Below are 57671 nucleotides of genomic sequence, written 5' to 3' on the forward strand. Positions count from 1 at the left end.
CTTGGAGAAGAATCCTGTCCCCCCGCATCGTTGCGGGGACTTGGAGAAGAATCCTGTCCCCCCGCATCGTTGCGGGGACTTGGAGAAGAATCCTGTCCCCCCGCATCGTTGCGGGGACTTGGAGAAGAATCCTGTCCCCCCCGCATCGTTGCGGGGACTTGGAGAAGAATCCTGTCCCCCCCTTCCTAAGGGGGGTTAGGGGGGATCGAAATTCCATGCAGCCTCATAAAAAATTGGTATCAAACAGTCACCTTTTTTTAGCAAACAGTTAACAACTGACTCCACATCAACCATCAACCCTCGCCCTAATTATTTATCACCGACAAAATCGTCTGATGATAAATAACCCTCCCCGGAGTAGTCCGAATATATTGATTAATCACATTCCCCTGTTCATCCTCCCGAACCCGACGAAACTCATACTCCTTAGTCACAATTCCCCCAGGCGATCGCTCCATCCTCAAAGGCTCCCCCTCCGGTTCCCCACTCTCAATAACCCCCTGGAACCTCACCCAAACATAAGAATGCAAATCCACAACCTTCTGCTCATAAGCAACCACCACATCATCCAAATTCGCAAAAAACCGACCAGCCCCCCTCTGCCCATGAGGATTATCCGCCGTCAAATAATAGCAACCCAAAACCATATCCTGAGAAGGAGTCACGATCGGTCTCCCCGTCGCCGGCGACATAATATTATTACAAGCCAACATCAACAACCTCGCCTCCGCCTGAGACTCCAACGACAAAGGAACATGCACCGCCATTTGGTCCCCATCAAAATCCGCATTAAAAGCCGGACAAACCAAAGGATGCAACTGAATCGCCCTCCCATCCACCAAAATCGGCTCAAAAGCCTGAATCCCCAACCTGTGCAAAGTAGGAGCCCGATTCAACATCACCGGATGACCCTCAATCACCTCCTGCAACACCTCCCACACCCCAGCATCGCCACGCTGAATCATCTTCTTCGCAGCCTTGATATTATTCACCAACCCCTGACGAATCAACCGATGAATCACAAAAGGTTGAAACAATTCGATCGCCATCTCCCTAGGCAATCCGCACTGATGAATCTTCAACTTCGGCCCCACCACAATCACCGAACGACCAGAATAATCCACCCGCTTACCCAACAAGTTTTGGCGAAACCTACCCTGTTTCCCCTCAATAATGTCCGACAAAGACTTCAGCGGCCGATTATTCGCCCCCACCACAGTCCTACCCCGTCTCCCATTGTCAATCAGCGCATCCACTGCCTCCTGCAACATCCGTTTTTCATTCCGAATAATAATCTCCGGTGCCAAAATCTCCTGCAACCTAGCCAACCGATTATTCCGATTAATCACCCGCCGATAAAGGTCATTCAAATCCGAAGTAGCAAACCGTCCCCCATCCAACTGCACCATCGGCCGCAAATCTGGAGGAATCACCGGAATCACCGACAACACCATCCAATCCGGCTGCGAACCAGTAGCAATGAAATTATCAATTACCCGCAACCGTTTAATCAACTTCGCCCGCTTCTGTCCCTTCGCATTCGCAATATCCTCCCGCAGTTTTTCTGCCTCCGACTCCAAAGGAATATTCTGCAACAAAACCTGCAACGCCTCCGCCCCAATACCCACTTCCACCCCCGTCAGAGTCGAATCCTCGCTATACAATTCATCCTCAATTTCCAACCAAGCATCCTCCGTCAACAACTGCTTGTATTGCAACTTATCCGCATTCCCCGCATTCAACACCACATAAGCATTGAAATAAACAATCTGCTCCACATCCCGCAAAGGCATATCCAACAAAATTGCCATATAGCTAGGAATCCCTTTCAGATACCAAACATGAGCCACCGGCGCCGCCAACTTAATAAACCCCATCCTATGACGACGCACCCGCGACTCCGTTACCTCCACCCCACATCTCTCACAAACAATTCCCCTATGTCTCACTCTCTTATATTTCCCACAATGGCACTCCCAGTCCTTCGCCGGCCCAAAAATCCGCTCACAAAATAAGCCGTCCATTTCTGGTTTTAAGGTTCTATAGTTAATTGTTTCTGGTTTTGTTACTTCTCCGGTTATCTGACCGTTGGGTAAGGTTCTTTCTCCCCACTGTCGAATTCTTTCTGGTGAGGCTAATCCTATTTTGACGTAATCAAAGCGTTGTTCTAACTTAGCCATTTTGACTCCAATTGATGATTTACAGTCGATGATTTTTGTGGATTTACTGTTTTTGTTGGCTCGATGGTTTGAGCAGGGGTGAATTTGTGATGGGGAGGTTATTAGTTATTGGTTATTAGTTATTGGTTATTTGTTCTTGGTTATTTGTTCTTCCCCTAACATATAACACTTCGACGCTTCAACTAAGCGGTTCGGACCCTGGGGCTCGGCTGACTCAAGCGCGGACTCGAAGGGCACGGCACACCGCCACTAACCACTAACCACTAACTAATAACTAAATTTTGTTTTTCCATTCTGATTGCTGTTGTTCTGCTTGGGTGCGGAATGGTTGCCAAATTTATTTTTTTGCCAATTAATACAGCCTGTTGAGCGGTGAATTTCTGTTTCATTAATTGCTGGGACAACTCTTGCAATGGTCATGTTCAGCGTCTCTCCCTTTTAGAGCGTTGATTTGCAATCTTACCGGTGGGTGGTACGAACAATGTTGAGGCTTTCTATTTGAGATGGTTGATTTGAGACTTTGGGTTTAGTGTTGCTCAAAATCTCAAATCCACTATCTCCAATACCTACATATCTTCGTCTAGTTCATCACGGGAAAGAGATTCATAGGTTGGTCTAGAGGGCGATCGCCTATTACCGACATCTGCCATCAAATCTACCTCAACGTGCTCGCTACCATCATCGGATGTGTTGACTTTATGAACAGCAATATCTAAACACAAAGATTGCAATTCTCGCATCAACACTTTGAAAGATTCTGGAGTACCGGGGCGGGGAATTGCCTTACCTTTGACGATCGCATTTAGAGCCTCATTTCTGCCCTGCATATCGTCGGACTTTACTGTCAACAACTCCTGCAAAGTATAAGCAGCCCCAAAAGCTTCCAAGGCCCACACTTCCATTTCCCCAAACCGCTGTCCGCCTTGCTGAGCTTTACCACCCAAAGGTTGTTGTGTTACCAACGAGTAAGGTCCGGTGCTCCGGGCGTGAATCTTGTCATCTACCAAGTGGACGAGTTTCAGCATATAAGCGATGCCGACTGTCACAGGGCGATCGAACGGCTCACCAGTGCGACCATCATAGACAATAGTCTTGCCTGGATGTTTTTCATCAAACACCCAGGGTTTGCCTGTTTTTTCCCGCGCTTCTTGCAACTTGCCGTGCACAGTTTCGCGAGACTTCTCAGCCCCGTGCATTTCATCGAAAGGCACCATCTTAAACCGCATCGACAGATTTTCCCCAGCCCAACCCAGCAAGCACTCAAAAATCTGACCCACGTTCATCCGTGACGGTACACCTAGGGGATTCAACACCATATCAACCGGTGTCCCGTCCGGCAAATAGGGCATATCCTCCATGGGCAAAATCCGAGACACAATACCCTTATTCCCGTGGCGGCCGGCCATTTTGTCTCCGACTTGAATCTTGCGCTTTTGGGCGACATAAACTCGGACTACCATGTTTGCACCAGGGGGTAGTTCGTCGCCTTGTTCTCTGGTGAACACCCGCACGTCTACAACGCGGCCTTTTTCACCGTTGGGAACGCGCAGGGAATTGTCGCGGACATCTCGCGCTTTTTCGCCAAAAATAGCCCTCAACAGTTTTTCTTCCGGCGGTTGGTCTGATTCACCTTTGGGAGTTACTTTACCGACCAAAATGTCGCTAGCTTCCACCCAAGCGCCTTTGCGGATAATCCCCTGTTCGTCTAATTGTCGTAGTGCGTCTTCGCCAACGTTGGGAATTTCACGGGTGATTTCTTCAGGGCCGAGTTTGGTTTGGCGGGCTTCGATTTCATACTTTTCAATGTGAATCGAAGTATAAACATCTTCGTAGACCAGGCGTTCGCTAATCAACATCGCGTCTTCGTAGTTGTAGCCTTCCCAGGGCATATAGGCTACGAGGATGTTGTGTCCCAGGGCTAGTTCTGCGCCTTCGGTGGAGGAACCATCGGCGAGGACTTGACCGGCTACGACGCGATCGCCCTCATAGATCAGCGGACGCTGATTCAAACAAGTATCCTGGTTAGAACGCTGATACTTTTGTAACTCATGTTCGATGCACCCAGCATACTTTTGCTTGAAAGCCGAAGGATTTCTCGCCCTGAGTTCGTCATAATCCCGAATCATAAACAACTCTTCCGATGAAGGGGATTCAGCATCGGGGGCTAGGGATTTGACGATTACTCTGGTGGCATCGATGTAGACAACTTCTCCGTTGGTGCGGGAAACCACCACCATCCCCGAATCTCGCGCTGCTTGAGCTTCCAAACCTGTACCCACGAGTGGTCGTTCTGGTTTGAGCAATGGCACTGCTTGGCGCTGCATATTGGAGCCCATCAGAGCTCGGTTCGCGTCGTCGTGTTCCAGGAAGGGAATTAGTGATGTGGCGACGGAAACGATTTGGACTGGCGAAATTGCCATGTAGTCCACTTGCATGGGTGTCGTCGTGGTGAATTCCTGACGGTAGCGGACGGCTACGGTTTCGCCGAGGAGGTTGTTGTTTTCATCGAGGCTAATGTCCCCCGGTGCAACCCGCAAATCATCTTCTTCATCGGCTGTCATGTAAACGGGAGCTTTGTCTCGCAGCACCTTTCCTTTTTCGACTGGGTAAAAAGGGGTTTCGATGAAGCCGTAGGGGTTGACTCTGGCGTGGGTTGCTAGGGAGCCGATGAGTCCGGCGTTGGGACCTTCTGGTGTTTCGATCGGGCAAATCCGACCGTAGTGGGACGGGTGAATATCCCGAACTGCAAAGCCTGCGCGTTCGCGGGTTAGACCTCCTGGTCCTAGGGCGGATAGGCGTCGTTTGTGGGTCAGTTCTGCCAAGGGATTGGTCTGATCCATAAACTGCGATAGCTGGGAAGAGCCAAAGAACTCTTTGATGGCTGCTACTAGGGGTTTTGGATTGACCAGGGATGTGGGACTTAGGGAGTCGGAATCGGAAACTGTCATTCTTTCGCGAATGATTCGTTCTAGGCGGTTGAGTCCTACTCTGACTTGGTTTTGCAGCAGTTCTCCGACGCTTCGGACGCGACGGTTTCCTAGGTGGTCGATGTCGTCTGTTGAGCCGATGTCGAATTCGAGGTTAATTAAATAGTCGATCGCCGTCAAGATATCCTGGGATGTCAACACGCGCACTGTGTCTGGGACGGTCAAGTTCAACTTTTTGTTGAGCTTGTAGCGTCCTACTCTGCCCAAGTCGTATCGTTTGGGGTCGAAGAATCGGGAATTGAGTAGTTGTTCGCCACCGGCTACCGTGGGGGGTTCCCCCGGTCTTAGTTTGCGGTAGAGCTCCATCAGGGCTTCTTCTTCGCCGAATTGTCCTTCTTTTTCGATGGTTTTTTGGAAGTATTCGGGGTGGCGCAAACTGTCGTAGATTTCGCCGTCTGTGAGTCCCAGGGCTTTGAGCAAGACTTGGGCGCTGAGTTTGCGGGTTTTGTCGATTCTGACCCAGACTAAATCGTTTTTGTCGGTTTCAAATTTCAGCCATGCGCCACGGTTGGGAATCAGAGATGCGTTGTAGGAGCGGCGGCCGTTTTTGTCGGTTTCTGATTTGTAGTAGACCCCTGGGGAACGCACGATTTGATTAACAATGACTCGTTCTGCGCCGTTGATAATGAAGGTCCCGCGTTCTGTCATCAAGGGCAAATCGCCGATGAAGACTTCTTGTTCTTTGATTTCGCCTGTTTCTTTGTTAATCAAACGGGTGGGGACGTACATTTGTACTGAGTAGGTACTGTCCCGTCGTTTGGCTTCGTCTACATCGTACTTGGGGCGCTTCAGTTTGAAGTCTTTGCCGATGAAGTGGAGTTCTAGCTTCCCTGTGTAGTCTGTGATGGGGGAGAAGCTGTCTAGTTCTTCGATGAGTCCGGCTTCTAGGAACCAGCGAAAACTTGCCCGCTGGATTTCGATCAGGTCGGGCAAGGTGAATGCGAATTCTGTGTAATCTTTACTGGTCATGGGTGTCCTTTTTCCTGAGAAAGCTCTAGCTTTTTACATGGTGCCCAACCGGGGCGTTTTTTACCTTGCTTTCGTTTTTTTGAGAGATTGTGTGAGAGAATTTATATGATGTTTTCCATCGCTTACCAACTACTGCAACGGTTATTTTTGCGGGTAGCTCGCAGCGGATTATTGTTCATTTTGGCTTCGATCGAGATCTTTTTTGTGCCGATCTCTTGGTGTTCTATTTTTAATTCCCTACACATTTCATTCCTAGAATTTACTTTTCAGCTATCGCCAAATTTCTGAAGACCCCAGTTTTTTAGATGTGTATTTTTCCGGTGTATTAGTTGATTGTTTGGCCGGACTGGTCGGTGCAATACTAACTTTCGCTTGCAGTTTCTCGGAAACTGCTATCGCCCTAGTAGTGCGCCAACGCTTGATCGGCTTGTTCTTTTGATTATAGGGCGCAAATCCGATCGATGGCCAACTTCAAACGATAACATATTCGTGGTGCCGACTGATATGGCAGTAAGTAGAAGGAATAAGGCTCTGCGACCCTTCGACCCTTCGACTACGGGAGCTTGCAGGTTTCCGGTCACGAATCGTGTCAGGAAGAAAGAAGAAGACTTATGCAGCCAGCTTTTTACTCATCTGTATTTTTGGTTTAATTAGGTGAATTTACTGCTCTACCGGTAGTTTCTAGATCGCATAAAGACATCTACCAAATCTAAGCTATTGTTAGCATATTTTAGAAAAAGTCTTACTGTTAATCTACCTAACTTCTTTTGGGACTGGCTTTTTTCCTCCTTCCTCTGTTCGGCTTTAGTTAAAGTGAAAGGCCGAATAGCCGACAGGCATTTTCTGTTGTCTGCTGGGACACAGTTAAGAGAGAAACTCCTCTCAATTTAGCAACTTGCGCGGCTACGTGGTACACGAAGGCTGGTTCGTTGCGTTTTCCCCGTTCTGGTACGGGGGCGAGAAAGGGCGAATCTGTCTCGACTAGGAGCCGATCGCTATTTACCATACAAGCTGATTCTTGTATTTGCAAGGCTTTTTTAAAAGTGACTGTACCACTAAAACTGATGTAGAAACCCAGGTCTAAAAACCACTGGGTTTCTTCTGGTGTTCCTCCCCAGCAGTGCATGACTCCGCGCACCGGACCACGAGTTTGCCAAAATTCCCTCAGCATTTCTGCCATGGGGGCCGCTGCGTTACGACAGTGGATAATCACCGGTTTGTCTAGTTGCTGGGCGATCGCGAGTTGTGCTTCAAATACTTTGAACTGGTGTTCTCGATCGTCCGCTTTGTAAAAGTCTAGTCCGGTTTCGCCGATCGCCACTACTCTGGCATCTTGACTCGCCAATTCCCTAATCTGGTTTGCAGTCTCCTCTGTCCACTTCCCTGCGTCTAGGGGGTGGAGGCCTACGGCAAAGGATACTTCAGCAAACCGATTGGCGATTGCTTGAATTCCGGCAAACTCTTCTGGCTCTACACAAGAATGAACCAAACGAACTACTCCAGCTTCCCGCCAGCGTTCTCGAATGGCTTCTAACTCAGATTTGTACGTATCAAAGTTGATATGAACGTGGGTGTCGATGAGCTGCATGAGCGAGACAAGTACAAGTCAAAAGAATAGTGGGTGAGTGAGCGAGTTTGAGGAAGGACAGGGGGAGAGTCGGCTCTTGGTTATCTGTTATCCGTTCTTAGCTATTAAAAACTAACAACCACTCACAAATAACAACTAACTCATCACTGCTTCCTGCTTCTTTAAGATGCTACGGATACTTCATGGGGTTTGAGAGTTCTCGCCAAGCGCGACTTTTTGCGATCGCCATTGTTACGGTGGAGTACACCTTTTTTGACTGCTTTGTCGATTTTGCTGTAAGCCTCTGACATCCGCTGTTGCACTTCTTGCATTAACTCAGGACTCGGAGTGGCTGCGTATTTTTCAACCGCTGCAAAATACTTCTTCATCAGGGTTTTTACTGCTGACTTGTAAGATTTGTTGTACAAGCGGTTGCGTTCAGCGATTTGGACTCGTTTAACGGCGGACTTAATATTTGCCATAGTTCAGTTGCTGGAAGTAGGTATTCATTGATAGTTGCCCCTACCAGAGAAATTTCCAGAAATATCTCTGCTTTCTCTAGTTTTTGAGACTCTCAGGTCTGAAGACACTGAGATGCTTGATTCAGCCAGCCGATTTACCCAAACAGGATGCTTCCTGTAATAGTAGAGGTTGATTTTACGCAACCGTTGCTCGGCTCGGCTTCCGAAGGTTAAACAACCCAGTGACTAAAGTCACAGGCATCGCTTAGATCTGCGCCTTGCAGGCACTGAGTTTGACGCTGACCGACTAACCCGATGGAGACCAAACTACAATGGTCTCTACAAGTCACGGTTTATTGCGCGCAATTTTCGAGTATACAATATTTGAGGGTTTTTTATAAAAAAATTACGTCAGAAAAACTAACATAGCACATATTCTGCTCAAAATGTGATTCCCGGAAAAATCCAAGTTAAGCTATAACAAAGAGTACGGGTTATTCTAGCTTCGGCAAGAAGCATTTACAGAAAGCAGAAGGCAGAAGACAGAAGGCAGAAGGCAAAAGGTACAAGGCAGAAGGCAAAAGGCACAAGGCAGAAGGCAAAAGGCAGAAGACAATTTCTCCCGTTCTCCCATTCTCCCCCCTTCTCCCGCTCTCCCTCTCCCCCCTCTTGCTCCGATCTTCTCTCCTCTCCATCGCCACCCGGTTCTCAGGCGGGCAATTCCTAAGGAAGGCATTCCGAATCTCCATGCTGCGAATCATTACTCAGTGGGTTGAGGCACAAGCTGAACTGCGACGAATCTGCGATCGCACCCATGACGAACTTGTTGTTCACAAAGAAGCCACCGTGCGGGAGGTGCTGCAAGCTGTAAAGCGCAAAGGCGATAAGGCCCTGCTGCACTACACCGCTGAATTTGACCGCATGACCCTAAATGCGGAAGATTTGCGTGTGAGTGGCTCTGAATTGGACGCTGCTTACCAGCAGGTGCCCAAAGAATTATTAAATGCAATCCGTACAGCTTGCAAACAGGTAGAGGCGTTTCACCGACAGCGCGTCCCCAAGTCTTGGGTGCAGTTTGGCTCGGATCAGGTAGTTTTGGGCAAGCGCTATACTCCGGTCGATCGCGCGGGAATTTACATCCCAGGGGGTCAGGCATCCTATCCGAGCTCGGTGATCATGAATGCGGTACCTGCTAAGGTCGCTAAAGTTCCGAGACTGGTGATGTGTACTCCCCCCGGACAGGAAAAGAAAATGAATCCTGCGGTGCTCGTAGCGGCTCAGGAAGCGGGAGTTGATGAGATTTATCGCGTAGGTGGAGCTCAGGCGATCGCGGCTTTGGCCTACGGTACGGAAACTATTCCGAAGGTGGATTTAATTACTGGACCGGGGAATATTTACGTTACCCTAGCGAAAAAACTGGTTTACGGGACTGTAGGGATTGATTCTCTGGCTGGCCCGTCGGAAGTGCTGATTATCGCTGATGGGGATGCTAACCCCGTCCACGTCGCTGCGGATATGTTGGCTCAAGCTGAACATGATTCGATGGCGTCGGCGATTTTGCTGACGGCGGATTCGGTGCTGGCGAGGAAGGTGGTGGCTGAGGTAGACAGACAGTTGGCAAATCACCCACGCCGGACTTTAACCGAAAAGGCGATCGCCAATTATGGCTTAGTCGTAGTAGTTGAGTCTCTCAAGGCGGCGGCGGAACTCTCTAACGAGTTTGCTCCCGAACACTTGGAATTGCAAGTTGCAGATCCCTGGGCCTTATTGGAGCAAATTCGCCATGCTGGGGCGATTTTCTTGGGCTACTCGACACCGGAAGCGGTGGGAGACTATTTGGCGGGACCGAATCATACTTTGCCGACTTCAGGAGCTCCTCGCTATGCTTCACCACTTTGTGTCGAAACTTTTATGAAGCATTCAAGTTTGATAGAATATTCGCCGACTGCACTGAAAAAGATGGCTAAGGCGATTAATGTTTTGGCCGAAGCTGAGGGTTTGCCTTCTCATGCTGATTCGGTGCGACTGCGGACTGAAAACGACGAGGATGTAGAATTTTAGGTTCTAAAGAGTAAATTTTAGCTAAACAGACGGAAGTACCCACACTAATCGAAGCGATATAGTGTGGGACCAAAAACGCTTGAGGCTGCGTGAGGCTGTTGGGGTTTGATATCAAATCCGGTTGTATCGGAATGATTTAACCGCGAAGGCGCGAAGTACGCGAAGGAAGAGAAGAGAGAGTTTAATACAGGACGATTAAGAGAGGATTTTATATGATATCAAATCCGGTAGCATCTGAATAATTCAGATATGTATTGGGGAATCGAGGAATTATCAAACCCTTGAACAAAATATCTAGGGTTTTAGCTAAATTTTCCAATCTACAAAAATGGCGTAAATATAAGCAATAATTTCTCCTGTTACTATGCGAAAACCTTCGCTGGATTTCCACCATTCTTGAGGATTGTAATCTTGGGGCTCCGCTGCGATAATTCCCACTTGAATTTCTGGATGCAGGACTTGTTTAAAGATGAGCCAACTTCGGCGGGCGTGACTTCCAAAGGAATACAGATTAATGGCATCCACTTTTAAAGCTGAGGTAGTAAGCCATTCTCTAAGTGCGATCGCCGAAGCAGCAGTACGGTATTTGAGGACATTGGCTGCGGGTACTGCGATGATTTTATCGTGATCGAATCCTAGGGCAATGCAAGTGGCGGCGGTGAGTTCAGCATAATTTTTATATTCAGCTAAGTAGTAGCCTTTACTTAAGGGAATTCCTGTGGTAATTAGTTGGCGATATTTGCCTTGTTTGAATTCGGCGATCGCACTTTCGATCGCGTAATCTGGCAACCAGCCTTCTACTACCAAAATATCTGCTTTCACGGGCGAATTTACCGCCAAAAACGGATGGATATTTTTGACTATCAACATCATTGCAATTATTAATCCCATGATTGCAATTACCCAACCTTCCCTGGTAATTGCCCACTTTTCTCGCCGACGTATGAGACTGATTTTCATGGTCTGTGTTTAACAAAAAAACCAGGTTTCTTTGATTTTGGTGTGTCTAGGATTATGCTGCAATAATTATTGATTTTTGAGGTACTCAAACACGCTTTTGTCACCAATATCTTGGGGGATAGGTTGAAAAAACTTACGGACTGCAAATATGATAAACAAAACTGCCCAAACAGCGAGTAATAATTGTTCGTTTTCCCCTGAAAGAAAACCGAAGATATGTCCGATAATTAAGAACGGAACTCCGGGAGTCAAAAACTTAGTTTCTAAGCGATTGAAACAGAAAGCTTCTTTGAAATAGATGCCATTTAAGGCGGCAAAAATAAAACCAATTCCCCACAAAGTTGCTGGATGTTCGTAAACTGCTAAAGCTAGGGGTTCTGCGTTTTGTATGGCGATAAAAAGTGCGGCCGCGCCACCGATCGCCCAAAATATTTGTAACAGTCGGTGTAAGGCAATCATGTAAATATGAATAGTTGCCAAACTAACGCCTAAAGCTATCCAGAAACAAGCAAAAATGGGCGTTATTGCTTGGATGGCGGTTGGGTTGTCACCCTGTTGCAGTACGAGGGTAGTGCCGATCGCCCAACAAGTGGCAGCTACCCCTAACCCTGCACGGTAAATTATCACACCCGTGCGATCGCTTTGAGTAATCGTAAACTCGCCAAATTGCCCTTGATAGACTGCCGATTCTTCAGGGGACTTTAATAGTTGCATCGCAGCTTCCTCCTATGTACTACAGACGAATGTACTTCTGTCAAGATATACTTTATTGATAAACCAGTACCACCAACTCCAGTTATGTCTAACTTTGACAAGCCTAGATTTAAAAAGCCTAAATTTGACGATAGTCCAAACCAGAGCAAATCCCTAGCTTCCGAAGCAGAGCTTCCTCCGATTCAGCTTGATGAAACTATTGTAGCAGGTAGAAAGCAGAAACCACTAAATAGCCTTCAGCGTCTATTGATGGGAATCCCTGAACTTAACTTGATTAAACACGCAATGGTCACAGGTATAGATGGAATTACCCTGTTCGATATCAAACAATTCGAGCAGAGAATTGCTCAAATATTGAATTCTCAAAGTATTGAAGTTGGGATTAAAAATCTCCTTACCTATTTAACATACCTCAAAAAAAATTTGGAATTACCCTGTCATGTCATAGGCAGAGAATTGTTTATTTGGGAAGAAGATTTAGGGAGCGGTTCGGGCAACAAAAAAGAATATAAAAAAACCACAAAAACTAAATCTTCTTACACAGACATCTTTGAAATCAAACAATTTAAGGATACTGTTTATCAGAAAAATGGCATCCTTGTAGAGGTAAAGCGTGTCAGCGATAACCGAGAATTTGTGTTGCCTTTAGTAAATTTAAAAACCAGTGATGAAAACTCCCCAAATAAGGTTTTTTTGGATGATTATTCACTGTGGTTTACCAATCATTGAGGCAGAGCAAAAGTATCTGCGTTACCAGGAAGAGCCTGGTAACGACTAAAAGATATCAGTTGGAAGCTGTTTAAATGGAAGTAGCTAAGTGCGATCGCTCTACCTTGGCTAAAGCTTCAACCAAACTGCGAACAGCGGCGATCATCGCGACTTCGCTATTAAGTTGACTGATGGCAGAACCGACACCAATACCCGCTGCACCGGCTCCAATAGCCAGCGGTGCGGTGACGTTGGAGATGCCAGAAGCGCAAAGTACGGGAACCGATACGGCGCGGGAAATTTCAAAGGCGGCGGCTAAAGTAGGCGCTGCTTTTTCGATCAATCCCAAAGTGCCGGCGTGAACTGGTTGAGCACTGGTACCGCCTTCTGTTTGGATAATATCAGCGCCAGCTTTGACTAATTCTGTGGCTAATTGCACCTGTTGGTCCAAGGTCAAAATATGGGGAACAGTTACAGAAAGGGTGATGTTGGGAAGTAGCGATCGAGTTTGGCGAGTCAACTCCAAAACTTCGGCAGCTTCAAAGCGGCGACCTGAAGCGTAGAAAGAGTCAAAGTTACCAATTTCAATCAAATCTGCACCGGCTTCTACCGCAGAGACAAACTTTTGGGGTTCTACTGCTGATACACAAATTGGCAAATTTGTCAATTTTTTTGCCATGATTACCAAATCGCGATCGGCTGCAATATCAACAAACGTCGCACCACCGAGATCCGCTGCTTTGACAACAGCCGCAACTCTGGCGGCATCAAAATTATTCAAACCGCTGATAATTTTCAGGGCGCGACCTTGCTCAAATGCGCGCTGCAATTTAGGATTTACAGTCATCGTTAGTTTTCCAACTTAGAAAATTTCGTAAAATCATTTTGACACAGACTTGAACACTTGGTGATTTTTAATAATTAATTCTTAATTACCTAGTGACTATCGCAAATTGTAGACATTATGGAAAAAAGCGTTCGGGCGGAGTAAAATTGTGCATATTAAGATTCTACAAGCTCAACTACAAAAATTATGAACACATTTGAGCGTCTAAAGATCGATGGGTTTCGCCGTTTGTTTTCAGCAGAGGTGGAAATGCGACCTCTGACAGTCATGATTGGTGCTAATGGTGTTGGAAAAAGTTCTTTTTTAGAAATATTCTCACTTCTAGCAGCATCAGCCAAGGGTCAGTTACAATCAAAAATTTCCGAGTTGGGCGGTCTAAATCAGATGGTAACATTAGATCGGTCTGATAGTGTATTAATCTCCTTATTGATGCCTATAGAAAATCAGGAACCCCTCAACTATTCTCTAAAAATCGCAACTAAAGGTCAGTTCTATGAAATTGGTTTAGAAACCCTCATTCAACAGCGCAATCCCGATGCTGTTCAACCTTTTAAATATATTGAATCTCGCGGTTTAGATGTCAGATATTTTAGTCCAGAAGATGAAAAGCTACTACGCCCAAACTGGCAACACAATCCTTACGAAACATCCCTCGCCCAAGTTCCTAAGATGTATCGGGAACCGGAAACCTTGAGGCAAAATTTAGCTTCATGTAGTTTCTATAAAGCATGGGAATTAAATTTGTCGCCTCAAAGTCCCATCCGTTTACCTCAATCTATGCGGCCTGCAACTTTGCCAGGTAGCAAGGGAGAAGATTTAGTTTCATGCCTCTATTATCTACGAGAAACCGATCCAAATCGATTTGAAATTATCGAAGATACGCTTGCTGCGGCATTTCCTGATTTTGAAAGGTTGAGTTTTCCCCCAGTAGCGGCAGGAACTTTAGCAATGACTTGGAAGGATAGAAATTTTTCTCATCCTTTTTATATGCACCAACTATCTGAAGGAACGCTGCGGTTCCTCTGGTTAATAACCCTACTGCAAAGTCGAGATTTGACTGCTGTTACGCTGATTGATGAGCCGGAAGTTAGTTTACATCCAGAGTTGTTACAACTGTTAGCGGATGCCATGAGAGAAGCTTCTCAAAGAACTCAACTAATTGTAACAACTCATTCAGATAGACTGATCGGATTTTTAGAGCCTAAAGAGGTGCTTGTCTGCAATGCTGAAGATGGATTAACAACTCTAGCTTGGGCTGACTCTATAGACTTAGAACACTGGTTAAAAGATTATAGCTTAGATCAGCTTTGGGCAATGAATATCATTGGAGGCAGACCATGAAAATTGCCATCATAGTGGAAGGAAAAACAGAAAAAGCTTTTATGCCTATCTTGCGAACTTTTCTGATGTCGCGTTTGCAGCAAATGCCAGACCTCGATCCTAAACCTCAAGGCGGTCGCATTCCTACAGGAGACAAACTCAAGCGTGTTGTTGATAATCTGTTACAGGATGGTTTTGATGCTGTGATAGCACTAACTGATGTGTATACAGGCACTAAAGATTTTAAAGATGCAGCAGATGCTAAGGCTAAAATGAAAACATGGGTGGGAAATAATCCTAAATTTTATCCCCATGTAGCTCAACATGACTTTGAAGCTTGGCTATTACCTTTTTGGAACAGAATTCAAGAGTTAGCTAAGTATAAAAAATCGCCTCCTAGCGGCAAACCAGAGCAAGTTAATCATGATAAACCGCCTTCTAAACACATTCAAGAAATCTTTGAACTTGGCAAATGTCGGGACAGCTATAGTAAAACGCGGGATGCCCCAAGAATATTAAAAGATCAAGACTTGATGAAGGCTGTAAATGAATGCCCTGAATTGAAGGCGTTTGTAAATACGATTCTATTACTTTGTAACGGGGATCTGATTCCTTGACTTGGTAATCGCTTGCGGAATTCCTCAAACAAAAAAACCCAAAGATGGGTTTTTTAAATTCCTATTTACGATCGCACAGGTGAAAAAACCCTGTCCCTGTATAAGGCTCATAGCCAACATACTAAAGTAGCATTAGTATTCAGTGCGAACAGAGGGGTCGCGATCGGTAGTAGTGTAGTTGACAGTTTTTGTTTCCTTGCGGGGCATCAAACCGAATAAACCAGACAAACCGAGCAATCCCAACCATCCCCAGTCAAAATCGCGATCGGACTCTGTACGGTAAACATCCGAGCGAGGAGTTGTGGTAGTTGTAGTGCTATTAGTACCAGGAGCTGTATTCGTCTGAGCAGCAGCAGGCAAGTTAGCTGGTACAATGGCTAAACCAGCAGCAATAATTCCTGCGCCAATAACTTTAGATAAATCAGAACGTTTCATAACTAAAAATGCTCTTTGTGGGCAAAATCTTTAACTATCACTACTATATCGATCGCCAACTCCAGTAAAATCCACCTGTAGCCATAAACTGTGGTAAATTCCAGCTATTACTATAGGTCAATTTCCCACTCGAACGAGCCCTAGTGTAGAGCATCAACAGGGGATAGAGGGGGTATGGAAATCTGATGGGACAAGGAAGAAAACAAGTCAACCGTGCGGTACACTCAGATATTGCAAGGAAAACAGTTGCAGATCGATCGACGGAGATAAAAACTTTTGGGCATAGAGCTACGCAGCTACGTCTTTCTAGACAACCTACAGCCACAGCACGCAGCATACATAGGTACTGTCGCGGCCGGATTCTTGCCGCTACCGGGGGATGCGTCGCTGTGGATCGAAATCTCGCCCGGTATCGAAATTAACCGAATTACCGATGTCGCCCTCAAATCCGCGTCCGTGCGCCCTGGAGTGCAGATAGTCGAACGCTTGTACGGCCTTCTGGAAGTGCATTCAAGCCAGCAGGGGGAAACCAGGGCTGCGGGGAAAGCGATTCTAGAATTCATCGGAGTTCGCAGAGAAGAATGTATCAAACCGCGAGTTATTTCCAGCCAAATTATTCGCAACATCGACGCCCACCAAACGCAATTAATTAACCGCACCCGCCGGGGACAATTACTGCTGGCGGGACAAACGCTTTACGTATTAGAAGTAGAACCGGCAGCCTATGCTGCACTAGCGGCAAATGAAGCCGAAAAAGGCGCATCTATTAATATTCTAGAGGTTCAGGCTGTAGGCAGTTTTGGACGGCTGTACCTAGGCGGAGCAGAACGAGATATTATCGCAGGTTCCCAGGCGGCAATTGCGGCAATTGAAGGTGTGGCCGGGCGGGACAATCCAGCAATTTTTGGACGAAAAGAATAGCCATTAAAGGAGAGTAATTATGGCAAATAAAGAGCATTTGGCACTGTTGAAACTGGGTGCTGTAACCTGGATTGAATGGAGAAATATTCACCCAAATATCGAACCTGACCTGAGTGAAGCCAACCTGGCAGAAGCCAATCTGCGAGGCGCGCATCTTGGGCGATCTAACCTGTTTAAAATCGACTTATTCAAAGCTAAATTGATTGCAGCCAACCTCACTGAAGCTAATCTCAGTCTAGGAAATCTAGCGCGTACCCAACTGCTGGAAACTAACTTAGTCAAAGCTAATTTAACTGGAACCAACCTCCAGGAAGCCGACTTGAGAGGAGCCGATTTGAGTCTGGCAAATTTAATCGGGGCAGATATGAGCGCTGCTAATCTCCAAAATACCGATTTAGCAGATGCTAGCTTAATCGGTACGGTGATGTGTGGAGTTAATGCGACGGGAGCCAACCTGAATAATGCTAATCTGAGTCAAGCCAATCTCACTCAAGCAGAGTTGATTGAGGCGCATTTTTATAGTGCTAATTTCTATAAAGCTAATCTCGTGGAAGCTCACTTAACGGGAGCTTATCTTTTTAGGGCTAATCTGAGTTTTGCCTTGTTGAAAGGCGCTGATTTACGGTGGACAAACCTTGGCAAAGCTGACTTGAGGGGAGCTAATTTGGCGGGGGCGAATCTGAGAGGAGCAAATTTGAAAGGAGCAAATTTGTCGGAAGCTATTTTGACCAAAACTATGATGCCTGATGGTAGTATTGTTCTCTAAGTCATTTGTAGTCAATATTCCCGTCAGCGATGCTATCATTAACCCCAGTTACTGTCACTGGTTGCGCTGATGCCATCTTCACCAGTAGTCAACCCCGCCGTCGGATTAACTGTAATTCCCGGAGTTTCATTGTCACTGTTGGTGACGGTGACATCCACTTGTAGCAAATCTAACAGTATTTTCAGAGCATATCTGTAAAGTTTTGCTGAAAAATACCTGTTTAAATAAATTTTTGATGAAGATGGGGAGTTTTATTAAGTAATATTGCGGAAAATTTACTGCGAGGTCGATCGCTCAACCAAAAAAATCATCAATTAAATTGAACGTTTTGTGTTCCCGATCGGTCTAAAGTAAACAGACGCCCGATCGGTCTAACTTATATGTACTTAATAAAGCACTTTCAAATTAAAAAAGGGCTGACTCCGTGGTTAATCGGGTTCCTCGCCACCGGATTGCTTGCAGGAGTTGGCTACACAGCTTACACCCAACTCACAGTCAAATCCAGCCGGGAAAGCAGGCGCAAGGAAAAAACCGTTGCTGTAGAAAGAGTGAATTTACCCATCGCCATTTCAGCAAACGGCACAATAGTACCCGAACGCAGCGTTAATGTCAGCCCCAAAACATCAGGAGTGCTCAAAAGTTTGCTCGTCAAAGAAGGAGACAGCGTTGAAAAAGGGCAAATTCTGGCGCAAATGGATGATTCCAACCTCCAAGGGCAACTTACGCAAAATCGCGGACAACTAGCCTCAGCCGAAGCCAACTTGCAAAAATTACTCAATGGTAATCGAGCCGAAGATATTGCCGTCGCCAAGGCGCAATTAGCCGAACAACAAGCTAGTCTTGAAAAATTGCTCAACGGTAGTCGCAGTCAGGATATTGCCGTCGCCCAAGCCCAACTAACCGAACAACAAGCTAGTCTTGAAAAATTACTCAACGGTAGTCGCAGTCAGGATATTGCCGTCGCCCAAGCGCAATTAGCCGAACAACAAGCAACTCTCCAAAAATTGCTCAAGGGTAATCGCCCCGAAGATATCGCCCAAGCTGAATCTAAACTCAGGGATGCAGAATATGCCAAAAATCAGGCAGAAGAAGACTTTCAGAGAAATCAAGCACTCTATACATCAGGAGCGATTGCTCTCCAAATTGTGAATACTTCTCGCACGGCGCGCGATCGAGCTCAAACTCAAGTCAGACAAGCCCAACAAGCTGTAGCCTTGCTGCGAGCTGGTTCGCGCCCGGAAGAGATTGCCCAAGCGCGGGCCGCCGTTGAACAAAAACAGCAAGCTTTGGCCCTAATTCAAGCCGGTTCTCGCCCGGAAGAGATCGCCCAAGCGCGGGCCACAGTGGAGCAAAAACGGCAAGCTTTGGCTGGAGTGCGAGTGGGGGCGCGCCCGGAAGATATCGCCGCTGCTGAAGCAGCATTGGAGCAAAAACAGCAAGCTTTGGCGCTAATTCAAGCCGGTTCTCGCCCGGAAGATATCGCCCAAGCGCGGGCCCAAGTTCTCTCCGCCAAAGGCAGTCTCCAAACCGTGCAAGCCCTGATTAACGATACGAAAATTCGCGCTCCTTTCAGCGGTATTGTGACTCGGAAATATGCCGATCCGGGGGCTTTTGTCACCCCAACAACGGCTGGTAGTGCGGTGTCTTCGGCGACTTCTTCTTCGATTTTGTCCTTAGCTTCAAAAAATCAGGTTGTGGCTAATGTGGCAGAAAGCAATATTGCTCAAATCCGTATTGGCCAAAGTGCATCTATTCAAGCTGATGCTTATCCCGGACAGACTTTTACAGGTAAAGTTAGCCAAATTTCACCTCAGTCGATCGTTCAGCAAAATGTTACCAGTTTTGAGGTGAAAGCTTCGATTGTTGATGATGAAAAGAAATTGTTGCGATCGGGAATGAATGTGAATGTGGAGTTTAAAGCCGGTGAATTGAAAGATGTTTTGGTTGTCCCGACTGCGGCAATTGTTCGCCAAAGAAAGGAAACGGGGGTGTATGTTACGGGTGGTGAAGATGGGAAGCCTCAGTTTGTGCCGATTAAGACGGGGATGACGGTTGATGATCAGACGGAAGTGCGATCGGGCTTGCAGGGAACTGAAAAGGTTTTTATTAGTTTACCCCCTGGCTTGCGGCAGAAATCTCAAAGTCCATCATCGGGGGGGATTCCGGGTTTGCAACCGGGGGGTGGAACTCGCTTGCGTTAGTTGTCAGTCCGCGCAGTCGGGGCTAGCTGGTTCGTCGCAGAGTCCGACAGGGATTGAAATCCCTGTCTCATAGCGAAAGTCCTCTGAAAGAGGACTGAAGAGTTAGTTGATGTACATCGGTTTTAGATTAATTTTCAGTCGGTTTCAACCGACTGTCTTCTATGAGACGGGGGTTTCAACCCCCGGCGGACTGTGCCACAAATCATATCGTTTCCGGTTGCATCATCAGGTGATAAATTAGGGTGAAATTTAGGCATAATTATTAGAAGTTGCCACCAAATAACAAACAACTAATAACAAATAACTAATAACAAATAATATGAAATTAAAAACCCCGCCAGTTATCAACAAAATCTCCAACATTCAAATTGTATTCATGGCCACAGAAGCGCTATGGAATAATAAATTGCGCACCAGTTTGACGATGCTTGGGGTAATTATTGGCATATCTTCTGTGATTGCGATTACTTCGGTGGGCCAAGGAGTACAAAAGTCTACTGAGGAACAGTTGAAGGCTTTGGGTACTAATGTTTTATTGGTTTTATCTGGTGCTTCGCGATCGGGTGGTGTCAGTCAGGGTAGTGGTTCTGCTTCTACTGTGACATGGGATGACGCTAGGGCGATCGGCCTCCAAGCACCGGCAGTTAAGGCGATTTCCGCTTTTTTGCAGCGAAGCGTGCAAGTTGTTTATGGCGGGCAAAATTCGTTTACTGCTATTTTGGGAACTGATTTGAATTATCCTGATGTTAAGAATATTCAACCTCAAGCTGGACGGTTTTTTAATGAGGATGAATTGAATGCTGCTGAGCCAGTAGTTGTCCTCGGTTCTAAGGTGCGAGATGACCTTTTTGGAGTTGGGGCTAATGCGCTATCTGCTGATGTTCGCATTCAGGGAAACCGCTATAAGGTGATTGGAGTGATGGAACCCAAGGGGTCGGTAGGGGGTACGGATCAGGACGATCGCGTGTATGTTCCCCTGAAAAATATGTCGGCTCGGATTGTGGGTAGAAATTCTTTATCGGGAATTGCTATTTCTGGTTTTTGGTTGCAAACTACCGGGGAGTCTGATTTAGCCGATGCTCAATTTCAAGTAGAAAATATCTTGCGTTTACGTCATAATATTTATCCGCCACAACCGGATGATTTTCGAGTGATTAATCAAGTTGATATTGTTAATACTTTTAGCAATGTGGTAGGTTTGTTTACGGTGATGGTGGTGGCGATTGCTGGAATTTCTCTGGTAGTTGGCGGCATTGGTATTGCTAATATTATGTTGGTGTCTGTGGTGGAGCGGACTAAGGAAATTGGGATTCGGAAAGCTGTAGGTGCGACTAATGCGGCTATTCTGATTCAATTCATGGCTGAATCGGTTTTGGTTTCGACGGTGGGGGGTACGGCGGGTATTGGGTTGGGAATTGCGATCGCCTTTGGGGCTGCGACAGTGTTTAAGTTCCCGTTTGTGATTTCAGTATGGTCGATCGCGGCGGGTTTTGGGCTATCTTTTACTGTGGGCTTATTGGCTGGGGTGCTTCCGGCGAGGAATGCGGCGCGCTTAGATCCGATCGCAGCTTTGCGGAATGATTGAATTTATTGAATTTGGGCCCGCTTAATCCCTGTTGCGAGCGCGATTGCTCCGCCGATGCAGAGTTGAACTGAGAAAATCTCTTGCTTTAGGTACATGATACCAATTATGATAAATCCTGGACGCAATTAGAAATAATCTACTTGAGTTCCAATATAACCCGAAAAACTCTTTATCCAACAGGCAATTTCCATGTTAGAAGCATTGGTATTGGCAACAGTATTTTGCGGCTTTTTTGGTATAATTTTGAAAAAAAACCTGATCATGAAAATCGTCTGCATGGATGTCATGAGCACAGGGGTGATCGCCTATTATGTGGTAGTAGCAGCGCGAGATGGCTGGCTGACACCAATTATTGCAAAAGGCAAAGATGTCCCCTACGCCGATCCGGTTCCCCAGGCGGTGATCTTAACGGCGATCGTCATCGGCTTTTCGATTCAAGCTTTAATGCTGGTAGGGGTGATGAAGCTGGCACGAGATAATCCGACATTGGAATCTCACGAAATTGAGATGAATAACACTAATTAATACTCCCCGCTCTTGCAGAGACACTCATTAATACTCCCCGCTCTTGCAAAGATGGGGTTTCCCAAACTACCGAAGTTTTTTAGATGAATACCCTGACGATCGCCTGGATTACATTTCCGTTTTTTATCGGGTTTATCATTTATTTGATGCCCAAGCTTGACAAGTATCTCGCCCTATTAGGAGCGATTGTATCTGCTGCTTTTGCATTCCAGCTTTTTGCAATGCCGTCAGCAGTGACGCTGGAGTTACTAAATAATTTCAGCGTGACTTTGTTAGTCGATAGCTTGAGCGGCTATTTTATCTTAACCAATGCCCTAGTCACGGCGGCGGTTGTTCTCTACTGTTGGCCCACAGATAAGTCGGCATTTTTTTATGCACAGATTCTGATGGTGCATGGCAGTCTAAATGCCGCCTTTGCCTCTACGGATTTTATCAGTTTATATGTCGGATTAGAAGTCAGCGGGATTGCGGCTTTTCTGTTGATTTCCTATCCTCGAACCGATCGCTCTATTTGGGTAGCTTTGCGCTATCTATTTATTAGCAACACGGCAATGCTATTTTATCTAATCGGTGCTGTGCTGGTTTATCAAGCAAGTCATTCGTTTAGTTTTGCAGGATTAGCAAAAGCCCCCCCAGAGGCGATCGCTCTGATTTTTATGGGACTTTTGGTGAAAGGAGGTGTGTTTGTATCGGGGCTATGGCTACCGTTAACTCACTCGGAAGCTGAAACACCGGTGTCGGCTTTGCTATCAGGAATTGTGGTGAAAGCGGGGGTATATCCCCTCGTGCGCTGCGCCCTCATGGTGGATGAGGTGGCTCCCATTGTAGAGATTTTCGGGGTCGGGACGGCGCTAATGGGCGTGTTCTGTGCCGTTTTAGAAAAAGATAGCAAACGGATGTTGGCTTTTCACACGGTTTCGCAGTTGGGCTTTATTCTCGCTGCACCGGAAGTGGGCGGCTTTTATGCCCTGGCACACGGTTTGGTCAAATCTTCGCTGTTTTTGATTGCTGGCTCGTTACCGAGCCGGAATCTGAAAGAATTGAAACAGAAGCCGATCGAACTCAAAATCTGGATTGCTTTAGTTATTGCTAGCTTATCAATCTCTGGCTTCCCCTTTTTGGTTGGCTTTGGGGCCAAAGTTTTGACGATGAAAAGTTTATTACCTTGGCAAGCGATCGCGATGAATGTCGCCGCAGTGGGAACGGCAATTTCCTTTGCTAAGTTCATCTTTCTACCCCGTGGTGGCCAAGGGGAAGCAAAACCAGGTTTTTGGGCTGCTGTGTTGCTGTTGCTGGGTGGATTGATGGCAGCTAATGCTTTTTATGTTGACGCTTATACGCTGGAAAATATGCTGAAGGCGATCGCCACTATCGCTGTTGGTTGGTTAGCCTATTTCTTGATTTTTCAACGCACGGCAATCAAACTGCCACGTATCCTAGAAGAATTCGATCATTTGGTCGGTTTTATGAGTCTAATTCCACTTATACTATTCTGGATGGCATTATCAAAATGATTGGACATCTCATATTAAGATTGAGCATCTGGTTTTTACTGACTGCGGATTTTAGTTTGGCAAATATTGCGATCGGTATTGTCATAGCTTTTCTATTACCTCGCAGCTACGCACCCCCAGAACCTTTAAAGGAGTGGTTTGATGTATTTGGTAAAATCTTGATGGCGATTCCCATAGCTTATATAGAAGCCTTTGAACTCATCTTCCGTCCCCACAGACATGAAGATGTGATTATGGAGAAAGTACCAAATCATCGATCGCCCTTGTTAATCTTCCTTGATGTGTTTTTGATTACTTTTACGCCGAAAACAATTGTTGTGAATTACCACGAAGAGGGTTTTTACGAAGTGCACCGGGTGCGACGGACTTCTAGTAATTAGCTGATGTTTTTTGAGGATTTTTTTTACCGCAGAGGGCGCAGAGGGCGCAGAGGAAGAGAAGAGGGAAATTTCTAGTTTTTATGGGGCTAAGTTAGGAGGGTAGATAATTGCAGAACTTGAACAACTTGATTTTGATTTTGATGATTTTGGCTCTGCTCATACCGATGTATGAGGTATGGAAAGATGATGATATCTGGCAGACAATGTTGGCTTTTGCTAGTATTTCAACTAAGGCGGCAATCATTGCTCTGGTTATATCTGTCTGGCGCGATGATTGGATGATCGGTGTGGTAGCGGCGATTATCCTCAGTGTTGGTAATGCTGGATTGATGTTGTTGGCACAAATAATTAAACGTATTAGTGACGCATGATTGTAATAGATGTTTTGAGTTATACCTGCATCGGTATAGGAATTTTCTTCTGGTTTTGGGGTACTTCTTATCTGCTGGGGAAGCGATCGGTTTTATATAAACTTCACAGTCTTTCGGTAGCAGATACCCTTGGCTCGATGTTGATTGTTGTTGGATTGTTACTGAAAATACCCAGTAAATGGCCTCTGTTAATTCTTGCCCTCATTTGCTTAGCAATATGGAATACAATGCTGGGATATGTATTAGCCTATTGTTCCAATGCAGGGAGTAACTATGAACGATAACAGCTATATTTATGTCCTCGTCGCTCTGCTCCCGTTAGCTGCTGGTATGCTGGTGTTTCAGGTCAATCCATACCACGCATTGCTGCTGCGAGGTGTATTGGGGGCGATCGCAGCTTTGGTATATACAATCTTGGGCGCGGGGGATGTGGGCTTAACCGAAGCGTTGATGGGTACCCTACTGGCGATTACACTTTATGCAGTGACGGTGCGTTCATCCCTGGTGCTGCGTCTGGGTGTCATCCAAGGTGGGATAGAGAATGATGCTGTCTCAGATGACAAAAAAACAGGTCATTTTCAGCAAGTGATAGATGACATTCGTGCAGTTTTCAAGAAACGCCATATGCGTCTGGAATTGGTTCCCTATGCGACTCCACAAGCATTAGAGCGGGCGCTGATGGAAAAAGAAGTTCATGCTGTTTGTTCCCCACAAGAACAACTAGAACAAAGTGGCGAAGTGCAACCTTATAACACCGTAATTAGAGTTCGGCGCGTCTATGACATCATGCAAACGGAACTTGCATCACCACGGACAACCCTAACCTATGTGAATACACCAGAGATAGAGGAGAATCATTGATGAAATGGGTTTACATTGTAGCTGGAATAGCGCTGTTTGTGAAAATGCTGCTTATTGCTAATCCAACAGGCGACTTATTATTATCGCAGCAAAGTTCCATCGTCGAATTGGTTGTCCAAGATAGTGGAGTATCCAATGCGGTTTCGGGTATCATTTTGCGAAACCGATTATACGATACCATTTTTGAAGTCGTAGTATTTACGATCGCCATTTTGGGCGCAAGTTATCTACTCGCCAATGAACAGCCGTCCTGCGCGATTTATCAATTTACCGATCGACCATCGATTATTTTGGCACGATTGGGAGCAACAATTGCGGCATTGGTGGGTGTAGAATTAGCAATTCGCGGGCACTTAAGTCCCGGCGGTGGTTTTGCAGCCGGTGTAGCGGGCGGAACCGCGATCGGACTCATCGCCATTACCTCATCACCCCAGGCGATGCAAGACATATACAAAAAGTGGCACGCCGCGACTTGGGAGAAAGTTTCCGTACTGGTTTTTATTGTACTCTCAGTAATCACTCTGTCTGGATATGAGTTACCCCACGGAGAATTAGGCACGCTTTTAAGCGGCGGCATTCTCCCCTTACTCAATATCATAGTTGCACTCAAAGTCGCCTTGGGTTCCTGGGCAGTAATGTTAGTATTTATCCGTTATCGCGGATTGTTGTGATCCATATATCAATATTCCGATCTCAAATTGACAGAGATCGGATTGAGTCATCCCTCTCTTATCTTACTCTGCGCCCTCTGCGCCCTCTGCGGTAAAAAAAATCCCAATTTACACTAAACCAGCTCCAAAAATCTGATTTGCAGTCAAATTCAAATCGGGAAAAGCTTGCGACACAATCCGGTCATTATCTCGAAACTTGAGGACTTGATATTCACCATCAACCAAGTTACACACAGAAATAGTCGGTTGTTTCGGATTGCCAATAAAACTACGTCCACCCAACGCAGCATAATCCACAATCCAATATTCAGGAATACCCATCTCCTCATAATCAGCATATTTTAAATAGTAATCATCGCGCCAATTGGTTGACACAACCTCGATCGCCAAAGGTATCGATGCACCAAAACTGAGGATAGATTGTTTTTTCCACAATGTTTCGTTTACCACATTTGCACGATTCAGCACCAACACATCAGGGAAATAACCAGAATCTTTTTCAGGAGGTCTAACTATCACTTTGTTGGGGATACTGTATGGCAATCCCAGACGATCGATTTGAGCGGAAATTTTGATTGTCAGAAAGCCTGTAACTTCCTCGTGTTCGCCTACTGGTTGTGCCATCTCAACAATATCTCCGTTATGCAATTCGTAGCGTACCGTCGAATTTTCAGGTAGCCACTCCACAAATTCCTCGAAGTTTACGAGCTTGGGTGAAACTTGGATCATAAGTTTTGACAATTACCGATAATAGAAATTATAGCAAATCTGTTTCATATCTCCCGATCGATTAACGCGCCACCTGTCGCATATAATCCCCCCACAATTGAGCCGCATCTCGACTACCTCCCTGAGTTGGAGAATTATCATCATTTCCCAGCCAAACTCCAGTCACCAATTGCTGACTCGGAATATAACCGACAAACCACAAATCTTTGTTATCATTAGTTGTGCCAGTTTTGCCCGCTTCTCCCAAGCCCAAAGCCGCACTGCTACCAGTACCTCCCCGCACCACTCCTTGCAGCATATCTGTCATGGTATCTGCTACGACTTCCGAAACTAATTGCTGATTGGCAACTCCATCTTTTTGATAGTCATAAACCACGCGACAATTCTTAAAGTTTTTTCTATCTTCGCAATCGCTGCTATCAATAATTCGCTTGATTACATGGGGGCGATTGCCCAAGCCCCGATTGGCTAAAACCCCAAAAGCCCCGGTTAATTGCAATACGTTAACTTCACTTTCACCTAATACTAATCCAGGGGTTGAACGCAAGGGAGAAGTGATTCCTAAACGCTTGGCCATTCGCACTACATTATCTAAACCAACATCTTGGGCTACTCGCAAAGCAATGGCGTTTTCTGACTGTGCTAAACCCCGATACATATCTGCACTACCGCTAGTTCTTTCGCAGCCACTGTAACTTTGTCCGCCCCAAGAAAGGGGTTCGCAGGAGTAACCTTTATTGGCGGAAATTCCCCGTTCTAGGGCGGCTGCATAGGTGAAAATCTTAAAGGTAGAACCTGGTTGTCTCAAGGCTTGGGTAGCTCGGTTAAACTGACTTTGTAGATAACTGACACCGCCAACTAAAGCTAATACTTCGCCAGTGGCTGTGTTGAGAGTTACCAGGGCTCCTTGGGAAAAACCATCCCTTGCTCCTGTATTTTCTACAGCATTTCTGAGGGAACTTTCTGCTACTTTTTGGAGTGTGGGATTTAAGCCTGTTTCTACAATAAAATTACCTTCTCTGGCTAACTGTTCCCCCAGTAAAAATTCTAATTCGTCAAATACATAACTGTAGAAATAAGGAGCGATCGTACTTTGCAAAAATTCCCGCGCTTTTGGGTTGATCTCAATTCGCGATCGCCTCGCGCGATCGGCTTCTTCCTGAGAAATTGTACCCATCGCCCGCATCCGTTCGATTACGCGATCGCGATACTGCACCGCCAACTGATAATTTTGAATCGGGTTAAAACTATTGGGAGCAGGCAAAATTCCCGCTAAAGTTGCCGCTTCTGACAAACTCAAATCCTTGGCAGATTTGCCAAAATAAAACCGAGATGCGTCCTCAAAACCGTAAAGGTCAATTCCCAAAAACACCCGGTTCAAATAAGTCAGCAATAGCTCGTCTTTACTGTAATAACTTTCTAACTTTAATGCAACTACTGCTTCTCGAAATTTGCGCCCCGCGGAATCTTGAGTCCCCACATAATCTCGAAACAAACTCCTAGCTAATTGCTGTGTCAGAGTGCTACCTCCTTCGCGAATTCCTCCTCCACGAAAATTGGTTAAAAGTGCACGCAAAACGCCGATGGGATCTACTCCTAAATGCCAGTAGTAGCGACTGTCTTCTGAAGCCATGACTGCCTTGGCTAAATAAGGAGAAAAATCGGGTAATTTCTTTAATTCTAAGTGAGCATTATTTTGAGGAGGACGCAGGGGAGTTTGACCATCACGGGCGTACACAATCACTGGCCCGTTGACACTTCTCGGCAGAGGACGTACTTGAAATTTGGTCGATTCAATGCCGATCGCCATCCCGATTAAAGCCGTGACACCGCTGATTCCATAAAAGCTGTAGCGCAAAATTTCTGAATACAAAGGTGGCGGATCTATGTACTGAATTCTGACAGCAGCGGCGAGTTCTGGTGGCCCTAAAGTAAATACATCGCCGTGACGCAGGGACATACTTTGAATTCGCCTTTTGCCGCGGTAAATTCCGTTGGTAGAACCTTCGTCTTTGATGACAAAAGGAGTGCGGCGCGTCGTATCCCGTGATAGGGATAAATGTAGGTGGCTGACTACGGCATTGCGAATGACAATATCAGAGGATTTGGACGATCGACCTAAAAGATATCGATCGCCCAATAGCGGATAAACCTCGGCCTTGGTAGCACCGGCATCCTGCACCCATAGTTCGGGGACTTTGGCATTCGGTTTCAGCACTAGCTGGTTAAAATTAACCTTGGCGATAGTCTGGACTGCTTGAGTAATAGCACCCAAGACGGTTCGAGGTTTGTGGGGCGGCTGCGGTGGGGTCATATTTCGCTGTAGACTACGATCGAGCGATCGGCTCTTGGACTATTCTACTCTTAACTTTTGGCTATTTTCGGAATCCTGCCCAGACTCAGGGCGATTTTCCCCCCAGTGCGATCGATTTTCGGGTGTGTAGGGATCAGATTGTGCGATCGGGCTAATCTCATTGTAGGATATTGGGCATTGGGCATTGGGCATCGGGCATTGAGAATAGTTTTTTCCTTCCACTTAACATTATGCTAACTAATATCAGTCTGGTGCTTGAAGCTTGTCAACAGTTAAATATCAATTATGAAATTCTTGCCCCCAACCAAAACTTAATCAGAATTCAACATTCTGGTCAATACTATTACTTTGTAAATTATATTACACCGTTTAATAGCGCACCCATAGTCCAAATATTTAAAGATAAAGAATATACCTATCAACTGTTGAATGGTAAAATTAAAACCCCAAAAACAATGGGTTTTTTATCTCCTTTTTGCGAGTCAAAATATCGAGAATATTTGAAAATTCAAAAATGTCAAGAAATTGCCACAGAGGTGAGTAAATTATTTTCATTGCCCCTGATTATCAAAAGAAATCGAGGTTCCGCTGGAAACAATGTGTTCCTGTGTGAAACCCCGGAGCAAATTCAAGCAGCTATTGAAACAGTATTTAATGTCAATAGCAAAGATTATGACTATGTTTGCCTAGCTCAAGATTACATTGATATTCGCCATGAATATCGGGCGGTTTTTAGCAATCAAAAGCTAGTTCTGCTCTATGAAAAAGATAAATTAGGCGCTAAATTTATGGGTAATTTAAGCCCACTGCACTGGGAGGGAGCAAAAGCTCAGCATATAAGTGATTCAAAGATTCTCTCAGAGATTGAAAGCTTTGTGCAGCCAGTGTTTGCGGAAATCAACGTTACTTATGGTGGCTTTGATATTGCGATCGACCAAAATGGCGATTACTGGTTAATTGAGATTAATTCAAGTCCCAATTACGATATATTTGTCAGAGATAACGATCGCCAAATTGTCGTAACCATGTTTAAAGGCATTCTAGAGACTTTGGTTGTTAACAAAACACCTTATTTGAAATGAAGAGTTGAGTAATATCAATTCCGGTTGAACCGGAATGATATAGAGGAGACGGCAATGCCCATTAGTGTCAACTTAAGCCTGAAAGCCTTGAAAAATCTCGTTTATATCCTAGTCCAGATCCCCCTAAATCCCCCTTAAGAAGGGGGACTTTGAGAAGACTCCTGTCCCCCCCTTCTTAAGGGGGGCTAGGGGGGATCTAGGCTTAATAGTCAAACAACAGTCTCTGACTGGGTTTGACGTTAAGTTGACACTAATGGGCAATGCCGTGTCCCTACCCAAAATATTGTAGGGACACGGCACTGCCCATTGGTGTCAACTTAAGGTAAAACCAATAGTCCGACAGGGAATGAATTCCCTGTCTCATAGCGAAAGTCCTCTCAAAGAGGACTGAAGAGTTAATTGATCTGTATTGGTTTCAGGCAAATATTCAGTCGGTTTCAACCGACTGTCTTCTATGAGACAGGGGTTTAAACCCCTGTCGGACTGGCGGGATGACTAACAGACTTAATGCGCTGACAGCTTAAGTTGACACCTATGGGCACTGCCGTCTCCTAATTTCGGCTACTTCACTCCATTCCTTGAAAATACCAGTAAAGATTAGCCACAGTTTAGGCGATCTTTTTTGGGAAGAGGTTGTAAATTTTAAAAAGCAGGTTTCAACCGCGATTTATAATTTCATCAATTCAATCTTTGATGACAGATTATACCATGGAAGTAGAGCTTTAGTTAAAGCCCTGAGATTTTACAATGAATTTCTGGAAAAGCAAGATAGATATCAGCAAGAAACACCTGCACAACGTCAGGCTGAAAGAGCCTGGATTGATTCGCAATGGACGGAAATTAAGAGATTGGAAAAAGGTATTAAAGTAATTCTAAATTCTTCTCCATAATTCCTTAAGCTACTGTCATTGTACTCGATCGCACTTCTTTCTATGCTAAAATAAACTTAGTCACAATTCCATCAAAAAAATGACAGCACAAGTGTTAGAACTAGAGGGAACGTGGGAAGAAATTCTCGCCCAAGCTGCAAAATTTGCCGGTCGGCGAGTCCGCATCATCGTTCTTGCTAACGAAGATGAAGAGGCACTCCCATCTCCAGAAGAGAGCTTTCGGCAAGCATGGCTCGAAATAAAGACAGGAAAAACTAGACCTGTATCGGAACTGTGGGAAGGTATTGATGCAGAGTGAGTCTTCTTCAATTAATGTGTACTTTGCGGATGAATTTAAGCGCAATTTACGCGCACTGTCCAAAAAGTACCGCCACATTCGCTCTGACGTTCAGCCAATTGTTGAACAACTTCAAGTTGGAGAATTGCCGGGAAATCGAATACCGGGAATTAATGATATTGTGTTTAAGGTGCGAGTCAAAAACACCGATATCAAAAAGGGCAAAAGTGCTGGCTATCGACTAATATATTACGTTCGGATGCCTACAGCAATCTTCTTGATGAGTATTTATGCAAAATCAGAACAAGTGGATATTTCAGCAGAACAAATTATACAAATTATCAGTCAGTTGAATGATGCCATTATTCCTGAAGAAATACAAGATCAAGAGGGTAGCGATCGTTCAGACGGTTAAAAATTTAAATCAAAAAAAATGACACGACAAATACTAGAACTAGAGGGAGCATGGGAAGAAATTCTTACCCATGCTTCAGAACTAGCTGGCCATACAGTTCGCGTCACTGTTATTTCTGATAGTGAACCACTGAAGTCAGCAGAAGAGTGTTTTCGTCAAGGATGGCACGAAGCAATGACAGGGCAGACTGTGCCGCTTTCTGAACTGTGGGAAGGCATTGACACAGAATAATCCTCCTTTGTTGGATCGGAATGATTTAACCGCAGAGAACGCAGAGAACACAGAGAAAGAGAAGAGAAAGAGATGAATAATTGCGATGAAGAGCGAATTTGATATTACATTCTCTCCAATACCTGAATCCCCAACAATCCTAAGCCTAACTGCAAAGTCCGCGCCGTCAAATCGCACAAAACTAACCGCGAACTCCGCAACGGTTCCTCAGCCTTCAACACCGGACATTGTTCAAAGAATTGATTGAATTTTTGACTCAATTCAAACAAATACTGACAAATTCGATTCGGCAATAAATCCCCATCCACAGAACCGAGAACTTCATTCAATTGCAATAGATGCTTCGCCAATACCAACTCCGCATCAGACTGCAAAATCACTTTCGCACCAGCATCTAAATTATCAAAATCAATCCCACCTTTGCGGCGAATCCCCTGCACGCGCACGTAAGCATAGAGCATATAAGGTGCAGTATTTCCTTGCAAAGCGAGCATTTTGTCGTAACTAAAGACATAGTTACTTGCTCGGTTTTGACTTAAATCGGCGTACTTGACTGCACTCAAACCAACTACTTCAGAAACGTTAGCAATAAACTCTTCTGTTTCCTGTCTTTCTTCTGCTGCTAATCTTGTTTCTAAATCTGCACGGGTTCGCACGATCGCCTCATCGAGCAAATCCTGCAACCGCACTGCATCCCCAGAACGAGTTTTGAGTCTTTTACCATCCTCTCCGCATACCAAACCGAAGGGAACATGAACAATTTCGACATCTTCGGGAATCCAATTGGCTTTTCTCGCTACTGCAAATACTTGGGCAAAATGGTTGGCTTGTCCTGAATCAGTGACATAAATTATCCGTTTTGCACCGTCTTCTTTGATTCGGTAGCGGATGGCGGCTAAATCGGTGGTGGCGTAGTTGTAGCCGCCGTCGGTTTTTTGGACAATTAGCGGCAATGGTTCGCCTTCTTTATTGGTGAAACCGTCTACAAAAACGCATTTTGCACCGTCACTTTCTACTAGCAAACCGAGACTGGTTAAATCTTCGACTACTGCGGGTAATAACGGATTATAAAATGATTCGCCGCGTTCCGTTAATTTGATGTCGAGTAAATTGTAGATTACTTGAAATTCGCGGCGGGATTGATCGCACAGCAATTTCCAGGCGCGACGGGTGTCTTCGGCACCGGCTTGCAGTTTTACTACTTCTTGTCTGGCGGTTTCTTTGAAGGTTTCGTCTGCATCAAAGCGCTGTTTTGCTTGGCGGTAAAATGCGACTAAATCGCCTAAATCTAGAGCGTCAGCAGTTGTTAATGCTTCGGGGTGAACTTCGCGCAAATAGGCGATGAGCATCCCGAATTGGGTTCCCCAGTCGCCGATGTGGTTGATTCTGATGACGTCGTGGCCGAGAAATTCGAGGATGCGGGCGATCGCATCTCCGATAATAGTCGATCGCAGGTGCCCGACGTGCATTTCTTTGGCGATGTTGGGGCTGGAAAAGTCGATCGCCACTTTTTGAGGTGTTTCTGTGGGTGCGATTCCCAAACGGGGGTCGATCGCGATCGCCCTAACTTGCGCTTCCAAATAAGCCGGTTTGAGTTTTAAATTGATAAAACCAGGGCCAGCAATTTCTGGGGTTTCGCAGATGTCGGCGATGTCGAGGTTTTCGATGATGGTTTGGGCGATCGCCCGTGGTGGCTTTCCTAACTTTTTCCCCAAACTCATCGCCGCATTGCACTGAAAATCCCCAAAGTTGGGATTGCTTGCTGCTGTCAGCATCGGATCGGTACCTGCTAGATTTTCCCCGAATGCTGTGGTGAATGCTTTGTCAAATCTTGCTTTTAACTGGGATGTGGTTGAGAACATACTGTATAAGTAGAGCCAAAATTAGGAATATTTTTACTTTTCTGGGGCGTTAGTCTGGGGATGTCAATTATTCGCCGTGATAACACATAACAGATTTTATCACAGTTGCGAACGCTACACAAATCCTCAAAAATCACATTTAGTTGACGATCTCGATCGCGCTCAAATTTAATTAAATCGATTAAATTAAGGTATGTTAAAATTTTTTCAATCCTCCTAAAGATCCTACCAAAGGAAGTTGCCATGTTATCTCAACCTATTTTTGGCGATCGTTCTCTGACTCAAGCCTTTTATCAAGCTGTAATCGATCGCTTCGATGACCCTTTGAGTCTCTCAACTCAAGCACTATTACGCGAGTGTACCCTCGGCTTCGCACCCAGTCCCGAAGGAGTCAAAACCTTTTTGATTATCGCGCCGACGCTGGAAGCAGCCGAGCAACTGATTAACAAAATGGAAAGTATTTTAGATCGGGTTGCCGAACTTATGGCTGGAGTCGGACAAGTTGCTCTCTGCGTCAAGCCCGCCGACAGTGCAGCCCTAGAAACTGTCGATCGACAAAACTTAGAAAAAGTTCCCACTGATTGTCTAGCTTGTAAATTCTTTTCTATTTTGTGTGACTGTGAAACAGCCGATCGCTAAAATCTACAATTAGCAACCCACAGTTAAGCTGTATTGCATTTCTCTTCAAAGCCCAAACGTGCAGGTAATTCGATCGTTATCAAAGGTCGCGCTCGGCGGCGCAGCAACTGTTATCAATAAAATGCCAGCTTGTCAGTTGATCTGAATATTACCTGCCGTCTCCAACAGCGGTGCATCTATAGCAAGCTTCTCCACAGTTAGGAAATTTTGGCATCGATCTAGTCATTGATTTTATTCGTTCTTCAAATCTTTGTGTTTCCTGGTTCGCTACTTTGGCTATCAAAAAGCGGCATAAATTCCCCAAGCGTCTCGCATCAAAAGACAGCAACAGGAATTTATAGCTATTTAGGGAAAACCCGATCGCCACCAGCAAACAGAGATTAAAAATTTATGTTTGAAGTTTAAATTATTAAATTTTTGAGATAAAGTTAGTAATTCCATCTAAGATCGAAATTCTGAAATCTCAAATCTTTAATTCAGCCATGAGCGTAAAACTGACACCGAATCCTAGCTTTAGTTTGACAATTCGCGTTTCTCTGCCAAACCAGCCGGGAATGCTGGCCGGCGTCACCAGCGCGATCGGCTCTGTTGGCGGCAACTTTGGCCAAATTGACTTAATCGAGCAAACCCGCGCCACTACAACTCGCGATATCACTGTCGATGCTTCGAGCACCGAACACAGCGAAGAAATAGTGCAAGCAGTGAAAGCACTGCCCAATATCAAAGTGCTCGATGTATACGATCGCACCTTCAACTTGCACCGCGGTGGCAAAATCCGAGTTGAAAGCAAAATTTCCCTCAAACGCCAGTCCGATTTGGCAATGGCATACACCCCTGGAGTTGGTCGCATCTGTATGGCGATCGCCAAGGACCCCCAGCAAGTTTACAACCTGACAATCAAACAAAATACTGTGGCGATTGTTACCGATGGTAGCGCCGTTTTGGGACTGGGAAACCTCGGTCCGGCCGCTGCACTGCCAGTCATGGAAGGCAAAGCCATGCTATTTAAAGAATTTGCGGGAATTGATGCCTTTCCTATCTGCTTGAATACCCAAGATACTGAGGAAATTATTCGGACAGTCCAGAATATCGCCCCTGTATTTGGCGGCGTTAACCTCGAAGATATTTCCTCACCTCGCTGTTTTGAAATCGAAGCAAGATTGCGGGAAACTCTAGATATCCCGATTTTTCATGACGACCAACATGGCACTGCTATTGTGAGTTTGGCCGCCTTAATTAATAGCCTAAAATTAGTACAAAAATCGATGTCCGAAGTGTGCATTGTGATTAACGGAGCCGGTGCCGCTGGAGTGGCGATCGCCCGCTTGTTACGCAAAGCAGGTGCAGAAAACATCATCATGTGCGACTCCAAAGGTGTCCTCTCCAAAGACCGCACAGACATGAACCCAGAAAAACTAGAGTTTGCCGTGGCTTCGGGCGGGACCTTGGAAGATGCGATCGCCGGTGCCGATGTGTTTTTAGGAGTCAGCGCCCCCGGAGTTCTGACCCGCTCCATGGTGCGTTCCATGGCCGAGAATCCGATTGTGTTTGCCATGGCAAATCCGATTCCCGAAATTCAGCCAGAACTAATCATGGATGATGTGGCGATCGTGGCAACTGGGCGTAGCGATTACCCGAATCAAATTAACAATGTTTTGGCATTTCCGGGCATATTCCGAGGTGCTTTGGACTGCAAAGCTGCCACGATTACCACCAATATGTATTTGGAAGCAGCTTATGCGATCGCCTCTTTAGTCAGCCCTTCCAAGCTGAACAAAGAATACATTATACCCTCTGTATTTGACGAGCGAGTTGCCACTGCTGTCGCTAGTGCAGTGCAGTTGGCAGCGCGAGCCGAAGGCATAGCCCGCGATTAATTACACCTAGTGATTGGTTATTAGTTATTGGCAGAGTCGAAAGACACGGCATCGCCAATAACTAACAACCAAAAACCAATAACCAACAACCAATAATATAAAATCCTCTCTTCATCGTCCTGTATTAAACTCTCTCTTCTCTTGCTTCGCGCACTTCGCGCCTTCGCGGTTAAATCATTCCGATACAACCGGAATTGATCTAACCAATAACAAACAACCAATAACCAATAACCAATAACTACTGACTGCTGAAATAGTGATAAAAATCACAAGATAAAAAAAATATAAAAGTAGATTATAATTAGTTAGCCCCTCCCACACAGGTCAGATGCCAAGCCAGCTAGGAGAAGACCGGAGCGATCCCTGCCACCGCAAATTATTAGAAATCAGTCCCATGGGGCTTGCCTTGTGTCGGATGGACGGGACTTTTTTGGACGTAAATCCAGCCTTTGCAGCAATTATCGGCCACACAGTTGAAACAACTCTCACTCTCAACTACTGGGCAGTTTTGCACACAGAATGTACAGCCCAAGACAAAAAAGAGCCAGAAAATCAGCTCCAGCATAACTGCACAGACCACTGTGCAGCAGCATACCAACACAAAGACGGTCATCTCGTACCTGTGCGCGTTTCCCAGTGGACAGTGGAAATAGAGGGAGAGCCTGGGCTGTGGCTGACTGCTGAAAAAATTGGCAACGAGGGGGTTCAAAACAGTATCTTACTCTCGGCATCTTTGTCGCAGCCAAGCAATTTCAATCGAGAAAACTTACTAGCTCAGCGAACTACGGAACTGGCAAAAACTCAGGAACAACTCCAACAAACCATCGCCGAACTTGAACAAACTCAAGCAAAGTTGCGTCACCACAGTCAAATTATCGACCAAATTCGAGAAGCGGTGATTTGTACAAATATGGATGGTCTCATCACCAGTTGGAATCAAGCATCCCAAAGGTTATACGGCTATCAAGAAAGTGAAGTATTAGGAAAGCATATTTCTCTCATTTACCCGCCCGAACAACACCAGATTTTGTTAAAAAAAGTGATCGGCGTGTTACAAAAAAAAGGTGAGTATCAAACGGAAGTTATAACACGTCGTAAATCAGGAGAAATTTTTTATTCTCACCTCGTGCTTTCGCTATTGCAAGACACCATGGGAGAAGTTATAGGGATGATTGGCTATTTAACAGATATTAGCGATCGCAAAGCTTTAGAACAAGAATTAGCCGTGCGACAAGCACGATTTGATGCTTTTTTCAAGGATGCGCCGGCAGGACTTTCCATTTTGGACGATGGACTGCGATTCGTACAAATCAATAAAATGTTAGCAGAAATGAATGATGCCAGCCCAGCCGACCACATCGGCAAGACTGTGCAGGAAATCATACCAGATCTCGCTCCCATCGTCGAGCCTTTATACCAGAAAATTTTGCGGACAAAAGAACCCGTACTCAATATCGAACTCAGCGCGGAAAAAGTGAGACAGCCCGGAGTAATGGCACACATCGTCGCCTCTTACTTTCCCCTACTAGATGCAGGTGGCGAGGCGATCGGCATTGGCGCAGTAGTTATTGAAATTACCCCTCGCAAACAAGCAGAAGAAGCCCTACGACAAAGCGAACAACTCTACCGCACTATGGCAAGCAATTTTCCTAACGGTGCGGTGATGCTATTTGATACAGAATTGCGTTATACCCTTGTAGAAGGGAAAGAATTAGCAGCAGTTGGTCTTTCTAAAGAGTTGATGGAAGGCAAGACAATTTGGGAAATATTTCCTCCAGAATTCTGCGCTGCTGTGGAACCCAATTATCGGGCTGCACTAGGTGGAGAAACCGTGGTAACTGAATTTAATTATAACGATCGCACTTACCTAGCCTATACTTTGCCAGTCAGAAATGAACGGCAAGAAATCACCGGCGGATTGCTGATGACTCAAAACATTACTGACAGTCAATTAGCCGAGGAAGCACTCCGGCAAAGCGAGGAAAAATATAGGTGCATTGTAGAGACAGCCGACGAAGGCATTTGGATGATTGATGCCGAGAGTAAGACTACTTTTGTGAACCAAAAAATGGCTGATATGCTTGGCTGCACCACCGAGGAAATGATGCAACAGCCGTTATTTAATTTCATGGATGAAGAAGGTATTGCCATCTCTCAAGCAAATCTAGATCGCCGTCGTCAAGGCATCCGCGAACAACATGATTTCAAGTTCCGTCGCCGAGATGGCAGTGATTTGTGGGCGATAGTTTCTAGTAATCCCATGCTAGATCAACAGGGAAACTATATCGGTGCTTTGGCGATGATTGCCGACATTACCGATCGCAAAAAAGCAGAAGCAGCATTGCAGCAGTCGGAAGCTAAATTTCGCTCGCTTTACGAATTAACCAGTTTGGCTGTTTTAATGTTAGATGAAAATGGGATTCGTGATGTCAATAATGCCACCCTAGAACTATTTGGAGGCACGGGCAAAGAGCAGTTTGTAGGTAAGAATCCTGGTCAATTTTCGCCACCTTTCCAACCTAGTGGCAAAGCATCTTTGAGTGAGGCTAATGAAATGATAGCCATCGCCTTTGAACGCCGCCATAACCGTTTTGATTGGCTTCACCAGCGTTTCGACGGTACGGATTTTCCGGCAGAAGTCGTGCTGACAATCATCCAAGTCGGCAATGAAACAATGATCCAAGCAGTAGTCCAAGATTTGAGCGATCGCAAATTTGCCGAAGAAGTCTTACTGCGATCGGAACAAACACTCCGACAGCAAGCTCGACGCGAACAACTGCTAAACCAAATTGCTAGCCAAATTCGCAATTCTTTAGAATTAGAGACTATTTTAGAAACTTCCGTAGCAGAAATTCGCCATCTCATGCAGCTAGATTGGTGCATTTTTGCTTGGTATCGCTCCCATGATAATTCAGCAGTTTGGGAAGTAACTTGCGAAGCCAAAAATCCGGCATTACTCAGCTTTTTGGGTGCCTGTTTTGTAGACGAAAATTCTAGTATTATAGCCCAGCATATGGGGCAGATGAAAACTTTGCAAATTAATAATATTAGCAGTTTACCAAATCGAGAAATAGGCGAAATTCATCAAACATTTGGAGTCGTTTCCATGCTAGTGCTGCCAATTCAAACTACTTCCGGCGATATTGGGGCCATTGGCTGCTATCAAGCTGGGGAAATGCGACAGTGGAACGATTCTGAAGTGGAACTGATGCAAGGAGTGGCTGCTCAAATTGCGATCGCGATCGATCATGCCGAACTTTACACCCAAACCCGCACTGCGGCCAAATTAGCTCAAGCTCAAGCTGTACAGTTAGAAGAAACTTTGCACCAACTCCAGCGCACCCAATCTCAGTTAATTCAGAGTGAAAAAATGTCGAGTTTGGGACAGTTAGTGGCTGGTGTCGCCCACGAAATTAACAACCCCGTAAATTTCATCTACGGTAATCTTACTTACGCCAGCGAATACACTCAAAGCCTGCTGAAACTAATCCAAATTTATCAACAGGAATACCCGGAGCCTACCGCAGCAATTTTAGATGAAATAGAAACCATCGAACTTGATTATATTCTTGAAGATTACCCAAAAATCATCTCATCAATGAAACTAGGAGCCGATCGCATTCGGGATATAGTTTTAAGTTTGCGTACTTTCTCCCGACTTGACGAATCCGAAATGAAAAAAGTGGACATTCACGAAGGGATAGAAAGCACGCTGATGATTTTGCAAAACCGCATCAAAAATAAACCCGATCGCCCTCCTATTAATGTGATTAAACAATACGGAGATTTACCCAAAATAGAGTGCTATCCTGGTCAGTTAAATCAAGTATTTATGAATTTGTTGAGTAATGCCATCGATGCCATAGAAATGGAGGTGGAAAAATCCGCTGCGGAGGTCAGAAATCGGGCAAATGCAGCCAAAAATCTCGAAATTACGATTCGCACAGAAGTAACCGAAAATAACTGCGTGGCGATTCGGATTAGGGATAATGGACCAGGTATCAGCGAAGATGTGAAGAAGCACTTATTCGATCCATTTTTTACCACTAAACCAGTGGGTAAGGGAACTGGTTTAGGTTTAGCAATTTCCATGTCAATTATCGCCGAAAAACACGGTGGCGAGCTTTTTTGCAATTCTGTATTGGGAGAAGGTTGCGAATTTGCGATCGAGATTCCTCTACGACAAAAAAAAGATTAAGCAGCGATATAAATTGTGGTTGCATGGTCATGATTGAGCCTTTCTAGAACACTCTTGATATTAATTTATGTTGTATTGGAATGATTTATATCAAATCCGTTGACATCGGAATTATTATTTCTCTCTTCTCTTTCTCTGTGTCCTCTGTGTTCTCTGTGGTTTAATCATTCCGATACAACTGGAATTGATATTAACCGCGAAGGCGCGAAGGAAGAGAAGAGAGAGTTTAATAATTCCGATTTGTGGCCGGAGTTGCCTAGGCCTGATTTTTTTATTCCTTTATTTCTGGTTTGATTACTTTTTTGTAAACCCGATCGCACCTTTGCGTCTCTACACCAGTTGTCGGTTGATATCCGTTTTTTTCATACATATTAACAGCTTCCTTGAGAACGCTAGCAGTTTCGACCCAGATTTCATCAAAGCCACAACTAGCAATTTTACTTTCCAATTGTTGCAGTAAAAACTTTCCTAAACCCTGTCCCCTAGCTGCCGGCAAAATATACATTTTGCGAATTTCCACAGCATTATTGCCTCGTTCAATGGGATAGTATGCCGCCGTTCCTAGGATTTCTCCTTCCCGTTCAACCACCCAAAATTCTCCACCTTTGGCATGATAATGTAATTCTACATCATACACATCTCGATCGGCTCCGAAAGGCTCGGATCTTAAACCGTACTCCAATAAGACATCGCGAATTACATGAAAAGCATCAGCCCGGTCGCGTGTTTCCCAGGAACGAATTAAAAAATCATGATATTGGGTTTTCATTGGTTTTCGTAAATCATATTTTTCAGTCACTTTAGAAACCACTGTAAAATTGCCATAAATTTGTGTTTTACAGCACTTTAATGCACCCTATATTTAGCTATGAATTCTCGGTTCTGGATGAAGAGTTGCCAGCAACTCGCTTTCAACTAAGGATAATTGGTCCAGCCGCCGATCGACAACAGAGCGATCGAAATAAGTTGTTGCCAAAATCCAATATACACCATAATGGCGAGCTTCCGAAACCATCAAACTCCGGTAAAATTTAGCTAATTCTCCATCGACACAACTATCTGCCAGCAGTCCCAGCCGTTCGTGACTCCGCGCTTCGATTAAACCAGAAACCAGCAAAGAATCCAAAAGTCGATCCGGTTCTTGCTTCCGAATTTGGCTAGACAAACCAGCACCGTAGGGAGGAGCCCCCAAGGGGCCCAAAGCAATGTTACGTTTTTCCAAGTGCTGATTGACTTGCTCAAAATGCTCTAATTCTTCGCGGGCGATCGCCGTTAACATCCTCACCAATTTAGCATGAGCCGGGTAGCGAAACATTAAATTCAATGCTACCCCAGCCGCCTTGCGCTCGCAGTGAGAATGGTCTAATAAGATAGTATCTAAATTGGCGATCGCCTGTTCCAATCTTGGGAAGTCGGCTGTTTCAGAAACTTAATAGTTGGTAAAGCCATCAGATTTGAGATTGGATATTTGAGATTAAATCTATATTTAACACAGTTTTTCAAACAGTGCGTACATATCTCCCGCAAACTTTTTAGGGTTCCACAAAGGCGACAAATTTTCGGATTTCTTAGAATTAGCCAACTGCGATTTCACCCCGTTTCGTAATTCACTATCTTGACCTAATTTTACCCCAAATTCCACATATTCCTCCCAAGACCAAGCCATCCCAGTGGTAATTCCCAAAGTCTGCAAAAACGAATAACCCATTCTGGATAAAAACTGCTCTCCAATTCGAGTAACCACAGGCAAATTAAACCACAAAGCCTCTAAGGTGTGAGTCCCACCATTATAAGGATAAGAATCCAACAACACATCTGCCAGCAAATAGACAATTCTATGTTCTTCCTCCGTAGCAACCCGTGGCAAAAACTTAATCCGGTGCTTGCTAACTCCTTCAGTTTCGCAAACTTGGTGATAAGCCGCTTGAAACACCGCATTATCGCCTAAAGCTTTATGAATCAAGACACTATTTGGCACTTGTTTAAGAATAGCTACCTGTGCTTTCACCAACTCGTAATTAAATTTTCTACCCGGAGCGACACACAGGTAAACTATCTGGTCTAAACCTATGCGATTCGACCTTCTCAAGGCCACTGGATTGACTCCATACCTTTGAAAACCAGACAACGCCACAAAGGAATCAGGCATCCTAATTAGCTGCTCATCATAATATTTTTCCCTACCTGCTGGGTGCGAGTGCCAATCAGAAAGAAAATAATTTGCTGGTGATATATAAGCCGCATCAAATCCTAACCAAGACACACAAACTGCTGCGGGTTTGGCGTAGAGAATATCAACATGAACTGGTACGCTGAGAGAATCTAAATCAACTAAAACATCTAATTCATCACTTCTAATTTGAGCGATAATTTCTGAGGAATTAGACATTCCGTTGGCAAAATTTTTGGGCAAAGTTAGTTTGCCAAAACTTTCAAACTTTTTGGTTTGGTCATCAGGAACAATTCTTTCGGAAGCGTACAAATGCAAATTCGCGATCGCCGACAATTCGCGAAGGATGTCAGCACTGCACCAACCCACAGAATGGCGACGGAAGTGATTGGACAAACACCCGATTTTTAGTTTACCTGCCCTCGCCGTTGTTTTTAGACTGTAATGAGTGACTTCGGGAAAATTAGGTTTGATACATTGGTCGATATACTTTTGGGCAATTCTTCTGTAAAGTTGAGAATTGACTGCCACATCATCTCGCAAATAGGGCGTACTAAACAAGAAATTGGCATACAGCGATTTAATTTCAACTGCTTTAACTGGGTCTAAGTTTTGCTCCAAGTAAGATTCTAGTTCTAAAAATCTATCTTTAGCAATTTGATTCAGCCCCGACACTTGATAGGTACTGACGAAGTAAATTGCGGTCATAATTGGATCGTTTTCACCGCACATTTGACTGTATCTGTGAACAGCTTGCCGCGCCTGAGATAAATCGCTGGTATCTCTGAGAATGGCACACAAATGTTGGTGAGCGGGAATAAAATCTGGTTTAATTTCTAGGGCTTTTTCCAGATAAGGAATTGCTTCTTTTAATTGGCCTTGATAGCGCAAAACTATGCCTATTTGACAGTATGCTTCTGGTAAATCCGGCTTGAGGTCGATCGCCCGTTGCCAAGCAGCCACAGCCTCATCCAGCTTACCTTCCCCCGCCAATTTATCTCCCAAATCTAGGTTAAAATCTACCTCAGCCAGATCGGGCTTGAGTTCGAGAGCTTTTTGCTCGTAGGAAAGCGCCGCATCAAATTGCCCTTGCTGCTTGAGTGTGAGTGCCAAATTCCAGTAAGCTGGTGCTAAATCCGGTTTGAGGACGATCGCCTTTTCGTAATTGACAATCGCCTCTACAAACAGCCCTTGTTTGTAGAGCATACTCCCCAAATTAGCATAGGCCTCGGCAAAGTCTGGATTCAGGGCGATCGCCTCAGAATACAGCCGCATCGCCTCATCAAGTTGCCCGTTGGCTTGGTGGACGTTGCCCATTGTCACGTAAGCTGGAGCCCAATCCGGTTGTAATTCCAGTGCGAGGCGACAAGTGGCAATTGCTTCTGCTAAATTACCTTGAGAGTAATATTTTTCTGCCAGGATTGTCAGAGATGCAGCATCTTCCAATTTGGGTGTTTCAGACTGATTGTGGAAATCGGGATTCATCTTCGCTGCCTATCTGTGCTATCAAGTTAAAGGTTGAATCTATATTATTTTGCAGAGTAGCAGTTTTAGCGGAACTACGGGCGATCGGACAGGGAATTTATGAACGACAAGCGAAGAACACAGCGTCAACAGAAAATTAAGTGGAGACCAAACCTCCTACTGGGCTTACTTTTGTTAAGTCTGGCAATTCCCTTGCCCTTTGCCCAAAAGACGGTGGCACAGCAGCAGACAGCCAACTTTCGGCAGAAAATATTTCAAACAGCCCTTTACTTTACCCTATATTTTGAGGGCGGGTTCAGCGATCACCCCGCAGACAAGGGAGGCAGAACTTATCGAGGGATTCTGCAAACCGAATATAATGCTTACCGATACAGTCGGGGGCTGCCACCCCTAGATGTGACGCAGATGTCGGAAGCAGAGCTCCTAGAAATTTATAAATATTACTGGGATTCGAGTCTTTCGGGAACAATGCACCCAACTTTGGCGATCGTCATGTTTGACACGGCGGTTAACTTTGGAATTAACAACTCAATTACCTTTCTTCAACAAGCGTTAGGATTGCCACAAACGGGAATTTTTGATAGCCGCACCAAGGAAGCACTCAAAAGTGCAAACAACAGAAATACCGCTTTGCAAATGATTAATGAACGGATTATTTATCGCTACAAACGGGTGCAAGAAGACCCTAGTCAGATGGCTTTTTTCCGGGGTTGGTTGAGTCGAGATTACAGTTTGTGGGGCTATGTGAATAAGATTAAGTAGTTGGGAATGGGAATGGGGAATTGGGGAATTGGTAATTGGTAATTGGGAATTGGACACTGAGCGTAGTCGAAGTGTATGAGTTATAAGTGTCGAAGGTCTTTCTTCCTTCTTCCTTAAATCTTTTCCTAACAGCCCCTCATTAAACTCATATTTGTAAAAATATATTTCAAAAAAGGGACAAAATATCAAAATTAAGTTAAATCATGTATAACTTAAACATAGCGATTTTCATTGGTCCGATCGCAAAGCAATCCATACTTGGTGATGGACAAGTAATATCAAATCCCTTGATTTCGGAACCATTCATCTCTCTCTCCCCCTACTCTGCTTCCTCTGCGTACTCTGCGGTTAAATAATTCCGATACAACCGGAATCGATATAAAAAGTTATACCCGATCTATTGAAAATTGCTATTTCAGAAAATCAAGTATCGACTACAAATCACTAAACAGCTAAAGCTATGACCATAGAAGAAGCCATTAATCTTGTGGACAATTTGGTAGAAAAATCAACCAAAAAATCATTGACTCGGTTGCAGCAAGCGATAATTCGCGGTGTTTTACAGTCTTGGACATACCAAGAAATTCAGCAAAACGATCCGATCGCCCGCGGGTACACAGTGGGCTACCTAAGTCGCTACGTCGGTTACAATTTATGGAAAGATCTCACAAAGGTACTGAGAGAAGCAGAAATTATTGGACAAGAAGAAAGAGTAGTTGCAGCAAATCTCTGGGACTGCATCATGAGAGCATCACAACAAGGTAGACAACCCCCTAAACCGGGCGAGCCGATGTTAGAAAAACTGATGCGGATGCGTTACCGCATCACCGAACATTTGGTGAGTACCGAGTACAGCGATACCTATCTCGCTGAAGATGAAAACTTACCCGATCGCCCTTTGTGTCTCGTCAAGCGCCTGAAAAGCCAGTCTGACAGAACCAGCCATTTATTCGATCGAGAAACGCGAGTTTTATATAGCCTAGGTCAACACGATCGCATCCCGGAATTATTAGCTCGTTTTGAAGAAGATGGATATTTTTATTTAGTCTATCAATTCATCGAAGGACAACCCCTGTCTCAAGAACTGATCGAAGGTAAACCTTGGGAAGAACATCAAGTTATTGCCTTATTGCGAGACATCTTAGAAATTCTGGTTTTTGTTCACCAAAGAGATATAATTCACCGCGACGTTCACCCTCAAAACTTAATCAGACGTACATCCGATGGCAAAATGGTCTTAATTGACTTTGGCTCAGTCAAAGAAATTAGTAATTGGCAGCAAAACATCGGTCAAACGAAATCCCGTGGTGGGACTCAACAGGATTATATTCCCCCCGAACAAGCCATCGGTTCCCCAAAATTGTGCAGCGACATCTATGCTGTCGGTATCATCGGCATTCAAGCCTTAACAGGAATGAAGCCAAAACAATTCAAAGTTGATAATATCGGAAATCTCATCTGGCGGCAAAATGCACAAGTTAGCCCAGAATTTGCTAAGGTTTTAGACCGGATGATACTGTACGATTTCCCCCAGCGCTACCCATCAGCAACAGAAGCTTTACAAGCAATTCATAACTAATATCAATTCCGGTTGCACCGTCAGGATAGAGGACACCGGATTGCCCATTGGTGTCAACTTAAGTGGATGGGGAGGGTAGGCACGCACCATCCACTACCCCTACAAAATGATGATTTGTCACCAGAATGAAACAGCCCTGGGGAAAGGGGGACTTTGAGTAAGTTCTTGTCCCCCCCTTGTTAAGGGGGGCTAGGGGGGATCTGGCCTTAATTCAAACAGCAGTCTCTGACTGGGCTTGAAGTTAAGTTGACACCTATGGGATTTATCCTGCCACTAAGCAACAGTTTAGAATCCCCGTGTCTTTAGACCGGGGAGAGGTCAACCTGATAGACTTTTTCCACCATTTTAGCCAAACGTTTCATCGCAGTTTCAATCTCCTGATTAGTCGCAGTCAAACTAATCCGCAAACACTCCTGCTTGTGCCGCCAATCTTCCCGCAAACCAGGGAAGAAAGAACTTCCCGGCACCAGAATCACACCGACTTGCTTCAATTGTTGATAAAATTCCCAATCTGTCATTGGCAAATCTTTCAGCCACAACCACGCAAAGATTGCTCCTTCCCCACGGTGCAAAAACCACGGCAAATCTTTCGGCATTGCTTGTTCTAGAGTTGTTTCAACTACATCAAATTTACTTTGATAATAAGGCCGGATGACATTGACACCAATGTCAGCCAAAACTCCAGAATTAATCGCCCGCGCCGCGATCGCCTGTCCGTATCTCGGCGAGTGAATGCACATATTCGTCTGAAAAGATTGTAAAACTTGAATAATCTTTTCATCACCGATCGCAATTCCGATTCTTTCTCCCGGTAATCCCGCTTTCGACAAACTCATGCAGTGGATAATATTGTCACCAAAAATCGGTGTCATCTCAGTATAATTCAAAGCTGGGAACGGAGGCCCGTAGGCAGAATCAATGAAAACTGGCACATCAAAAACACTAGCTATGGCTGCAATTTTCTTCACTTCGTCATCGGTGAGAACATTCCCAGTGGGGTTGCAGGGACGAGAAAATATTACGCAGCCGGAAGTTTCATCGATCGACAACTGACTGAAATCCGGGCGATATTTAAACCGATGAGCGGCCGCATCAATATCCAGAGTTGGTTTGCAAGCAATTACGGCTTCGGGAATCAAGCTGACTCCACCATAACCCGTATAATCCGGACTCAAGGGCAAAACAATATGTTTAAGGCTACCCCCCCTCACCCCTGGGGCGGCTGCGGTGTAGCCACCGAAGGCATTGGCTGCGTAGAAATAGATCGATTGACTACCGGGAGTGATCAAGATGTTGCGATCGGTCAAACTAAGTCCGTAGCGTCGATTAAAATCATCCCGAACCGCATCAATCAACGGCTGATAGCCTTGACTCGAACCGTAGCGACAAACCACCTCGCCATATTCCGCACTCGCCAAAAGTTCCGCAGTACAATCGCGCCACAACTGCTCGACTTCCGGCAAAATCACTGGATTGCCGGCACTCAAATTAATAAACTCCTGCCCGCTACCGGCTCTGAGGGTTTCAATAATGTCTTTCATAATTGCCCTAACTCCGGTGAGGTGGGACATCTGAGTGCCAAATTGAGTGAGGGCAGGGTTCATAGCAAATGCAGCGACAAGGATAGAAGTTTACAATCTACCCATCATAACCTTGTTTGCTCACATCCAAGGCGAAACCGCAGTTAAAAATTAGCAGCCCGCCATTAAACTAAATTCCTTATTCGGGATTAAATTATACACTATCGCCAACACCTTGCCATCTATCAAAAGTCGTAATTTTATTCAATTTTTATTAAAAATTACAACAATGCTGACCAAATCTGGAACAATACAAAAATCCAGATTTTATCAGCAATTAACCTAGCTACTCAACATTCCAATAGTTATAATAAACCCAGATTTATGAATCTAGCAGCAAAAACCCTACCGCCTGGTAGCTGATATTCACTACTCCTAGTCCCTAGAAATCGGTGCATCTGACCATCAACAACACTAAAGCCTAAATTCGTCCTAATACCGCCCAGAGAGCTGTGTTACGCTATTTAGGCGTAGTTTTGTATGAAGATTAACCGCAGTCACCATTATTATAAACATGACACACTTTCCGATCGCAGAATACGAAGAACTCACCGATCCAAAAGCTCAAGCAGTATATGACGAAATCTTGACAGAACTGGGGTTTGGCATCGTACCCAACCTATTCAAGTCAATGGCCACCAACCCAGACTTATTAGAAGCCAACTGGAAAAAATTCCGCTCTACAATTCTCCAAGGAGACGTACCGCGCACCCTCAAGGAAATGATCGGAGTCGCTATTTCCCAAGCAAATAATAGCGAGTACGCCTTAAAAGTTCACCTCCACGGACTCTCAGCTTTGGGAATCAGCGAAGAAGTCCTGCGGCTGCTGGTTTCAGACTTTGCCAACTGCCCCCTGCCCGCTCGTGAAAAAGCCGTAATCAGCTTTGGTTTGCAAGCCGCTACCAACCCCCAGGAACTGACAGCAACTCACTACCAAAACCTACGGGATTTAGGACTAGATGATGGAGAAATTTTTGAATTGATTGCCACCGCAGATTTGTTTAGCAGTGTCAACAGATATACTGATGCTATTGACCTCGAAATAGATGCTCTGTGATCTATGTCCCACGCCCCTAAGATGGGTCATCGATTAGAAGATCAAGACAGGGAAGAACTGTTGCTAACAGCCCGCAGCTTATTAGCAGAAGCTCAGTCCCTGTCCACGCGCATTGCTGCCGTCAATGAAATTGCCACCGCAATTAATAGCACTCTCGATATCAATTTAATTTTTCGAGTAGTAGGCAAGCAAGCCAAATGGCTGCTAGATTTTGAACACTGTAGCATTTGCCTGCACAGCATCAACTCTTGCACTACACTGTTTGGCAAAGCCATCAATTTAGATATTAATAGCCTCCCAGAAAATGGTCCCATAAAAAAAGCCTTCAAAACAGCCCAACCCCAACTAATTCACGAAGGATTTTCTGCTGGTGTTTTGTCCAGCTACGCCTCCCAAATCATCATTCCTTTGGCAAGCGAAGGTAAAATTTTGGGGACAATTATTTTTGCGACAACTAAGCCGCGTTCTTATAATCAAGAAGATGTACGGATTGGCTATCTTTTAGCTTTGCAACTATCCTCAGCTATCCGCAATGCTGAACGCTTCCAAGAGATTAATAGACTCTATTCCCAACTTGATGCCGAGAAACAAAAATCAGACAAGTTACTTTTGAATGTACTCCCGGTGGAAATTGCCAACGAACTCAAAATTAACGGCAAAGTCGAACCAGTTCATTATGACGAAGTATCGGTTTTATTTACCGATTTCAAAGGCTTTACTCAATTATCCGAAAAAATGACACCGCGAGAGTTAGTTGACGAACTTGACTATTGTTTTTCTTATTTCGATATGGTGGTGGATAAATATGGATTGGAAAAATTGAAAACCATTGGCGACAGCTATATGTGTGCATCAGGAATTCCTCAACCCAGCCCTACACACGCCATTGAATCGGTGCAGGCTGCCCTAGAAATTCTTCAGTTCATGGAACTGCGAAAACAGGAGAAATCTGCTCAAAACATTCCCTATTGGGATATTCGCATCGGCATTCATTCCGGTCCTTTGCTAGCGGGAGTAATTGGCAATAAAAAGTTTACCTATGATGTGTGGGGAGACACGGTTAATACCGCATCTCGGATGGAATCTTCCGGAGTACCGGGAAATATAAATATCTCTCACGCTACCTTTGAATTAGTCAAAGATTTTTTTGAATGCGAACACCGAGGCAAAATTGTTGCTAAAAATAAGGGCGAACTTGATATGTATTTAGTTCGCGGGATTAAGTAGAAGGAAGAAGTCACCCCCCCTGCCCCCCCTAGGGGGGATGGGGGATGGGAGAATATCGAGGTGAAGAATGCTCATAAAGCAAGCTTTTTAGCCACCTGTATCTTACGTTTAATTAGTTGGATTTACTTAAATGACTTGAGTGTTGCAGATTTAGATTAAAATAATACAACTGTTGAATTAATTTTAAAAGTAATTATGCAAATTTGGCAAGCCGATTTTTACCGTCGCCCCCTCCGAGACGAAGCGGGAAAACCACTGTGGGAACTATTGATTTGCGATGTGGCGAGGAATTTTACTTTTAGCGCTGTTTGTAGCCAATCGGCAGCTAATTCTACTTGGCTGGCCCAGCAGTTGCAACAGCAAATTCAACTTGAAAAAAAGCCCGATCGCCTTCAAGTATTTAGACCTCAATCTCTCAGTTTAATCGAAGCTGCGGGCAAAGTTTTGGGCATCAAAGTAGAAGCAACTCGGCGCACCCCAGCCCTGAAATTGCTGCTACAATCACGGGCTAAAGCATATTCGACTATGCCTAATTATACTGGCGAAACCGGAGGTGCGATCGCCCTTGAGTCACCGCCCCCCCTACCTTTACCAGAAAACTTGTGGGGCGATAGCTGGCGTTTTGCTTCCCTACCCGCCGGCGATATTGTAGAGGCTTTTACAGGGCGTCCCCTGCCAATTTTGGAAATGCCAACATCATTATTACCGCTGAATTTGGGCTTGGCCTCAACAGTACCTGTACCCGGAGTGATAATTGACGGCGGGCGACAGTCGATGCGTTTGGCTAGGTGGCTTCAGGATGCTAATCCTTTCAGTTTAAATTATATTGCTGGAGCTCCCGATGGGTTGATTTTGGAAGCTGGCTTAGCAGATAGATTTGTGGTTGCTACTTTTGCAGATGATGAGGTGAAACAGGCCGCTAAAATTTATGAACAGCGAAAGCAGTTGAGTAAAGGATTGCATTTTTTGTTGGTGCAACCCGATGATAGTGGGATGACTTACACTGGGTTTTGGCTATTGAATTTTAATGGTTGATATCCCTTCAGTAATCAGAATTAAAACTTGAGATAAATGTAAATAGTGAGGGGCGAAAAAAAAACCAATAAATTATGATCTAGCACAATTCAAGCAGATTCAAGCGTATATTTGAAAACACTAAGTATCTTTAGCTTGTGTATAATCACACGGCAGATTTACTCGACCACTAAAACCAAGCCACTTTGTATAGCCTGACACAATCGATTGATGTGAGTGTGGTCTTTTTGGTCGAGTCCGTTCATCACCGCTGACTTGAGCAGCCTTCTGTCGAGGGCCGTAATTTGACGGAAAGCCAAGACTCGTTCGGCTACGGCTTCCACAGAGATTTTGATGGTACTTGTAGAACTGACTGTCATTGTTTTACACCCTAAAAATACATAACAGAAATCAGTATCTTTATTTTTAAAGATTCAGTAAAGAAAGGTTGTGATTTAAATCACCACTTGTTTGTGACAATGTAGTGTATTCAAGACAATGAGGTGATTAAATATTTAGCGTTCTTGGCACTAAATTTACAACAGCCCGGTAAAATCACTAAGTAAAACTCTCAAAAACAGGTAAAAATTATGGCTCAAGCAAAGATCGGAATCATCGGCGGCAGTGGCTTGTATAAAATGGATGCCCTCAAGGATGTGGAAGAGGTAAAAATTGATACACCGTTTGGCTCGCCTTCGGATGCGGCGATCGTTGGAACCTTGGACGGTACGCCGGTAGCATTTCTGGCAAGACACGGCCGCAATCACACTTTTTTACCATCAGAAGTGCCGTACCGGGCGAATATTTATGCGATGAAGAGTCTGGGAGTTGAGTATTTAATCTCAGCATCGGCAGTTGGTTCCCTGAAAGCAGAGGCGAAACCTTTGGATATGGTAGTACCAGATCAGTTTATCGATCGCACCAAAGGTCGAGTTTCTACCTTTTTTGGAGAAGGAATTGTCGGCCACATTACCTTCGGAGACCCGATTTGTGGCGCCTTGGCAAAAGTGCTAGCAGGGGCGATCGAATCCTTGAACCTCCCCGACGTCACCCTGCACCGTGGCGGCACCTACGTTTGCATGGAAGGCCCCGCATTTTCCACAAAAGCAGAATCACACCTTTACCGCAGTTGGGATGCCACAGTCATCGGGATGACCAATTTGCCGGAAGCAAAATTAGCCAGAGAAGCGGAAATTGCCTACGCCACTTTAGCCTTAGTCACCGACTACGACTGCTGGCATACCGATCACGAAAGCGTAACCGTAGAAATGGTCATCGCCAATTTGCATCGCAATGCCGAAAATGCTCAAAAAGTCATTCAAGAAACTGTCCGCAGGCTAACGGAAAATCCCCCTGTTTCCGAGTCCCATTCAGCTTTAAAATATGCAATTTTGACCCCGTTAGATAAAGTTCCGGCGGCTACTAAGGAGAAAATGGGTCTGTTGTTGCAGAAGTATTTGTAAAACGAACCGCGAAGACGCTAAGAGCGCTAAGGAAGAACTCCATCCCTTCTTTCTCTGACTTCGTGTCCTTAGCGCCTTCGTGGTTTGTTTAATCTTACGACTTATTAGTTAGTTATCAAATGTTTAAATGCCTCATATTCACGAATATTTTCAAAATCAGGCTCATTTTTAGCCAACTGTTTACACAAATTGGGATTCAGATTTAAGGCACGTTTTAAATTCTCAGTAGCCAACTCAGTTTGACCTTGCAGCGCGTAACATCTAGCTTTGTTGTACCAAATTCGGTAAAAATCTGGTCTAATTTTGGCCGCATTATCATAGGAATCAATGGCGGCTTCGTATTTTTGTAATTTAGACAGTGCTACGCCCCGATTGTTCCAAGCGTCAGTATAATCATTTTTGATTTGTAGGGCTTGATTGTAAGAAATCACTGCCTGTTCGTATTCCTGAATTTTTGAGAAAGCTACGCCTCGATTGTTCCAAGCATCGGCGTAGTCTGGTTTGGCTTGAATGGCTTGTTCGTAGCAGGCGATCGCATCTTGGTATTGCTGCAATTCCAACAGCACCACTCCTCGGTTGTTCCAAGCGTCTGGATAATTGGGGCGAATTGCAGTCGCTTGTTCGTAGGAGGCGATCGCCTCTGGATATCGCTGCATTCTGGTGAGCACTACTCCGCGGTTATTCCAAGTATCTGCTAAATCTGGCTGGATTTGTAGGGCAAGGTTGTAAGCTGCGATCGCATCTTCGTAGCGGTTTTCAAAGAAACAAGCATCTCCCTGTTTCGCATAATCTCCAGCAGTTAATAACTGTTTGTAGTTACCGTAGTTAACCGGGGCAAATTCTTGAATTTGGGCATCGGGTAAGAGGAGGTCGGTTTCTACATCTGATTGGAAACTTTGGTGTTGAATTTCCCCTAAAATAGTTTCAGCATCAGAAATTAAAAGTTTTAATTGAGAAATCGTATCATAGCGCAGACTCTCAATTTCTTGGCGAGCAATTGTTGTCTGCTTGGACAATTTAGCCCAGAGGAACCAAGCGGCGACTCCGGCGGCTGTCGGAAAAAAAGTTAAGGCAATTACTATGCCGTTTAGCAGTACCGCAGTGCGCCCGAAAGCGATGTCTACTTCTTCTTGAACGCGATCGCGAATTTCTTCTTTCAGTTCCACTTGTTGTGATGTATCCTGAACCCACAGTCCTGGTAATCTCGGTTCGGATGCAGAAACAGCGCCATTGCTGATTAAAATAGTTGCAAGCGCGATCGACCCAATACTTGTTCTCAAAATACTTGACAAACGTACTGTCGAAGCCATCGCCACCTGATTTGCGATTTTCATGGTCAAGAGATGCTGGTAAGGTTAATCTCAGACTAGCCGATTTGTAGAAAAACCATTAAATACAGGATATCTGTGGTGCAATCCCCTCCCATCAAGTTGCTGACACAGGAATTGTTGGACGAAGTTGCCGCCAACTCTCGTCACAATCCCCGCCAGCGACAAAATTACAATTTCCACGATTTGTCAGAAAAGGTGCAGCGGTTTGTCAACGTCTTGCAGCCGGGGACCTATGTCCGCCCTCACCGACACCTGCGTCCTCCAGCAGTTAACGGTTTTGAGTTTTTTGTAGTGCTTCAGGGAGAATTGGGCATGATTATTTTCAATGACCAAGGTAAAATTATTGATTCTTTCCGACTCAGTGCGGCTGGGCCCACTCGCGCCGTGGAACTTCCAGAAGGTACTGTCCACAGCCTAGTAGCTTTGGCGGAGAATACTGCGATTCTGGAATTGAAGGAAGGACCCTACGACTTAGGGAGTGATAAAGATTTTTTGACTGATTTTCCCCCAGAGGGAACCGCGGCGGCGCGGGAATTGGTGGCGATTTGGGAAGCAGAGTTTAAAAGTGTGTAGCTGAATTAATCGCGGCCAACTCGACTTCAAACTCGCTCTTTTTCTTTTAAATACCTACTGATTATTTATTTCGGCGCTATTGGATACAAATCTAATGGCTGTCGGCATCCGATTGTATAAATCTGGGGCGATGCGAATTATTTTTCGCAGGATTTCATCCGTAACCCAAAAAACTAGGGGAAAGGAAAAAGTTTTGCTGAATTCGCTGCATAATAAGTTGGTAGAAACCAGTAGTCGATCGATCGCTATTACTGACTCTATACCCACGATCATTAAAGCCGGAGGCTGTTCGTCTTCCAGTTCGGCGATGATGGTCGCGTAGAGAGTTGTGGCAGATTTTGGCAATAGCAGTTGCCTGGGTTTGATGGCAGAATTTGCTTGCAGTCGATCGACTATTTGTTGCCGCAAAGTCATGGAGTTGCAGTGAACTAAAACAAACGAAAAATAACCTTGAGCAAGAGTTAGCGCTCGCGTTAATATGGAAAACGAGCGTTCGTTATATTTATCTTCTTCACTTTTGGCTGTATTTTCTGAGTTTGGCGACACAAACATAGTTAACAGATTTTTAATTTATTTTACAGCCTCTTTGGCTGAGACTATGTGTAGATTTTAGATAGGGAATTTAGATCTATTTGTAGAATCCTGGCATTTCAAAATTGGGCGATACAGCATCCAATTGGTGACAACGATCGCTACGCCTCTAATCGCTGATTCATTGGACAAAAGTAGAAAACACATACATATACCCATCGTTGCGGTGGATTGATTTACAGTATTTATGACGCACTGGGCTAACCTTGCCAAGTGGCGTTCTCATTTCAAAAACTCCGCTTTCTCTAACGGTCAGCCTGCCGACGTGAGTGCCTGCAAACTTCCCAAAGGGAAGAATTGCACTTACCATGTCGCCAGTCCCAAACCCAAAAAACGTTTTGCACCGCGTTCTGTGCTTGACAGGAAATCCGTATTTATCTGGGGAAAATCCCAAATTCTCAATCTAGAATCCCAAATCTAAAGCTCTCTCCACCATGGTGGATACACAGGGTTTTCAGGATATTTGAGATAAAATAGATGATTTTTCTAAAGAAAATATGAAGTTGAGAATTATTTTATTTAAAATATTCTTGTCCGGTATTATATCACTATTCGATACCAATGGCAATAGTCCGAAGGCATAAATTTGGTTAATCCTGGAAATTTTACCGGAGTGGGTAAAATGTCAGAATGAAATGTAGTGAAGGAAACAAAAATTCCCTTGATAGTCTTAAGCTAGCGACAAAGTAAACCAAAAAATTGCCCCAGCACCCGGAGTGCTAATCACCCCTATTTTCCCGCCATGAGCCCCAATAATTTGCCGACACAGATAGAGCCCTAAACCTAAACCTACAGATTGTCGGGAGCGTGAGCCTCTAACATAAAGTTCAAAAAGATGTTCGCACTGCTCCGGCGATATTCCCACCCCATCATCTTGAACAACACATAAAATCATCTTCATGGGAGAAGTCAAAAGTGACAATTGGGAATTTAGGGTAAAAATTTGGGAATCATTAATGGCAAATTTATCAGTATCCGACGGCACATCCCCCGGATATTTAGTGAGTTTTTCTCCATCTATCACCTTAGCTGAAATAGTTAAATTTAGCCCCGATAAATTATGTTTTAAGCCGTTAGAAATTAAATTAGAAAAAACCCGCCATAACTGAGTGGGATCGCCATAAACGGCAGGCAAATCATCTGGGACTAAACTTTGAAAACTAGCTTGACTCTCATGAATTAACGGCTCCAAATCTGCGGCTGCATCTTCAATTACCTGCTTCAAATTTACCCGATCGCAGTGCAAAACAAAACCGCGCAATTCGCTAGCATGAACTTCCAATAAAGAATCGATTAACCGCAATTGCTGCTCGCTACCTTTAATCATCCGCTCCAAAACTGAACGAGGAATTTCTATAGATTTATCCGATTTTTTTTCCCAATTTTTCAAAACCATTAACATTCCCGCAACAGGGTTTCGCAAATCATGAGAAAGAGCGTGAACAAACAGCCTCAGAGCTGATTGTGCCTGTTTTCGCTGGGTGATATCCTGAATGGAACCTTCATAATAAACCACAGAGCCACTGCTATCGAACACCGCCCTAGCATTCTCAGAAATCCAGACAATACTCCCATCACAGCGATAAATTTGAGACTCAAAATCCGACACTCTGCCGTTTTCCTCGATCGCTCGCACAAACTGACTCCTGCGATCGCGATCGAGATACAACTGATGCCCGATATCAGTAAATTTTGCCGTCACCTCCGATGGCGAATCGCACCCATAAATCTTCGCCAAAGCTGGATTAGCAGTAATATAGCGGCCATCGGGAGTGCTTTGAAAAATACCCTCACCAGCATTTTCAAAAATACTGCGATACTTCGCTTCCGCTACCTCTAATTGTTGATAAGCAGATTGCAATTCTCGGCGAGTGCTAAACTCAGTTTTTTGGAGAATTTCGTACCAGTAAACTGACAAGTCACAAATAAAACAAAACCAAAATAAATACAAGTAAAAGCCGCTCATCCGAAACGGAGTATACCGAGCAAAACTCAGGTTTAAAACCAAATTTATCGCGATGTGGCACAACAAAACACCAAGTTGAGAAATCAGGTGCAGAGGCCAACGTACAGGCATGAGCGTAGCCTGGGTCAGAAATGCTAAACTCCAGGTTAAAATCGGCAAGTCTCCGACTCTGGCTAAAGCTAATCCAAGCTGTACAACTACAGTCAAGGACCAGGAAAAACCCAAAAATAGCAAACCAGGGTAACGCTGTCCGATCGCAGTTTTTTGCAAAACCAAGCTGGTGATTAAACCTAACTCTACAGCAAAACTCGTGTACAGGTAAACAGCTTTAAACTCCTGGGGAGCAAAGAGGGCTTCACCGATAAAATAGATAATAATTGTTAAAACAAAAAAAATAGCAATCTGCACAGTAGGGCGTAGCCTGTCTCGAAGAAAGCGATCGCGCCACACCTCATAAACCGTTAGTCCTGGAACTGATTTAGCATTGGCCATTTGTGATTTGTTATTTGTGATATCGTTTCCGGCTGCATCGTCAGGTGATTTAACCGCAGAGAACACAGAGGACACAGAGGGAGAGAATAGAGATCTGAATCATTCAGATGCTACCGGATTTGATATGATTTGTTGTTTGTTAAAGAACCCACCACTAACAAATAACTACTAACTACTGACAACTTCCACAACAGGCAAAGAAAACCAGAAAGTCGAGCCACCTCCAGGAGTGTTTTCCATGCCCAT

At 44.8% G+C, this 57671-nt stretch carries 53 protein-coding genes and 1 pseudogene (1 of these 54 cut by a window edge); 32 read left to right on the forward strand and 22 right to left on the reverse strand.

What is annotated here, in order from left to right:
• A partial coding sequence (locus tag AAFP11_RS06135) for a hypothetical protein (RefSeq protein ID WP_341736222.1) occupies positions 1-189 on the forward strand: 189 nt, incomplete at its 5' end.
• A gap of 116 nt (positions 190-305) precedes the next feature.
• Here the strand turns inward: AAFP11_RS06135 and AAFP11_RS06140 are convergent.
• The 4 genes from AAFP11_RS06140 to rpsT all read right to left on the reverse strand — a co-directional run bounded on the left by AAFP11_RS06140 (position 306) and on the right by rpsT (position 8185).
• The gene (locus AAFP11_RS06140) at positions 306-2180 is read right to left on the reverse strand and encodes a DNA-directed RNA polymerase subunit gamma (protein WP_341736223.1); all 1875 of its coding nucleotides are present in this window, start codon (positions 2178-2180) and stop codon (positions 306-308) included.
• A 566-nt stretch (positions 2181-2746) separates the two neighbouring features.
• Positions 2747-6136 (reverse strand): DNA-directed RNA polymerase subunit beta, encoded by a 3390-nt coding sequence (gene rpoB, locus AAFP11_RS06145; protein ID WP_341736224.1) that lies wholly within the window; start codon positions 6134-6136, stop codon positions 2747-2749.
• An 808-nt stretch (positions 6137-6944) separates the two neighbouring features.
• Entirely contained in the window at positions 6945-7724 is a 780-nt protein-coding gene (locus AAFP11_RS06150; RefSeq protein ID WP_341736225.1) for a TatD family hydrolase, read from the reverse strand.
• Between the two features lie 161 nt (positions 7725-7885).
• On the reverse strand, positions 7886-8185 hold the full coding sequence (gene rpsT, locus AAFP11_RS06155; RefSeq protein WP_341736226.1) for a 30S ribosomal protein S20: 300 nt from the start codon (positions 8183-8185) through the stop codon (positions 7886-7888).
• A gap of 726 nt (positions 8186-8911) precedes the next feature.
• On the opposite strand from rpsT, the gene hisD reads away from it, so the two are divergent.
• On the forward strand, positions 8912-10225 hold the full coding sequence (hisD, locus tag AAFP11_RS06160) for a histidinol dehydrogenase (RefSeq protein WP_340522312.1): 1314 nt from the start codon (positions 8912-8914) through the stop codon (positions 10223-10225).
• Between the two features lie 306 nt (positions 10226-10531).
• Here the strand turns inward: hisD and AAFP11_RS06165 are convergent, their stop codons facing one another.
• Entirely contained in the window at positions 10532-11185 is a 654-nt protein-coding gene (locus AAFP11_RS06165; RefSeq protein ID WP_341736227.1) for an ElyC/SanA/YdcF family protein, read from the reverse strand.
• Positions 11186-11251: 66 nt separating this feature from the next.
• Positions 11252-11899 carry a DUF2301 domain-containing membrane protein gene (locus AAFP11_RS06170; RefSeq protein WP_341736228.1) on the reverse strand — a complete coding sequence of 216 codons (648 nt, stop codon included), beginning with the start codon at positions 11897-11899 and terminating at the stop codon, positions 11252-11254.
• A gap of 84 nt (positions 11900-11983) precedes the next feature.
• On the opposite strand from AAFP11_RS06170, the gene AAFP11_RS06175 reads away from it, so the two are divergent.
• Positions 11984-12628 carry a hypothetical protein gene (locus AAFP11_RS06175; protein WP_341736229.1) on the forward strand — a complete coding sequence of 215 codons (645 nt, stop codon included), beginning with the start codon at positions 11984-11986 and terminating at the stop codon, positions 12626-12628.
• A 70-nt stretch (positions 12629-12698) separates the two neighbouring features.
• On the opposite strand, the gene AAFP11_RS06180 is transcribed toward AAFP11_RS06175, so the two are convergent.
• Complete coding sequence (locus AAFP11_RS06180) at positions 12699-13454, reverse strand: DUF561 domain-containing protein (RefSeq protein ID WP_341736230.1); 756 nt, start codon at positions 13452-13454, stop codon at positions 12699-12701.
• Between the two features lie 186 nt (positions 13455-13640).
• Between AAFP11_RS06180 and AAFP11_RS06185 the strand changes: the two genes are divergently transcribed.
• Both AAFP11_RS06185 and AAFP11_RS06190 read left to right on the forward strand, forming a co-directional pair.
• Positions 13641-14795 (forward strand): AAA family ATPase, encoded by a 1155-nt coding sequence (locus AAFP11_RS06185; RefSeq protein WP_341736231.1) that lies wholly within the window; start codon positions 13641-13643, stop codon positions 14793-14795.
• Positions 14792-15391, forward strand: coding sequence for a DUF4276 family protein (locus tag AAFP11_RS06190; RefSeq protein ID WP_341736232.1), 600 nt, complete (start codon positions 14792-14794; stop codon positions 15389-15391). Before AAFP11_RS06185 ends, AAFP11_RS06190 begins: the two co-directional genes overlap by 4 nt.
• A gap of 132 nt (positions 15392-15523) precedes the next feature.
• Here AAFP11_RS06190 and AAFP11_RS06195 read toward each other — a convergent pair whose 3' ends face one another.
• Positions 15524-15826 (reverse strand): WGxxGxxG family protein, encoded by a 303-nt coding sequence (locus AAFP11_RS06195; RefSeq protein WP_341736233.1) that lies wholly within the window; start codon positions 15824-15826, stop codon positions 15524-15526.
• A gap of 276 nt (positions 15827-16102) precedes the next feature.
• Here AAFP11_RS06195 and AAFP11_RS06200 point away from each other — a divergent pair, with 276 nt between their 5' ends.
• Both AAFP11_RS06200 and AAFP11_RS06205 read left to right on the forward strand, forming a co-directional pair.
• Positions 16103-16747, forward strand: coding sequence for a hypothetical protein (locus AAFP11_RS06200; RefSeq protein WP_341730348.1), 645 nt, complete (start codon positions 16103-16105; stop codon positions 16745-16747).
• Positions 16748-16766: 19 nt separating this feature from the next.
• Positions 16767-17513 (forward strand): pentapeptide repeat-containing protein, encoded by a 747-nt coding sequence (locus AAFP11_RS06205; RefSeq protein WP_341736234.1) that lies wholly within the window; start codon positions 16767-16769, stop codon positions 17511-17513.
• A gap of 38 nt (positions 17514-17551) precedes the next feature.
• Here the strand turns inward: AAFP11_RS06205 and AAFP11_RS06210 are convergent, their stop codons facing one another.
• Complete coding sequence (locus AAFP11_RS06210) at positions 17552-17680, reverse strand: hypothetical protein (protein ID WP_341736235.1); 129 nt, start codon at positions 17678-17680, stop codon at positions 17552-17554.
• A gap of 213 nt (positions 17681-17893) precedes the next feature.
• Here AAFP11_RS06210 and AAFP11_RS06215 point away from each other — a divergent pair, with 213 nt between their 5' ends.
• The 9 genes from AAFP11_RS06215 to AAFP11_RS06255 all read left to right on the forward strand — a co-directional run bounded on the left by AAFP11_RS06215 (position 17894) and on the right by AAFP11_RS06255 (position 25621).
• On the forward strand, positions 17894-19714 hold the full coding sequence (locus AAFP11_RS06215; RefSeq protein ID WP_341736236.1) for an efflux RND transporter periplasmic adaptor subunit: 1821 nt from the start codon (positions 17894-17896) through the stop codon (positions 19712-19714).
• Positions 19715-20033: 319 nt separating this feature from the next.
• Entirely contained in the window at positions 20034-21299 is a 1266-nt protein-coding gene (locus AAFP11_RS06220; RefSeq protein ID WP_341736237.1) for an ABC transporter permease, read from the forward strand.
• Positions 21300-21488: 189 nt separating this feature from the next.
• A complete protein-coding gene (locus tag AAFP11_RS06225) occupies positions 21489-21824 on the forward strand; it encodes a cation:proton antiporter subunit C (protein WP_340521667.1) in 336 nt (111 codons plus the stop codon).
• Positions 21825-21907: 83 nt separating this feature from the next.
• A complete protein-coding gene (locus AAFP11_RS06230) occupies positions 21908-23338 on the forward strand; it encodes a cation:proton antiporter (protein WP_341736238.1) in 1431 nt (476 codons plus the stop codon).
• Positions 23335-23718: a Na+/H+ antiporter subunit E gene (locus AAFP11_RS06235; protein ID WP_341736239.1), complete on the forward strand. Its 384-nt coding sequence runs from the start codon at positions 23335-23337 to the stop codon at positions 23716-23718. Before AAFP11_RS06230 ends, AAFP11_RS06235 begins: the two co-directional genes overlap by 4 nt.
• 140 nt (positions 23719-23858) lie before the next feature.
• On the forward strand, positions 23859-24089 hold the full coding sequence (locus AAFP11_RS06240) for a hypothetical protein (RefSeq protein WP_340521673.1): 231 nt from the start codon (positions 23859-23861) through the stop codon (positions 24087-24089).
• The gene (locus tag AAFP11_RS06245; protein ID WP_340521664.1) at positions 24086-24373 is read left to right on the forward strand and encodes a monovalent cation/H(+) antiporter subunit G; all 288 of its coding nucleotides are present in this window, start codon (positions 24086-24088) and stop codon (positions 24371-24373) included. The genes AAFP11_RS06240 and AAFP11_RS06245 overlap by 4 nt, the downstream gene beginning before the upstream one ends.
• On the forward strand, positions 24363-24950 hold the full coding sequence (locus AAFP11_RS06250; protein ID WP_341736240.1) for a DUF4040 domain-containing protein: 588 nt from the start codon (positions 24363-24365) through the stop codon (positions 24948-24950). The genes AAFP11_RS06245 and AAFP11_RS06250 overlap by 11 nt, the downstream gene beginning before the upstream one ends.
• Positions 24950-25621, forward strand: coding sequence for a Na(+)/H(+) antiporter subunit B (locus AAFP11_RS06255; protein WP_341736241.1), 672 nt, complete (start codon positions 24950-24952; stop codon positions 25619-25621). The genes AAFP11_RS06250 and AAFP11_RS06255 overlap by 1 nt, the downstream gene beginning before the upstream one ends.
• Positions 25622-25729: 108 nt before the next feature.
• On the opposite strand, the gene AAFP11_RS06260 is transcribed toward AAFP11_RS06255, so the two are convergent.
• Both AAFP11_RS06260 and AAFP11_RS06265 read right to left on the reverse strand, forming a co-directional pair.
• Positions 25730-26350, reverse strand: a complete 621-nt coding sequence (locus tag AAFP11_RS06260) for a Uma2 family endonuclease (protein ID WP_341736242.1) — start codon at positions 26348-26350, stop codon at positions 25730-25732.
• A gap of 61 nt (positions 26351-26411) precedes the next feature.
• Positions 26412-28664 carry a transglycosylase domain-containing protein gene (locus AAFP11_RS06265; protein WP_341736243.1) on the reverse strand — a complete coding sequence of 751 codons (2253 nt, stop codon included), beginning with the start codon at positions 28662-28664 and terminating at the stop codon, positions 26412-26414.
• Between AAFP11_RS06265 and AAFP11_RS06270 the strand changes: the two genes are divergently transcribed.
• From AAFP11_RS06270 to AAFP11_RS06295, 6 genes are all read left to right on the forward strand, one after another.
• A complete protein-coding gene (locus tag AAFP11_RS06270; RefSeq protein WP_341736244.1) occupies positions 28655-28819 on the forward strand; it encodes a hypothetical protein in 165 nt (54 codons plus the stop codon). The two genes, AAFP11_RS06265 and AAFP11_RS06270, sit on opposite strands and share 10 nt — an antisense overlap.
• A 75-nt stretch (positions 28820-28894) precedes the next feature.
• On the forward strand, positions 28895-29746 hold the full coding sequence (locus AAFP11_RS06275; RefSeq protein WP_341736245.1) for a YheC/YheD family protein: 852 nt from the start codon (positions 28895-28897) through the stop codon (positions 29744-29746).
• Positions 29747-30324: 578 nt separating this feature from the next.
• Positions 30325-30636 carry a hypothetical protein gene (locus AAFP11_RS06280; protein ID WP_341736246.1) on the forward strand — a complete coding sequence of 104 codons (312 nt, stop codon included), beginning with the start codon at positions 30325-30327 and terminating at the stop codon, positions 30634-30636.
• Positions 30637-30715: 79 nt separating this feature from the next.
• Entirely contained in the window at positions 30716-30934 is a 219-nt protein-coding gene (locus tag AAFP11_RS06285) for a hypothetical protein (RefSeq protein WP_341736247.1), read from the forward strand.
• Positions 30924-31328 carry a type II toxin-antitoxin system RelE/ParE family toxin gene (locus AAFP11_RS06290; protein WP_341736248.1) on the forward strand — a complete coding sequence of 135 codons (405 nt, stop codon included), beginning with the start codon at positions 30924-30926 and terminating at the stop codon, positions 31326-31328. Before AAFP11_RS06285 ends, AAFP11_RS06290 begins: the two co-directional genes overlap by 11 nt.
• Positions 31329-31346: 18 nt before the next feature.
• The gene (locus AAFP11_RS06295) at positions 31347-31559 is read left to right on the forward strand and encodes a hypothetical protein (RefSeq protein WP_341736249.1); all 213 of its coding nucleotides are present in this window, start codon (positions 31347-31349) and stop codon (positions 31557-31559) included.
• Between the two features lie 104 nt (positions 31560-31663).
• On the opposite strand, the gene argS is transcribed toward AAFP11_RS06295, so the two are convergent.
• On the reverse strand, positions 31664-33421 hold the full coding sequence (gene argS / locus AAFP11_RS06300) for an arginine--tRNA ligase (RefSeq protein WP_341736250.1): 1758 nt from the start codon (positions 33419-33421) through the stop codon (positions 31664-31666).
• Between the two features lie 243 nt (positions 33422-33664).
• Between argS and AAFP11_RS06305 the strand changes: the two genes are divergently transcribed.
• The 3 genes from AAFP11_RS06305 (at position 33665) to AAFP11_RS06315 (ending at position 40135) form a co-directional block, all read left to right on the forward strand.
• Positions 33665-34060: a hypothetical protein gene (locus tag AAFP11_RS06305; RefSeq protein WP_341736251.1), complete on the forward strand. Its 396-nt coding sequence runs from the start codon at positions 33665-33667 to the stop codon at positions 34058-34060.
• A gap of 482 nt (positions 34061-34542) precedes the next feature.
• Positions 34543-35937 carry a malic enzyme-like NAD(P)-binding protein gene (locus tag AAFP11_RS06310; protein ID WP_341736252.1) on the forward strand — a complete coding sequence of 465 codons (1395 nt, stop codon included), beginning with the start codon at positions 34543-34545 and terminating at the stop codon, positions 35935-35937.
• A 328-nt stretch (positions 35938-36265) separates the two neighbouring features.
• A complete protein-coding gene (locus tag AAFP11_RS06315; protein WP_341736253.1) occupies positions 36266-40135 on the forward strand; it encodes a PAS domain S-box protein in 3870 nt (1289 codons plus the stop codon).
• 271 nt (positions 40136-40406) lie between these two features.
• Here AAFP11_RS06315 and AAFP11_RS06320 read toward each other — a convergent pair whose 3' ends face one another.
• From AAFP11_RS06320 to AAFP11_RS06330, 3 genes and pseudogenes are all read right to left on the reverse strand, one after another.
• Positions 40407-40904, reverse strand: coding sequence for a GNAT family N-acetyltransferase (locus AAFP11_RS06320; protein WP_341736254.1), 498 nt, complete (start codon positions 40902-40904; stop codon positions 40407-40409).
• A 93-nt stretch (positions 40905-40997) separates the two neighbouring features.
• Positions 40998-41584, reverse strand: a pseudogene (gene miaE / locus AAFP11_RS06325) (tRNA isopentenyl-2-thiomethyl-A-37 hydroxylase MiaE).
• A 37-nt stretch (positions 41585-41621) separates the two neighbouring features.
• Positions 41622-43790, reverse strand: coding sequence for a tetratricopeptide repeat protein (locus tag AAFP11_RS06330; RefSeq protein WP_341736255.1), 2169 nt, complete (start codon positions 43788-43790; stop codon positions 41622-41624).
• A 99-nt stretch (positions 43791-43889) separates the two neighbouring features.
• On the opposite strand from AAFP11_RS06330, the gene AAFP11_RS06335 reads away from it, so the two are divergent.
• Positions 43890-44552 carry a glycosyl hydrolase 108 family protein gene (locus AAFP11_RS06335; RefSeq protein WP_341736256.1) on the forward strand — a complete coding sequence of 221 codons (663 nt, stop codon included), beginning with the start codon at positions 43890-43892 and terminating at the stop codon, positions 44550-44552.
• 460 nt (positions 44553-45012) lie between these two features.
• Positions 45013-46131: a serine/threonine-protein kinase gene (locus tag AAFP11_RS06340; protein ID WP_341736257.1), complete on the forward strand. Its 1119-nt coding sequence runs from the start codon at positions 45013-45015 to the stop codon at positions 46129-46131.
• A gap of 302 nt (positions 46132-46433) precedes the next feature.
• On the opposite strand, the gene AAFP11_RS06345 is transcribed toward AAFP11_RS06340, so the two are convergent.
• The gene (locus AAFP11_RS06345; RefSeq protein ID WP_341736258.1) at positions 46434-47735 is read right to left on the reverse strand and encodes a valine--pyruvate transaminase; all 1302 of its coding nucleotides are present in this window, start codon (positions 47733-47735) and stop codon (positions 46434-46436) included.
• Between the two features lie 490 nt (positions 47736-48225).
• Here AAFP11_RS06345 and AAFP11_RS06350 point away from each other — a divergent pair, with 490 nt between their 5' ends.
• The 3 genes from AAFP11_RS06350 (at position 48226) to AAFP11_RS06360 (ending at position 51030) form a co-directional block, all read left to right on the forward strand.
• Positions 48226-48768, forward strand: coding sequence for a peroxidase-related enzyme (locus tag AAFP11_RS06350; RefSeq protein ID WP_341736259.1), 543 nt, complete (start codon positions 48226-48228; stop codon positions 48766-48768).
• A gap of 3 nt (positions 48769-48771) precedes the next feature.
• A complete protein-coding gene (locus tag AAFP11_RS06355) occupies positions 48772-49995 on the forward strand; it encodes an adenylate/guanylate cyclase domain-containing protein (protein ID WP_341736260.1) in 1224 nt (407 codons plus the stop codon).
• Positions 49996-50190: 195 nt separating this feature from the next.
• Positions 50191-51030 (forward strand): Tab2/Atab2 family RNA-binding protein, encoded by an 840-nt coding sequence (locus tag AAFP11_RS06360; RefSeq protein ID WP_341736261.1) that lies wholly within the window; start codon positions 50191-50193, stop codon positions 51028-51030.
• A 158-nt stretch (positions 51031-51188) separates the two neighbouring features.
• Here the strand turns inward: AAFP11_RS06360 and AAFP11_RS06365 are convergent, their stop codons facing one another.
• Positions 51189-51389, reverse strand: coding sequence for a hypothetical protein (locus AAFP11_RS06365; protein WP_341736262.1), 201 nt, complete (start codon positions 51387-51389; stop codon positions 51189-51191).
• 210 nt (positions 51390-51599) lie between these two features.
• Here AAFP11_RS06365 and AAFP11_RS06370 point away from each other — a divergent pair, with 210 nt between their 5' ends.
• Positions 51600-52472, forward strand: a complete 873-nt coding sequence (locus AAFP11_RS06370; protein ID WP_341736263.1) for an S-methyl-5'-thioadenosine phosphorylase — start codon at positions 51600-51602, stop codon at positions 52470-52472.
• Positions 52473-52576: 104 nt separating this feature from the next.
• Here AAFP11_RS06370 and AAFP11_RS06375 read toward each other — a convergent pair whose 3' ends face one another.
• Complete coding sequence (locus AAFP11_RS06375) at positions 52577-53806, reverse strand: tetratricopeptide repeat protein (protein ID WP_341736264.1); 1230 nt, start codon at positions 53804-53806, stop codon at positions 52577-52579.
• A gap of 72 nt (positions 53807-53878) precedes the next feature.
• Between AAFP11_RS06375 and AAFP11_RS06380 the strand changes: the two genes are divergently transcribed.
• The gene (locus tag AAFP11_RS06380) at positions 53879-54376 is read left to right on the forward strand and encodes a WbuC family cupin fold metalloprotein (RefSeq protein WP_341736265.1); all 498 of its coding nucleotides are present in this window, start codon (positions 53879-53881) and stop codon (positions 54374-54376) included.
• A gap of 54 nt (positions 54377-54430) precedes the next feature.
• Here the strand turns inward: AAFP11_RS06380 and AAFP11_RS06385 are convergent, their stop codons facing one another.
• The 4 genes from AAFP11_RS06385 to AAFP11_RS06400 all read right to left on the reverse strand — a co-directional run.
• Complete coding sequence (locus tag AAFP11_RS06385; RefSeq protein ID WP_341736266.1) at positions 54431-54928, reverse strand: hypothetical protein; 498 nt, start codon at positions 54926-54928, stop codon at positions 54431-54433.
• A 160-nt stretch (positions 54929-55088) separates the two neighbouring features.
• Complete coding sequence (locus tag AAFP11_RS06390) at positions 55089-55277, reverse strand: hypothetical protein (RefSeq protein ID WP_341736267.1); 189 nt, start codon at positions 55275-55277, stop codon at positions 55089-55091.
• A 360-nt stretch (positions 55278-55637) separates the two neighbouring features.
• Complete coding sequence (locus AAFP11_RS06395) at positions 55638-57425, reverse strand: PAS domain-containing sensor histidine kinase (RefSeq protein WP_341736268.1); 1788 nt, start codon at positions 57423-57425, stop codon at positions 55638-55640.
• A 168-nt stretch (positions 57426-57593) separates the two neighbouring features.
• Positions 57594-57671 carry the final stretch of an MASE1 domain-containing protein gene (locus tag AAFP11_RS06400; RefSeq protein ID WP_341736269.1) on the reverse strand. Its footprint extends 2931 nt past the window's final position, so only the last 78 of its 3009 coding nucleotides appear in the window; its start codon lies off the right edge, out of view; it ends in the stop codon at positions 57594-57596.

The sequence above is a fragment of the Microcoleus sp. CAWBG640 genome (assembly GCF_020883015.1).
In the GTDB taxonomy this organism is placed as follows: domain Bacteria; phylum Cyanobacteriota; class Cyanobacteriia; order Cyanobacteriales; family Microcoleaceae; genus Microcoleus; species Microcoleus anatoxicus.

Bases quoted from the DNA above. Each gene is read 5' to 3' on its own strand.
- AAFP11_RS06140 (WP_341736223.1), bottom strand. From the start codon at position 2,180: ATGGCTAAGTTAGAACAACGCTTTGATTACGTCAAAATAGGATTAGCC.
- rpoB (WP_341736224.1), bottom strand. From the start codon at position 6,136: ATGACCAGTAAAGATTACACAGAATTCGCATTCACCTTGCCCGACCTG.
- AAFP11_RS06150 (WP_341736225.1), bottom strand. From the start codon at position 7,724: ATGCAGCTCATCGACACCCACGTTCATATCAACTTTGATACGTACAAA.
- rpsT (WP_341736226.1), bottom strand. From the start codon at position 8,185: ATGGCAAATATTAAGTCCGCCGTTAAACGAGTCCAAATCGCTGAACGC.
- hisD (WP_340522312.1), top strand. From the start codon at position 8,912: ATGCTGCGAATCATTACTCAGTGGGTTGAGGCACAAGCTGAACTGCGA.
- AAFP11_RS06165 (WP_341736227.1), bottom strand. From the start codon at position 11,185: ATGAAAATCAGTCTCATACGTCGGCGAGAAAAGTGGGCAATTACCAGG.
- AAFP11_RS06170 (WP_341736228.1), bottom strand. From the start codon at position 11,899: ATGCAACTATTAAAGTCCCCTGAAGAATCGGCAGTCTATCAAGGGCAA.
- AAFP11_RS06175 (WP_341736229.1), top strand. From the start codon at position 11,984: ATGTCTAACTTTGACAAGCCTAGATTTAAAAAGCCTAAATTTGACGAT.
- AAFP11_RS06180 (WP_341736230.1), bottom strand. From the start codon at position 13,454: ATGACTGTAAATCCTAAATTGCAGCGCGCATTTGAGCAAGGTCGCGCC.
- AAFP11_RS06185 (WP_341736231.1), top strand. From the start codon at position 13,641: ATGAACACATTTGAGCGTCTAAAGATCGATGGGTTTCGCCGTTTGTTT.
- AAFP11_RS06190 (WP_341736232.1), top strand. From the start codon at position 14,792: ATGAAAATTGCCATCATAGTGGAAGGAAAAACAGAAAAAGCTTTTATG.
- AAFP11_RS06195 (WP_341736233.1), bottom strand. From the start codon at position 15,826: ATGAAACGTTCTGATTTATCTAAAGTTATTGGCGCAGGAATTATTGCT.
- AAFP11_RS06205 (WP_341736234.1), top strand. From the start codon at position 16,767: ATGGCAAATAAAGAGCATTTGGCACTGTTGAAACTGGGTGCTGTAACC.
- AAFP11_RS06215 (WP_341736236.1), top strand. From the start codon at position 17,894: ATGTACTTAATAAAGCACTTTCAAATTAAAAAAGGGCTGACTCCGTGG.
- AAFP11_RS06220 (WP_341736237.1), top strand. From the start codon at position 20,034: ATGAAATTAAAAACCCCGCCAGTTATCAACAAAATCTCCAACATTCAA.
- AAFP11_RS06225 (WP_340521667.1), top strand. From the start codon at position 21,489: ATGTTAGAAGCATTGGTATTGGCAACAGTATTTTGCGGCTTTTTTGGT.
- AAFP11_RS06230 (WP_341736238.1), top strand. From the start codon at position 21,908: ATGAATACCCTGACGATCGCCTGGATTACATTTCCGTTTTTTATCGGG.
- AAFP11_RS06235 (WP_341736239.1), top strand. From the start codon at position 23,335: ATGATTGGACATCTCATATTAAGATTGAGCATCTGGTTTTTACTGACT.
- AAFP11_RS06240 (WP_340521673.1), top strand. From the start codon at position 23,859: ATGATTTTGGCTCTGCTCATACCGATGTATGAGGTATGGAAAGATGAT.
- AAFP11_RS06245 (WP_340521664.1), top strand. From the start codon at position 24,086: ATGATTGTAATAGATGTTTTGAGTTATACCTGCATCGGTATAGGAATT.
- AAFP11_RS06250 (WP_341736240.1), top strand. From the start codon at position 24,363: ATGAACGATAACAGCTATATTTATGTCCTCGTCGCTCTGCTCCCGTTA.
- AAFP11_RS06255 (WP_341736241.1), top strand. From the start codon at position 24,950: ATGAAATGGGTTTACATTGTAGCTGGAATAGCGCTGTTTGTGAAAATG.
- AAFP11_RS06260 (WP_341736242.1), bottom strand. From the start codon at position 26,350: ATGATCCAAGTTTCACCCAAGCTCGTAAACTTCGAGGAATTTGTGGAG.
- AAFP11_RS06265 (WP_341736243.1), bottom strand. From the start codon at position 28,664: ATGACCCCACCGCAGCCGCCCCACAAACCTCGAACCGTCTTGGGTGCT.
- AAFP11_RS06275 (WP_341736245.1), top strand. From the start codon at position 28,895: ATGCTAACTAATATCAGTCTGGTGCTTGAAGCTTGTCAACAGTTAAAT.
- AAFP11_RS06285 (WP_341736247.1), top strand. From the start codon at position 30,716: ATGACAGCACAAGTGTTAGAACTAGAGGGAACGTGGGAAGAAATTCTC.
- AAFP11_RS06290 (WP_341736248.1), top strand. From the start codon at position 30,924: ATGCAGAGTGAGTCTTCTTCAATTAATGTGTACTTTGCGGATGAATTT.
- AAFP11_RS06295 (WP_341736249.1), top strand. From the start codon at position 31,347: ATGACACGACAAATACTAGAACTAGAGGGAGCATGGGAAGAAATTCTT.
- argS (WP_341736250.1), bottom strand. From the start codon at position 33,421: ATGTTCTCAACCACATCCCAGTTAAAAGCAAGATTTGACAAAGCATTC.
- AAFP11_RS06305 (WP_341736251.1), top strand. From the start codon at position 33,665: ATGTTATCTCAACCTATTTTTGGCGATCGTTCTCTGACTCAAGCCTTT.
- AAFP11_RS06310 (WP_341736252.1), top strand. From the start codon at position 34,543: ATGAGCGTAAAACTGACACCGAATCCTAGCTTTAGTTTGACAATTCGC.
- AAFP11_RS06315 (WP_341736253.1), top strand. From the start codon at position 36,266: ATGCCAAGCCAGCTAGGAGAAGACCGGAGCGATCCCTGCCACCGCAAA.
- AAFP11_RS06320 (WP_341736254.1), bottom strand. From the start codon at position 40,904: ATGAAAACCCAATATCATGATTTTTTAATTCGTTCCTGGGAAACACGC.
- AAFP11_RS06330 (WP_341736255.1), bottom strand. From the start codon at position 43,790: ATGAATCCCGATTTCCACAATCAGTCTGAAACACCCAAATTGGAAGAT.
- AAFP11_RS06335 (WP_341736256.1), top strand. From the start codon at position 43,890: ATGAACGACAAGCGAAGAACACAGCGTCAACAGAAAATTAAGTGGAGA.
- AAFP11_RS06340 (WP_341736257.1), top strand. From the start codon at position 45,013: ATGACCATAGAAGAAGCCATTAATCTTGTGGACAATTTGGTAGAAAAA.
- AAFP11_RS06345 (WP_341736258.1), bottom strand. From the start codon at position 47,735: ATGAACCCTGCCCTCACTCAATTTGGCACTCAGATGTCCCACCTCACC.
- AAFP11_RS06350 (WP_341736259.1), top strand. From the start codon at position 48,226: ATGACACACTTTCCGATCGCAGAATACGAAGAACTCACCGATCCAAAA.
- AAFP11_RS06355 (WP_341736260.1), top strand. From the start codon at position 48,772: ATGTCCCACGCCCCTAAGATGGGTCATCGATTAGAAGATCAAGACAGG.
- AAFP11_RS06360 (WP_341736261.1), top strand. From the start codon at position 50,191: ATGCAAATTTGGCAAGCCGATTTTTACCGTCGCCCCCTCCGAGACGAA.
- AAFP11_RS06365 (WP_341736262.1), bottom strand. From the start codon at position 51,389: ATGACAGTCAGTTCTACAAGTACCATCAAAATCTCTGTGGAAGCCGTA.
- AAFP11_RS06370 (WP_341736263.1), top strand. From the start codon at position 51,600: ATGGCTCAAGCAAAGATCGGAATCATCGGCGGCAGTGGCTTGTATAAA.
- AAFP11_RS06375 (WP_341736264.1), bottom strand. From the start codon at position 53,806: ATGAAAATCGCAAATCAGGTGGCGATGGCTTCGACAGTACGTTTGTCA.
- AAFP11_RS06385 (WP_341736266.1), bottom strand. From the start codon at position 54,928: ATGTTTGTGTCGCCAAACTCAGAAAATACAGCCAAAAGTGAAGAAGAT.
- AAFP11_RS06390 (WP_341736267.1), bottom strand. From the start codon at position 55,277: ATGGTAAGTGCAATTCTTCCCTTTGGGAAGTTTGCAGGCACTCACGTC.
- AAFP11_RS06395 (WP_341736268.1), bottom strand. From the start codon at position 57,425: ATGGCCAATGCTAAATCAGTTCCAGGACTAACGGTTTATGAGGTGTGG.